We start from the raw sequence: 44,536 nt of genomic DNA on the forward strand, positions 1-44,536 counted from the left end.
CCCCCCCCCCCCCAAAAAAAAAACCACCCCCCCCCCCACACCAACACACCCCCACCCACACTTTCCCCCCACCCGCCCCACCCACCAACAACCCCCCCCTGCGGCCGCAGGCCGGCCGCGGCGCCGAGCAGTTCCAGCAGGCCGATCCCGATGGCGAACGGGTCGGGAGCGACGGTGGTCAAGCCGAACGCGGCGTCGAGCGTCTCGCGGTGCGCGGGCGGAATCGACGCCGGCTCGTCCAGGACCGGGCGGCACAGCTGATGCAGGGCCGCGAACGGCATACCCATCTCGAATTCCGAGCCCGTGGCGTGCAATACACGAAATCCGGCGGCCCGGCTCTCGGCCGCGGTCAGCAACGCGGACTTGCCGATACCGGGTTCCCCGCGCAGCACCAGCGCGCCACCGTCGCCCGCCCGCGCGGCGGTGAGCACCCGCGTGAGGCGGCGAACCGGCTCGTCCCGGCCCAACAGAGCGATATCCGCCGTCATTGCCCGAAGTCTAGTGAGATGTCCGTTTTCCGCGCCGGGGCGGGCGGCCCGGATCACCGATATCGGCGGCGTAGGCGATGTAGGCGATTTCTGCCGACGCGAGTGGCGCTCACCCGGTGCGAATCTGATGTCAGAGCCGGAACGGGGCCGGCGAGAAGCCCCGAAACCGCAGATCAGAGAGGTCTTATCGTGATCACCGACATCGACACCGCCGCACCCGTGGTCGCCATCCACGAGATCGTCATCGACGCACCGCTGGAGCGCGTCTGGGCCCTGCACACCGACATCGCGGCCTGGACCGCCTGGCAGCCCGACATCACCGCCGCCGTCGTCGACGGCCCGATCGCGCCCGGCACGGTCTTCCACTGGAGCACCTTCGGACTCGACATCGATTCCACCATCTACGCGGTGGACGGCCCGCACCGCATCGTGTGGGGCGGTCCGGCGCACGGGATCACCGGCGTGCACGTGTGGACCTTCACCGCCGAGGGCGATTCGGTGCGGGTGCGCACCGAGGAGTCGTGGGACGGCGCACCGATCCGCGCGGATATCGAGGGCATGGGCGCGGCCCTGGACAGCGCGCTGACCGGCTGGCTCGCCCACCTGAAGCGGGTCGCCGAGAGCGCGCGGTAGTCCGCCGAGCACACCGCAATCACAGGAGGAACACCATGAACGCGGCACTCGGGGAGGCGGTCCGCCACGGGCCGGCGGGCCCGGCTCGGATCGCCCGCGGCACGGTGCTGGCCGCCGCGACACTGACCCTCATGGCCCCGGCGATCATCGCGCCGAGCCTGCCCGCCATGCGGACGGTCTTCGCGGACGTGGCCGGGGCGGATGTCCTGGTCAGGCTGGCGCTGACCATCACCTCGCTCGCCATCGGGCTCAGCGCGCCGGTGGCCGGGCTGGCGGCCGACCGGCTCGGGCGCAAACCGCTGCTGCTCGGCAGCCTCGCGCTGTATGTCGTTGCGGGAGTGGGCGGCTACTTCACCGGCGGCTTGGCCGCACTACTGGTGACCCGGGCACTGCTCGGGCTGGCGGTGGGCGGGATCATGACCGCGATCAGCGCCCTCATCACCGATTGGTTCGACGGGCCGCGCCGGGCATCGTTCCTGGGCCTGCAACAGGCGTCGGCCAGTCTCGGCGGCGTGTTGTTCCTCCCGCTGGCGGGAGTGTTGTCCGCCGCGGACTGGAAAGCACCGTTCTGGATCTACGCCGCCGGCGCGCTCGTCCTGCCGTTCGCCGTGATCGGACTGCGAGAACAGCGGCGCGACAGCACATCCGGGGCCGTGACGGCGATGCCCGGTGACACACCGACCGGCATCCGGTGGCCGATCGCGGGGCTGTACCTGCTCGCGTTCGCGGTGACCCTGGCCTTCTATATGGCTCCCACCCAGTTGCCCTTCCTGCTCACGGAACTGCGGGTCGGTCCGGCCCTGGTCGGCGTGGTGATCGCCGTGACGACACTCAGCAGTGTCCTTGGCGCACTGGCGTTCCCGGCGCTGCGCTCCCGGTGGAGCTCGAGTCTGCTCACCGCGGCCAGCATCGCGCTGCTCGGTCTCGGATGGGTGGTCGTCGGGACCGCGCACACGGTGGCGCAGGTGGTGGCGGGGCTGCTCGTGGGCGGCTTCGGGGTCGGCCTGGCCGTCCCCAATCTGAATCTGCGGCTGAGCGATCTCGCTCCGGTCGCCGTCCGGGGCCGGATTCTCAGCGGTCTGGTCACCGGAATCTTTCTCGGCCAATTCCTTTCCCCACTGCTCGTGCAGCCGCTGCTGCGGAGCGCGGGAATCGGCGGCGCGTTCCTCTGGACCGGGCTCGCCATGATCGCCGGAGCGGCGCTCGCCTTCGTGGCGCTCCGGAAAACCAACTGACACAAAGGATGAAAGACATGATCTACCACGGCAACCGCTTCACCCTGCGCGCCGACGCCACCCCCGAGGCCATCGAAGAAGCCCTCGAAAGCCTGCGCAACCAGGGCCGCGTCATTCCCTCGGTGAAATCCTTCGTCGTCGGCCGTGACTTCGGCGGCGAGTACGAATGGGGCGCGGTGTTCGTCATCGAGGATCTGCGGGGCTACTGGGAGTACCTGATCCACCCGGCACACCGCAACACCGACCGGGTCGGGCTGCCGCTGGTCGACAAGTTCTCCTCCTTCGACATCACCGACGATCCGGATCCCGAGATGGCCGCCAAGATCGCAGCCCTGCACCAGCGGCGGTACGACAGCGACCCCGAACTCACGAAGCTGGTCTCCGACCTCGGTGAATACAGCGGCAGCGCGGCTCCGGGGCCGCACGGTCAGCAGTAGTCACCGGCGGCGCACGCACCCCCGCCGGACCGTCCGGCGGGGGTGCTGTCGCAGCGCTGTCGGTGCGGCCCCGGGGCTCGGCCGGACGTGTCAGGCCGGTGGCGGCGCGATGTCAGCGCGGCCCGCGATCGTAGTTCTCATCGGGCGGCGAACAGCTCGCCGGAACCGCGATCACCGAAGGAATCGGACATGCCTACTTTCCAGACCCCCGCCGCCATCACCGCCATCGTCGACGTGCCCGCCGGGTACATCCGGGTCATCGCCTCGGACCGCACCGACACCGTCGTGGAGGTGCGCCCGACCGACCCGCATGCCAAGAACGACGTGCGCGCCGCCGGCCAGGTCCAGATCGATTACACCGCGGGACATCTCACCGTGAAGATGCCCCGGGCGTGGCGGGCCTACGCGCCGTTCGGCGGCACCCCGTCCATCGAGGTCACCGTCCAGGTTCCGGCCGGATCGAACCTGAAGGCCACCGCGGCCCTGGGCCGGCTGCTGGTCAGCGGCCCGTTCGGCGATTGCGATCTGGGCGTCTCCGCCGGTGACATCGCCGTGGAGGGCCCCGGCGGTTCGGTGACGGCCAAGACCGCCAAGGGTGACATCCGGGTCAGCGACGCGGTCCGCGGGGACCTGCGGCTCGAGACCTCCATGGGTGAGGTGGAGGTGGGCATCCACCCGGCCAGCGGGGTGCAGTTGGACTCGAGCGTGCAGCACGGCTCGGTGCAGAATCTGCTGGCCCCGGTCGCCCGCCCGGACGCCGACACGGTGCGGGTCCATGTGCGAAATTCGTACGGCAACATCGTGGTCCGGCACAGCGCCGCCGTCTGATGCCCGCCTCGGCCGCCCGATCCCCGCGGCGTGCCGACGCGGGTGGATTCGGAGCCGGATCGGTCGGGTCCGCGCATTGGCCAAGTTGTGATATCCGCCGGTCGGAGCCCCTATCCGGGCTCCGAAACCGGGCTCCGGCCTAGAGGTGGAACCGACCGTCCGGTACTGTTGCGACCGCTGGTTAGTCCCGGTAGCACCCCCATCAGGAGGAGTAGCACCATGAGCGGTAACCGCAACGCCAAGAAGAACGCCGAATCGATGATCGGCAAGGCGAAGGACAAGCTCGAGCACGGCCAGGAAGTCATCAACCAGGACATGCGCCGCGCCGGCCAGCGCGTCAAGGGCGCGGCCAAGGACGCACAGGCCAACCTGGAACGCGGCGAGGAGCGCGCCCGCGAGGGTACGGAGCACGCCGCCGACGATATGAAGGACGCTATGAACCGCTGACCCCATCGAGCGAGCGGTTGATCGCTTCGCCCCCGCCGAGTCTCTCGGCGGGGGCGAAGCCGTTCTCGCGCAAGGGTTCCGGTGCTGTCGCGACGAACCGGGGCGGGTCGTGTCCGGTGCGCCGTGGATTATCCGTCGTTCGCCGCAGTGCTCGCGCGGGCAACGGTCACGAGCGCCCGGGTGATTCGCTCGCAGAACTCCGCGTGGTGCTCCAGGCCGTGCGTCAGGGCACGCAGCAGGGTCGCGCCGCGCAGGATCTCGAAGATCGCTTCGACATCGCAGTCCGGAGCGGCCGTACCGCGTGCCGCGGCGGCCGCGAGGAGCTCGCGCAGGGCATCGATGGTCGGACGCTCACCGCGGTCGAGCAGGCGGTGATACAGGGCCTGGTCGCCGTGATAGTCCGCGAGCAGGCCCGGGATCGCCGCCCGGGCGGCGGGATGCGCGGCCGTGGCCAGGAACAGCTCGGTCCAGGCCAGCAGATCGGCGTGCAGATCGCCGGTGGGGACCGGATGCGCGCCGGTGTCCAGCCCGAACACCGTGTCCTCCACCAGTTCTCGCTTACCGGGCCAGCGGCGGTAGATGGACGTGGCGACGATGCCCGCTCGGCGTGCGACGGCCGCGATGGTCGTGGCCTGATAACCCTCGGTGACCAGCAGTTCCTCGGTCGCGGTGAGAATCCGGTCGTCCACGAGCGGGTCGCGGGGGCGACCGGGGGCGGGTCGCGGAGTTGCTGACGCGGGCACGGGCTTCCTCCGTCGGATCGCGAGAAGTTTTCCTGAAGCACATTACATTTCCGGCCCATTTAGAATACGCTATGCCGCGTATCGTAATTAAGGTGGCGCAAGCCACACCCGAGAGAGGTACCCGTCGATGTTGACGCCCCAGGACGAACTGCTCTGCCATCAACTGCCCACCACGTTCGACCACGTCCTGCAGAGCGACCTGCGCTGGACCGAACGCGTCGTGCTCTACGGCTTCGACACCACCGGTTCGGTGAGCGTCATGACCGGCATGGCCCGCTACCCCAACCGCAATGTGACCGACGCCTACGCCATGATCACGATCGAGGGCAAGCAGGCGCACGTGCTGCGGATGTCCCGCGAGATCGGCGGCCGCTACGACGGCCTGGGCGCCTGGCAGGTCGGGCCCTACCGGTACGAGGTGATCGAACCGCTGCGCAAGGTGCGGGCCACCCTCGACGACAACGAGTCCGGCATCAGGCTGCAACTGGACTTCGAAGGCGAATTCCCGGCCTACGAACAGGAACCCGCGTTCTTCCGCACCCGGGGCCGTGTCCGCGAGGACGCCCGCCGCTACTACCAGAACGGCCGGATCAGCGGCTGGCTCGAGGCCGGCGGACAGCGCTACGACATCGATCCGGAGACCTGGTGGTTCGGGCGCGATCACTCCTGGGGCACCCGGCACGGCGGTGGCGGCGGCAGCCTCGGCGAGGGTGACGGGCTGCAGCCCGGCGAGGTTCCCGACGGCGTGCTGTATTACATGGGCATCTTCCAATTCGAGGACGAGCTGGTGCATTTCGCGCAGCGCGAGACCGCCGACGGACAGCCCTGGCACTTCGAGGGCAACGTGCTGCCGACGCTCGACTCGGGCCGGGAGATCGTGCCGGTCGTGGCCGCCGAGCACGCGCTGAGTTTCCGCGACGACTTCCGCATCGTCGACGGCGGCAGCTTCACCGTGCGCAGTGCCGACGGCCGGAACCGGGAGTTCACCATCACCCCGGTCTCCGACTTCTGGCCCGGCATAGCCGGATACGACAACTACCGCGGTTACGCCTCGGGGCTGTGGCGCGGGGAATCGTGGAGTGACCACTTCGTCGCCGACCTCACCGACGTCGCGGATCTGAAGCAGGCCAGCATGCTCAGCGAGACCTTCTGCCGCGTCGAATCCGAGGGGCGGGTCGGCTACGGCCTGGTGGAGATGGTCTTCCTGGGCCGCAACGCCCGGTACGGGTACGAGGGATACTGATCGTGAGCATCACCCGTCCCGCGCCGGAGGCGATTCCGGCCCTGCTCGAACCCGCGCTGCGGCAGTACCTGCCCGGTGCGGGCGGGCCCCGCATCAGCGAATTCGCTAGGACCACACGAGGATTCGCGACCGAGACCTTCCTGTTCGAGGTCGAGGACGCGTACGGACGACTGCCGCTGGTGCTGCGCAGGCCGCCGGAGGACGCGCTGTTCCCCGACTACGACCTGCTGCGCCAGGTGCTGGTCATGAACCGGCTGGCGAAGACCGATATCCCGGTCCCGGCGGTCGCGTGGCTGGATCGCGGCGAAACCGCGCTCGGCAGTCCGTATTTCGTCATGAATCGGCTCTCGGGCGAGGCGCCGGGCGACTTCCCGTCGTACCACAGCGCGGGCAACTACTTCGAGGCCACGCCCGCCAACCGCGCCCGGATGTGGTGGGGGTGCGTGGACACCATCGCCGCCGTTCACCAACTCGACTGGCGGGCACTGCGTCTGGACTTCCTGGCGCTGCCGCACCACGGGCAGGGTCCGGTGCGGCAGGTGGTGAACTACCTGGACGCGGCGCTGCGCTGGGCCTGCGCGGGTGAACCCGCCGAGCCGTACCGGCGGGCGATCGCCTACCTGCGGGAGAACGCCTACGAGCCGGAGCATCTCACCCTGTGCTGGGGTGACGCGCGCATGTCGAACATCCTGTACGACAGGGACTGCCGCGTCACCGGCGTGCTGGACTGGGAGATCGCCTACCTCGGCGATCACGAGGCCGATCTGGCCTGGATGCTGTTCCTGGAATGGGCCAGTACCGAATTCGAGGGGCACCCGCCGCTGCCGGGCACCCCGTCGCGTGCGGAGACCATCGAGTACTACGAGCGGCGCAGCGGCATGCCGGTGCGGAATCTGCGCTACAACGAGATCCTCGCCGCCGTGCTGCTCTCGGTTCCGTTGTTGCGCATGGCGAATCGCGTCGAGTTGCCGCCGGAGATGAACATCACCGGCTTCTGCACCACCCGAATCGAACAGCTGCTGTCCTGACAGTGCCCGGCAGCGGCTGTTTTCCGCGGGTCGCTGTCCGGCGCCGTCGCCGGGCAGCGACCCGTATCCGCGCCGTCGCGGTGCGATCAGCGAGCAGGGGCCTGGGGCGCGGGTGCGGCCAGGTACTGCTGCAGGGCCGCCGAGACGGCGGCGTCGCCCTCGAGGGTCGGGTGGCCGGGCTGGCCCAGGAAATCGCGACCGGGGGTGAAAACGCCGGTCAGCCACGGGTCGTCGGAGCACAGGCCGTGGCCGGCGGTGGCTGCCCGGGCGTCGAAGAACTCGATGCCCAGCTGGGCGGCGCCGGCCTTGGGCGCCTGCTGGACGCTCTCGAACACGTCGGTGACCGCGCTCGCGCGCGGGATGCGCATGGGGACGCCGAGGATGTCGGTGCAGATCGCGGTGTCGCCGGGGGTGTGCAGCTCCTGGTATCCGACCAGGATGATGCGCGCGTTCGGGGCGTAGTAGCGCAGGTACGCGACGATGCTGCCGAGATGGTCGACGTAATCCTGTCCGGTCAGGATCTTGGGCGGCGTGCCGTTGGCCGCCACATCGGCAGTGCTGCAACCCCGTTCGATGTTCAGCAGACACGGCGCGAGCTCGCCCTGCGCCTTGTGGTTCTCACCCCAGATGTCGTTGAGGCCGAACTGGAGCAGGACCGCCTTGGTCCGGGTGCCGAAGGCCCCGATCTCGGCGGCGCGGCGGGTCTGGGTCAGCGCCGTCCAGTAGCGATCCTCGCCGTGCCGGTACAGGTAGGACCCGACACAGGACACGTCGGCGACGTCGTTCTCCCGCAAGCCCATTCGCTGACCCATCTGGGTGGGCCAGGAGGTGGGCTGATGTGCGCATTCGCCGCTCTCCGGCGAGGCGTCGGGGGTGGTCCAGGTGGCGTTGGCGGTATTCGAATCACCCATGACCACCAGCGATTTGCCGTTGCCCGCCGCTGCCGGGTCATTGTCCGCACCGGCCACCGGCGCGGTGATTCCGCCCAGCAGCACCGCCCATCCGAAGGTCATCGCGACGGCAGACAGAAAGCGGTTCATGATCCTCGGGATTCCTGCGGTGTCGAAGGGAAGTGACCGGTACGGGATATTAACGTCACGTTGCCAGTGAAACTTGCGTTCCGCAAATAACCTTCTGAAACCTTGTGTACGAATCCCATTCATCGAGGTGAGGCAGGGTGGACGGGTTACGCGCATGTTACGGCGGATGACAAGACTCGGCACCCCGGCGACGATCGCCGAGGTGCCTGAAGGGATGGTGCGCGGGTCTCAGCCGGTGACGGGGCGGTCGCCGTAGAGCCTGTGCCGCTCCTGGTAGGCGGTGGGGGCGGAACCCCGCCACTCGCCCGGGACCAGCGGATTGTGGCCGTGCCGGCCGACTTCCTGCTCCCGCTTGAACTCGCGGAAGTACTCGTACCGGACCAGCAGCAGGCCCGAGATCAGCAGCACCGCGGCAGCGATAGCGCCGATCACCGCCCAGCCGTAGAAGCCGTACCCGGCCGCGGTCAGGGTCAGTCCGACGGCCACGACGCCGAGTGCGCACAGCAGCAGTGCCGGGAATTCGCCACGGTCTTCGATGGCATCACCCGGATGCGGGTGCCAGTGCTCGCCGTTCGGTTTGATTGCGGTAATTCTGAACACGGCCTTGCCTCCTGGACTGGGGAGATTCCTTCCTTGTATCCAGGGTGCCCCCGAACGCGACATTAATCACGGGTAATTTCTGAATATTTGCTCATTGATGGAAATTGGCGGGTTCGGTGCCGGGTGCGCGCGCGAGTGGGCGCCGATGAATTTCGGGGCCGGTTCCCGTCTGTATGTGCAGTACCCGTCGCATCCGAGGAGGACCCATGGCCACGACCTACACCTTCGACGTCTTTTCCAGTCTGGACGGTTCCGGCAGCGTGAGCGGCGGGGACTGGGGCGGATACTGGGGCAAGCAGACGCCCGGGTTTCTCGCGCACCGCCTCGAGCAGTACCGGCCGGATCAGCGAATGGTGTTCGGGGCCAACACCTATCGCGAGTTCGCGCAGATGCTGGCGGAGGCGACCGCGGGGTCCGAGGTGTACGACCCCTGGGTGACCCGCATGGTGAACCTGCCCGCCACGATCGTCTCGACCACCCTGCGCGATCCCCTGGACTGGGTCGACGGGACGGTCGCGAACGGTGACGCCGTCGACGTCGTGACCCGTCTCAAGCGTGAGTCCGAGGTGCCGCTGCGCTCGCACGGCAGTCTCGCGATGAACTGGGCGCTGCTGGCCGCGGGCCTGGTCGATCGGGTCCAGGTGACGGTCTTCCCGGTGATCACCGGGAAAACCGGGTCGGCCCCGATCTTCGGGGGCGCGGCCGACTTCGACCTGGACCTGCTCGAATCACACACCCTGGACGGCGGCATCCAGGAACTGATCTACCGGCCGACCCTGCACGGCTGAGAGGGCCGGCCGTTCGGTGTCGCTAGCCCGCCGAGCCGCTCAGCAGCGATTCGATGAAGTCGGACGGGGTGGGCTCGGTGGCGGAGTCGCTGTCGGCCCGCCCCGGGACGCCGACGATCAGCTGCGCGACGCTCTTGCCCTGCAGGGCGGAGACGTTGTACTTGCCGTTCGCCGGCGGGTTCCACTCGACGACGACCGCGCCGTTGCTGGGCGTGACGTTGTAGGCGACGACGTCGTTGCCGACCTTGACCAGGACGGGCTGGTAGTCCGACACCTTGACGACGATCCGGCACGAGGCCGCCCCGACCTTGCAGTCGGAGCCCGCCGTCGCGCCTTCGATGGTGAGGTTGGTGATCGCCGCCGAGGCCGGGGCGGCGAAGACCGCGGGAGCGGCGAACGAGGCGAGCCCGGCCACGGCCAGGGTTGCGATCGGAAGTTTCGACATATGCAGACCAGCTCTTTCCGGTGATCGACGTCACCCGCGGCGAACACTAGTGAAAGGTGTGTATTTCAACAAGGCTCGCTCAGCCCGCGGACGCGAACCAGGGGGATCTGATCAGGACGGACCCGATGGGGACCCGGAGGGGGCCGACGGTGTGTTGGGTGCGTGTCAGCCGGTGATGTCGCGGCCGATGAGCTGCCGGGCGATCACCCACTGCAGTACCTCGTTCGCGCCTTCGAAGATTTCGAGGATTTTCGCGTCGCGGTATATCTCCTCGAGGCGGTAGGTCTCGCCGGTCGCGGACACCTGTCGGGCGAATCCGTAGCCTCCGTATATCTGGAGTGCGTCGCGGGCGACGTCGTTGGCCAGGCGAGTGGCGAAGGATTTGGCCATCGAGGCTTCCGGTTCACCGGAGCGGTCACCTCGGTCCAGACGGACGGCGGCCTTCTGATAGAGGGCGCGCGCGGCTTCGAGCTCGGTGGCGCGTCCGGCGAGCCGGTACTGCCAATACTGCATCTCGCCGAGCTTGCGGCCGAACAACTCCCGGCTGCGCACGCGATCGACGGCCAGATCCAGCGCCGCCTGCGCGACCCCGACGCCCGCGGCCGCGATTCCGACCCGTCCGGCCGCCAGCGACGACAGTGCGGTGCTCAGTCCGCTGCCCGGGGCGCCGAGTGCGTGATCGGCGGGTACCGAGACGTTGTCGAAGGTGATGTCGGCGGTGATCTGACCGCGGTGACCCATTTTGAGATCCGGCGCGCCGACGCTGATGCCGGGGGAATGCATGTCGACCAGCAGCATGCTCGCGTTGTCGGTGTCGCCGTCCCGGCACAGCAGGCAGACCCAGTCGGCGACAACGGAGTTGGTGATCCACCGTTTGCGGCCGTTGACGACGAAGCCGTCCGGGGTGCGTGACGCGACGGTCTTCAACGCGGTCGGGGTGAGGTCGCTGGAGGCATCCGGTTCGGTGGTCGCGAACGCGAAGACCAGGTCACCGGAGATCAAACCGGGCAGTACCCGCTCGCGCAGGTGTGGCTGGGCGAAGGTGAGTGCTCGGGCGTTGAGGATGCACTGCCCGTCGTAAACACCGGCGAGACTGGAACTCTCGTAGGCGATCTCCTCGGTGACGAGGCAGGTTGCCAGCATCGAATGGGTGAGCCCAGCGCCGAAGGGCTTTTCGAAGGGGACCGCGAAACACCCTGCGCTCGCGAGTCCCTTGAAGGCGGACCAGGGAAACGAGTCCGCCGACTCCTCGCGCTGCGCGATCTCGCGTGCCACCGGTGCCAGATGGGTGGCGACCGCTTCCCTGGCCATAGCTCGGACATGTGCGACGTCGTCGGGTAGGAAGACGTCGTGCCAGATGCGGTCACCGGTGCGGGTAACGGGGGCGGAGGTCATCAAAATCCTTTCGTGGACTGCGTAGTAGAGGGAGCGCCGGGCGCGTGAGGATCTCGGCGGCCACCTCGGCGTCGACCCGGCCGCCGAGATCTACCCCTGGACGACCGGCGTCGGGCGCAGCGCCTGGCGCAGGACGTGCCGCAGCGGCGGTTGGGCGTGCCGGTCGGTATTCCAGCCGGCGGGTCGCCGTCGCCCCAGCGCGGTCACGATCGTCTCGGCGCATTCCATCGCGCTGTCGGCGGCCAGTTCGGTGCCGACGCCGCGCCCGCCCGCGCCGTCACCAGCCAGGTAGAGACCGGCGATCGGAGTGGTGACCGAAGGGCGTTGATCGGCAACCTGTCCCGGGGTCTGGCCGGTGGAGATGGCCGGACCGAACTCCTTGCCGAGCCAGTGCTCCATCCAGCTGGTGGTGGTGCGGTCGACGAAGACGATCTCGTCGTCGAGGCCCGGCACGATCGCCCGGATGGTGCGCAGCACCATTTCCTCCCACTCGGCCGGCGCGTCCTTGAGCTCGATGTCGGTGGTCGGCGCGACCGCGCAGACGGTCAGCAGCTGATGACCGGGCGGGGCGAGAGACGGGTCGAAGTTCGTCGGGATCGGGCAGTAGTAGGGCACCACATCCGGGACGCGGCCGTCCAAGACCTGATCGAACATGCCGAGCATGGTCTCACCGGAGGCATTCAGCAGGTCCGCGTTCGCGCCGAAACCTCCCATCAGACAGCCCGCGTCGACCAGCTTGCGGCGCAGGCCGATCTTGGCCTGTACCGCGATCAACGACCCCTGGATGCGTGAGGCCCGCTCGATGTAGGCGTCGGGCAACGCTCCGGGCTCGACCAGATGCAGGGCCGTGCTGCGCAGACTCGACGTGGAGACCACGATGTCGGCGTCGATCCGCGAGCCGTCGGTGAGCAGGACCCCGCGAACCCGCCCATCGGTGACCAGGATCTGCTTGACTCCGGCGCGCGTGCGAATCTGTGCGCCCTTGGCCTCGGCCAGCCGGCAATACGTCAGTGGGACCGCCTTGGAGCCGCCCGCCGGGTAACTGAGCCAGTTGTCACGGAACATGCGCTGGAAGCAGTAGATCGCCTCGCCCGCAGAGGTCTCCGACGGCGCGATGACGAAGTAAAGTCCCAGCAGGAAGCACAGTGCCGCATGGACTTTCGGGTTGTTGGTGAATTGGGCGACATACTCGTCGACCGTGCGGTGGTTCCAGCTGTCCACCTCGGCGGGCGCCATGGTGAGCATGTCGGTGAGCAGTCTCGCCGCATCGGCGGCCTCGGCGGGCCGCAGGTTCATCGACCGTGCCAGGCGCCAGCCGAGCATCGGCATGCGATGCGCCTGCGACGGCAGCGGAATTCGCTCGACCTTGCCGCTGCCGTCGCGCGCCGGGTAGCGGATCTCGGCGATGTCGTGCGTGCGGCGGAAATCGATGGCGCCGGCATGTCCGGTGCGGCGCAACACTTCACCGATCGGTCCCCGCGGGCCGCGGCTGAACAGGTGCGTACTGAAATCGACCTGGAAGCCCTGTTTCTCGTAGCCCGCGCACGCGCCGCCGAGATACTGGTTCTTCTCGAGCAGCGTGACCCGCATTCCGGCGTGCGCCAGCAGCAGGGTCAGCGCCGTGCCGCCGATACCGGCGCCGATGACGACCACATGTGGGTCCGAATTATGTTCTGGCACTGTCTGATTACCAATCTTCGACATGTTGCGGGATGCTGGCTTCAGGCGATCCGCCGCAGGGCGCGAGCGATGACACGCCGGTGGCTCGCGGCGGCGCGGCGAGCGGCGTAGGCGTACGGGTAGTAGCGCAGTCTTTCCGGCAGCGCGGGGACGGTCATCCGGATCGTCGCGCCCACCGCGGCCAGCCGTCGTTCGTCGCGCTCGGTCCAGCGCACACCGAGGATGTCGCGCACACCCGATGGCAGGGTCCCGACCGCGAGCCAGTACGCGGGCGAGCCCACCGATCGAGCGAAGGCGGGCCACAGAGGATTCAGTGCTGTGGGCAGGAACGGGAACGGGGCCGCGTCGCGGCGGACCACGGTGAGCACATCGCGGGCGGTGGCATGGTTCTCCAGCCGCGTCGACACCATCTCCTCGAAGTACTCCCAGTACGCGGCGACGCTGCCGGGCATGGCCGCGGCGGGGATCAGCTGATTGGCCCCGACCTGGAGGAATTCGTCGTAGAGCCGATCCTGTTCGGAGGCGGTCAGCGGGTCGGCGAACAGTCGGCGCATGGTGACCAGGCGCTCGAACAGGGTCGCGTGCACCCACGCGTAGGGCTCGTTGTTGTTGGCGTGATAGGGCTGACCGTGGTTGTCGACGCCCTTGACCGGCTTGTGCAACTCGCGCAACCGGCGGCCTTCCGCCAGCGCGCCTTCACCGCCGTAGACCCACAGGTTCACCGAGTCGATGGACCGCTGGGCGCGACCCCAGGGGTCGGCGCGGTAGGCGGAGTATTCACCGACGGCGGTCCCGATCACCGGATGCATGGTCTGTTCGACCAGGGCGCCGAGGAAGACCAGCGACAGACGCACATCTCCCACGACCTCCCACATCAACGCGTCCGGGGTGAGTGCGGCCGGTGCGCGTCCGGATCGGTCGAGTGCGATTGAAGACTCCATGCCCTCGCTCCTTTGCGATAGGTTTTGACCGATCTTCTATCACGATAGAAAAAGATGCAATCCCTATCACTGTTGCGATTTCGCGGGCTCTCTAGACTTGGCGACCATGAAGGCGACGGTCGCGGCGCTCGGCTCGCAGCAGCAAATCGACGACATCGACACGATGCGCACGCGCATCCTCGATGCGGCGCTGGCCTGCTTCGCCGCGGACGGTGTTCGCCGCACCACGATGAACGCCATCGCCGGTGGCGCGGGCGTCGGCGTCGCCACCGTCTATCGACGCTTCCCGCAGAAGGAGCAGTTGGTCAACGCGGTCCTGCTGCGCGAGAGCTCGCTGCTGATCGCCGCCGTGCAGAACGCGGTGGACGAGGCCGACACCGCCGAGGATCAGCTCGTCGCGGGCTTCGCGACCTTCACCACGGAGATCACCAACCGCGGACTGCTGCGCGAGATACTCGACTCCGACCGCGGTACGGGCGGAATCGACCATTCCGAAAACGGCTCACCGCTATTGGAATTGGGCAGGGGCTTCCTGTCCGGCATCATCCGGCGCTGGCAAACCGACCGCACCATAGCGGATTTCGACGCCGACCTGGTCGCGGAGATCTTCGCCCGCCTCGCATACTCCCTCGCGCTCACCCCGCAGGGCCTGATCCCGCTGGCGGACACCGACAGTGCGCGCCGCTTCGCGCGTATTCACCTGATCCCGCTGCTGCATCCGAACCTCCCCGATCCGTCCTGACGCCACCGGCAGCGCGTTCCCCGGGATACGCGGGTCGCCCGTTCGTGCCGTGCCGGGGCGTTCCGGCGCGCAGTTCATCGTGGCCGTGGCGCACACCGCCTCGCAGCTCTTCCCGGCTTCCACGGCGGCTTCGCCGAGCGGACAACGGGGTCGCGATCGGATGTGGGAGGCTGGACCGGTGAACCGACTGGGCAGCGCCACCTCGCCTTATTTGCGTCAGCACGCGGACAATCCGGTGCACTGGCGGGAGTGGGACGCCGAGGCGCTGGCGGAGGCGGCCGAGCGGGACGTGCCGATCCTGCTGTCCATCGGGTACGCGTCGTGCCACTGGTGCCATGTGATGGCGCACGAGTCGTTCGAGGACGAGGCCACCGCGGCGCTCATGAACGCGAACTACGTGTGTATCAAGGTGGATCGGGAAGAGCGGCCCGACCTGGACGCGGTGTATATGAACGCCACCGTGGCCATGACGGGGCAGGGCGGCTGGCCGATGACCTGTTTCTTGACTGCGGCGGGGGAGCCGTTCTACTGCGGGACGTACTACCCGAAGACGCCGCGGCACGGGTCGCCGTCGTTCACGCAATTGCTCGAGGCGGTCACCGAGACCTGGCGGAACCGGCGGGACGAGGTGACGCAGGCGGCGGCGCAGGTGGGGGAAGCGCTGCGGGAGCAGACCGCGGGGTTGCCGGAGAACGACGTCCGGATCAGTCCGGAGCTGCTCGACCACGCGGTCGCGGCCGTGCTGAAGGACGTCGACGCGCAGCACGGGGGATTCGGTGGAGCGCCGAAGTTTCCGCCGTCGGCGCTGTTGGAGGGGCTGCTGCGGGATTTCGAGCGGACCGGGAACGCCGGTGTGCGGCAGGTGGTTACGTTCACGGCCGAGGCCATGGCGCGGGGCGGGATCTACGACCAGTTGCGGGGCGGGTTCGCGCGGTATTCGGTCGACGCGGCGTGGGTGGTGCCGCACTTCGAGAAGATGCTGTACGACAACGCCCAACTGCTGCGGGTGTATTCGCATCTGGCGCGGCGTGAGCGCGATGCCGAACAGGTGATTCCGCACGATCCGCTGGCCGCGCCCGGCGCGCTGGAATCGCTTGCGCTGCGGGTGACCCGGGAGACGGTGCAGTTCCTGCTGGATGATCTCGGAACCGAGACGGGCGGATTCGCCTCGGCGCTGGACGCGGACACGCATGTGGAACCGGAGGGGCCGGGGTTCGAGGGCGCGACGTATGTGTGGACGCCCGCCGAGTTGAACGGGCTGCTGGGTGCTATCGACGGTGCTTGGGCGGCAGAGGTGTTCGGCGTCACCACGGCGGGGACGTTCGAGCACGGGACCTCGGTGCTGACCCGGTACGCCGATCCCGCGCCCGCCGAATTCGAACGGCTGCAACGGATCACCGGGTTGATGCGGGACGCGCGGGATCGGCGTCCGCAGCCCGAACGGGACGACAAGGTGGTGACCGCCTGGAACGGCATGGCCGTTGTCGCGCTCGCCGAAGCCGGTGCGGCGCATCATCATCCGACCTGGGTGCTGGCCGCCGAACGCTGCGCGCAGTTCCTGCTCGACACCCACGTGACCGAAGGCCGGGTCTGCCGGGCCTCGCTCGGTGGGGTGGCCGGGGCCGCGCCCGGCGTGCTCGAGGATTACGCCTGGCTCGCGCTGGGCCTGCTGACCCTGCACCAGACCTCACGCGGGGAATGGCTTGCGCACGCGCAGCGGGTGCTGGACGCCGCGATCACCCACTTCGCCGATCCCGAGGTGCCCGGCAGCTGGTTCGACACCGCTAACGACGCCGAGACCCTGGTGACCCGCCCCCGCGATCCCCTGGACGGCGCGACCCCTTCCGGCACAGCGGTTCTCGCCGACGCGCTGCTCACCGCGGCGGCCCTGTCCGACCTCGAATCGGCCGCCGTCTACCGCGACCTCGCCGACGCGACCCTGGACCGCGGCGCGATCCTGCTCGCCCGCGCTCCCCGCTCGGCCGGCCACTGGCTCGCCGTCGCCGAAGCGGCCCTGCGCGGCCCGATCCAGGTGGCGGTGGCGGTGGCCGACGGTGATCGCGAGGGCTATCCCACCCTGGTCCAGGCCGCTCGCCTGGCCGCCCCCGGCGGCACGGTGGTGGTGGCAGCCGCCCCCGACACCGACCCCCTCCTGACCGACCGACCCGCCGTGAACACCCACTCCGCGGCGTACATCTGCCGCGGCGCGGTCTGCGACCTCCCGGTCACCACGGCCCAGGAGGTCAGGGCAGCTCTCCTCCCACCTGCCTCGGCCTGAGTAACAGCCCCCGCGACGTCCCAGTTCGCGGAGGCGGGGTCGCTGCCGCGCTCGGGTCGATGGGGCCACCCACCCCTTCAGGCGGTCGCGCGGCTGGATCAGCGTGCCGCCGTTCACTGTTGGCGGACCCGCATCAGTGGCCGCGCGGGCGGCTCTGTGGGCGCGACCCTGCACCTTCGAGACAGTCGCGGGGCTACCGCGGTCCGAGATCGGGCACCAGGTCGAACCCGGCGAATCCGGATCAGCCGGCTTCGGTCCGCTGCCCCTCGCCGTCGGCGACGTGGACGCGGCTGAATCGAAATCGGCTGTCGTTCACCGTGAGTGCGCGGCGGGCGGAATGGCGGTGTACGAGCAGGTTCTCGTCCCAATAGAAGCTGATAAGCAGCCCTTCGTCGCCGAGCAATGCCTCGTGATCGGCACGGCCGGTGACCGCCAGATGCCCGACGTAGCCGAACGGAAGGCGCTCAACCTCCCAGCCCTGCCAGGCGGCCGCGACATACCGCGGCAGCGCGAGCCGGGTGTGCTCCGACGTCCAATAACGCAGCCGCCGCGTGGCGAGATCGATGATCACGCCGGCGTCGGCGAGGTATTCCCCGGGCAGCGGATAAGGCGCGTGTTCGAGCAGTGCCGCAATCACCGAATCGCCCTGTGCGGACAGCCAATCCAGCACATAGATGTGATCGAGCCGGTAGTCGAGGATCGTGTGGTCCGGCTGGATGATGGTGATGACCGCACAGGAATCCGAATACCAATCCGCCGACCACTCATCTTCCAGGACGGTGATCTCCCGGCGAACCGCGTTCCAATCCGAGAACCAGCGGTCTCGGGAGAAGAGCGGCAGCGGATCGCCGTCGCCGGGCGGCCGGCGATCGAGGGCTACCGCATGGGCGGTCTCCGGCATCACCACCGCCAGGCCCTCGTGTTCGTCCCACAGGTACCGCACATCCCATCCGGCCCAGGTCGGTTCGGCCCCGAAGCCGGCGGCGTAGCTGTCTCGATACGCCGCGCTCCTGCCTTCGCAAACATAGATATGACAGCGCTTTTCGAGCAGATCGATGGCCATGCCTTCGCAGTGGTATCCCGCGATGAACCGTTCGTGTAACTCCTGCGCGGGGCGTCCCTCCCGTCGGATCGCAGCCAGCACCTCGGCGAGTTCGTCCGCTCGGCGCGGTGCCCAGCCTCGGCCGTGGCGATACAGCACCAGGCAGCGCCCGTCCTCATCCCGCAGAACGAACATCGTGCTGCAGCTCATCTCACCGACCACCCTTCCCGGTCATCCTGTCGCCGGGGACTTTGTTGTTCCGGTCCAACGGCCTCACGCGGCCTCGCGCTCTCAGTAGAGAGGCGACTGCTCCGGCGCGCAACGCATTTGAACTTCTCGGTGGTTGCGACCCTGCGTGTTCGAGACGGTCGCGTGGCGGCCGCGGTCCGGGATCGGGCACCGCGGCCGGACCCGGCGAATCAGGATCAGCCGGGTTCGGTCGGTGCCCCTCGCCGTCGTCGACGATGACCGCTACGCAACGGATTTGTGCCGTTGGGGTGCGAAGTAGTCGCCCGCGCGGTACATCGCGGGGATCGCGACCAGGACCGCGGCGATGTGGACGACGCGAAACATGGCCAGTGCCAGCGGTTCCGGAGACCAGTCCACCGTGACGCCCCGCCCCGACAGCAGCGTGCCCGCCGGTTCGATGAGTAGCGAGGTCATGCCGGCAACGCCGAGCCCGAGCGTGAGAGTCGCTCGGGCCCAACGCGCCCCCGCCGCCATCCGCAGCGCGATCGCCGCGACCGCCACGTAGATCAGCCCCCGGGTCGCGAGCCCGAGCAGCGGCCCGCCCGCGTCGGCATCCGGCTGATCCAGTGCCGAGGACGCCCGCAACAGCGACTCGCACACCCCCGCGAGCAACGCCACGACGATGCCCTGCAGCGCGATCGAGACCGCCACCGGCCGATCCCGGTCTCCGTCCGACACATCCCGCGCGTGCGCCCCGATACCGCTCATATCTTCACTGTCCTCGCGGCATCGTGAATTCGGATCACCCGCGCGTACGACACGCCACCGATTCCGCAGTACCGCAGCGCTATGGCAGTCGTGGCCGATCCCCGCGCGGCGGATCAGCCTCGCCCCGCGCCCGCATACCACTTCGGTTACGGCCGCCGCGGCCACGCGACTGCGCCAATCCACCGAAACGGCACGTGGCCTGCTGTTCGTCGCCCTCCGGTCACCGTCTCGGATCGACGTCGCCCCCCGTATTTCCGTTGCCGCCGCCACCGCCCGGTCCTACAGTCCGGAACCTGTGTCTACTTTGATTTTGTCGCCCAGATACTCCGAGGACTCTCGGATCATGCGGGTGGCTGCCGTGCAGGCGGAGGACCGGTCCGTGCTGGAGCGGGCGTGTGTCGCCGGCGCCGAGCTGTCCGCCGTCGACCGGGCCTGGGTGCCGGAAGCCGTGTCGGCGGAATGACGGGGGAGTGGCTGCCTAGAGGTCGGCGGCGGGAGCGGGGGCCGGGACTGCGGCCTGGGGGAGCGCGGCCTGCGGGGCGGTGCCGGTGTGGCGGGCTCGCGCGGGAGACGGGACGTCGGTCCAGCCTGGCGTGGGTTCCTTCCGTCCCCGCAGGTGGATGGTGTCGTGCAGCGTCCACCTGTTGCGTTCGGAATCCGCGGCGGCGTCGATGACGACCTGACTCGCCAGGATGCGGCGGCCCACCTGTTTGGCCTCGGTCGTGAGGCGCGCGGCCTCGTTCACCGCGTCGCCGATGACGGTGAACTCCAGGCGGGTGTCCGCGCCGACATCGCCGGCGAAGACCAGGCCGCGGGCGACGCCGATGCCGATGTCGAACTCGCCCGCCGCGCGCACCTCGTCGCGAATGCGGCGGGCGGCGCGCAGGGCGGGGGTCGCGTTGTCGTCCAGGGCGATGGGCGCGCCGAAGATGCACAGCGCCGCGTCGCCCTCGAACTTGTTGACCAGGCCGTGATTGGCCTCGGTGGCCGCGACCACGATGGACAACAGCCGATTCAGCTTGGTGACGAAATCGCGCGGGGCGAGTTCGGTGGCCATCGCCACCGAGCCCGTCACATCGACGAAAAGCGCTGTCACCACCCGCATATCGCCGGTCAGATCGGATTTGGCCGCCAGCGCGCGGGCCGCGACCTCCGCGCCCACGTGCCGGCCGAACACCGTCTGCATGCGTTCGCGCTCACGCAGATTCGAGGCCAGCTCGTTCACCGAATGCTCGAGCCGCCCGATCTCGCTGGTGCTGCCGATGGGCACCCGCACATCGCGGTCGCCCTTGGCGATCCGGTCCAGCGCGTCGCGCAGGGTGTGGATCGGGGTGGCCACCGAGCGCGCCAGCGCCGCCGTCGCGACCGCGCCCGCCGACAACCCGACCACCGCCACGTAGATCGCCGTGCGAATCCGATCGGCGTACGCCGACGACGGATCCGCGAGCACGGTGATGAGCATGAACAGCGGCACCGCGCCGGTCACGGTGAAGGTCACCAGCACCCGCATGAGCACGGTCGAACTCCAGTGCCCGGTCCCGTCCAGCACCTCGGACACCACCGGAATGGTCGGCCGGATCAGCCGGTCCACGATCAGGAACGTCAGTGCCGCGGACTCGATCCCGCCCAGGGTGAACATGGACAGCACCACCGCGAAATCGCTTTCCGGGGTGAAATGCGCGAACAGCGCGGCCGCGATGATGACGCCCGGCAGCCAGATCGCCAAGGCCCGCAGCGTGATTCCCAGCGGCAGGTGCAGCAGCCGCCGCGCCTCGGGCTCGGTCGGCGCGCGGCGCTGATCGAGCCAGGCGAAGTAGTGCTCGCGATCGCGCACCGCGAGCACGATGCCCAGGAACGCGCCGATGGCCGGGTAGATCGCCACCTGGCCGAACGCGGTCACCCATTCGGTGCCGAGCCGGGAGAAGAAGCCGCTGAGCCACAGCTCGACGGTGATGACCCCGAGCCCGCCGAGGTTGCACGCCATGACAACGGCCGACAACCCCCACCGCGCGCGCAGCGCCCACAGAATGAGTCTGCTGATCACGTCGCCAGGGGCGTCGCGGCTGCGACGGTCGGTGCGTTCATCGGATGGTGTGCCTAGGGGTTCGTCCGGCTATTGCTCTGGACTTTAGAGACCTTTTGCCCCGGATTGCACGTTTGTGAGTAATTGCTCGCGCGCTCAGCGCAACAGCACCAGCCAGACCGCGATGTAGTGGCACAGCGCCGCCACCACGGTCGCCGCGTGGAAGAACTCGTGATAGCCGAACACCTCCGGCCACGGATCCGGCCAGCGCGAGGCGTACAGCACGCCGCCGACGCTGTAGGCGATCCCGCCCGCCAGCAACAGCAGCACCGGCGCCCACCCCACGTTCCCGATGAGCGTCCCCGCCACCGGCACGATGGCCCACCCCAGCAGCAGATACAGCGGCACCCCGACCCAGCGCGGCGCGGTGGGCCACAACATCTTCAGCGTGACCCCCGCCAGCGCCCCCACCCACACGGTGACGAGCAGAATCGTTCCCGCCCGCCCCCGCACCCCGAGCAACGCGAACGGCGTATAGCTCCCCGCGATGAAGATGAAGATCATCGAGTGGTCGGCGCGCTTCATCCACATCCGCGCCCGCGCGGTACGCCAGTGCACCCGGTGATAGGTGGCACTGATCCCGAACACCCCGCACACGGTCAACCCGTACACGGCCGTGGACCAGGCGGCCGTGGCGGACACGGTGCTCGCGACACTCACCAGCACGATGGCCGCGATGGCAGCCACCCCCACGGCCCACAGATGAATCCACCCGCGCAGCCGCGGCTTGATGAGCGCGATCTCGTCCCGAACGGTTTCCAGCGCATCCGCCACGGGGGCGGGAACGGTATCCGACACGTAAGTTACCTCCTCAGTAACCTACGGTACCGTAGGTTGCCGCCCAGACCCCCCGAAAGTGGCGAGACACTCAACGAATACGCCCCCACTCCCCACCCCCGCATCCCCCTCCCGTAGGGGTCCGCCGCCACCCACCACCACCCGATCCACGGCCCCCACCGAGCCACCCGAACTCGGTCCCCACTCCGCCCGGATCACCACCCTCGGCGACGGCGCAGCCGAGCCCCCGAACAGCACACCCGCCCCAAGCGCGCCCCGGTAAACCCGCCGGCTCGTCCCGCGCCATCCGCGGAACGCACGCACCACACCGCCCCCGGTGTCGCGCCCACCTGCACCACGCGAACGAGACTGCCAACGGCTCCTAACCCCTGCGCCGATCGTGTCGTGCCGACTGGTTTCGTTCCGGTCGGGGTAACTCCCGGGGTACGCCCAAATTGGTTTCCGAACCCGCCCGCACCACGCGAATGGGACTGTCAACGGCTCCCAAGCCATGCGCCGATCGTGTCGTGCCGACTGGTTTCGTACCGGTCGGGGTAACTCCCGGGGTACGCCCAAAATGGTTTCCGAACCCACCCGCACCACGCGAATAGGACTGTCAACGGCTCCCAAGCCATGCGCCAAATACGCGGGGAGGCGGGGGAGCGTAGGGTGACGTGCCGTGAAGCTTGCGAGTCAGGTGCGTGGACTCCCGTATCGCGTGTACGAGGCCAGATTGGCCAAGCAGCTGGCGGGTAAGCAGCATCCGCGCCATGTGGCGGTGATGTGCGACGGGAACCGGCGCTGGGCGCGGGAGAACGGGTTCACCGATGTCAGTCACGGGCATCGGGTGGGGGCGCTCAAGATCGCCGAGCTGGTCGGCTGGTGCGGTGAGGCCGGAATCGAGATGGTCACCGTCTACCTGCTCTCCACCGAGAACCTGGGCCGCGATCCCGAGGAGCTGGAGACGCTCTTCGAGGTGATCACCGACGTCGTCGAGGAACTCTCTGCGCCGGAACAGAATTCGAGCGTTCGGATCGTCGGCGCACTGGATCAGTTGCCGGACGTCGTGGCCAAGCGATTGCGGCACGCCGCCGAGGGCACCCTGGGCCGGGACGGCGTGCACGTGAACGTGGCCATCGGCTACGGCGGCAGGCAGGAGATCACCGACGCGGTGCGCTCGCTGGTCCGCCAGGAGCTGGAGGGCGGGGAGACCGGGGAGGATCTGGTCCAGGCCATCACCGTGGACGCCATCGGCCAGCACCTGTACACCTCCGGTCAGCCGGACCCGGATCTGGTCATCCGCACCTCCGGTGAACAGCGCCTTTCCGGATTCCTGCTGTGGCAGAGCGCCTACTCCGAGATCTGGTTCACCGAGGCCTACTGGCCCGAGTTCCGCCGCGTGGATTTCCTGCGCGCGCTACGCGATTTCGCCGCTCGTCACCGCCGTTTTGGTGTCTGAGCGCGCTCGCGAACCTCGAATTCCCACGCCGTGACCCGGCTGCGCCCGCGACACGGCCAGTCAACGGTTGTATTGCAGTGCAATGGCTTCCGTGGTTCGCGGGCGCTTCGCTGCGTACCGTCGGATCGCATGAGCGAACTGGTCGAGGGGCAGGGTGGCGCCGCGGCGTACCTGAGTTATGAGGAGTTCGGGCGGCGATTCCTGGAATACGCGGCGTCGCCCGAGCGGATCGCCGGCGCTTTCGAGAAGCTGACCGGCGAGCAGTTCGAGTTCGGCCCTATCGGCGCGGGCCCGGGCCGCATCGCGAAACTCTCGGCCAGCGTGCGCCTGGGTCAGCCCCGCCTGAATCGGGAAGTGCTGGACAACATTTCGTTCGATCTGGTGATCCCGCTGGATGTGGACCTGCTCATCGACCTCGCGGTGGACCGCTATCCCTTCCGCGTCGACGGCACCATTCACCTGCGCCTGACCGTGCGCACAGCCGAACCCCTGCGGGTGCTGATCGAGATCGCCGAGCCGCAGCCCAGCAATGTGCGGATCAACGTGGCCAGCGCGTCCCGGCGCGGCGAGGTGCTGCGCATCGTGGCCAGCGTCGATCACGAGATCCGCCGCTTCGTCGCGCGCTACATCGCGGAGGAGATCCACAAGCCGAACATCCAGGCCGCGACGAACATCGACGTGGGCGCGCGCCTGGACGCGGCCTGGAGTCTGTAGCCCCTACAACTTGCGCAGGCGCAGCCGGTTGATGGTGTGGTCGGAGTCCTTGCGCAGCACCAGCGTCGCGCGCGGGCGGGTCGGCAGGATGTTGTCCACCAGGTTCGGCCGGTTGGTGTTGTTCCAGATCTCCTTGGCCGCGCTGGTCGCCTCGGCGTCGTTGAACTTCGCGTAGTGATGGAAATGCGAATTCGGGTCGGCGAAGGCGGTTTTGCGCAGGGCCAGGAAGCGCTGCACGTACCAGGTCTCGATGTCCTCGATGCGCGCGTCCACGTAGATGGAGAAGTCGAACAGGTCCGAGACCATCAGGCGGGGACCGGTCTGCAGCACGTTGAGGCCCTCGACGATCAGGATGTCGGGCTGGCGCACGCAGTGGAACTGATCCGGCACGATGTCGTAGGCGATGTGCGAGTACACCGGCGCGCACACCTCGGGCGCACCGGATTTCACCTCGGTGACGAAGCGCAGCAGCTTGCGCCGGTCGTAGGACTCCGGGAACCCCTTGCGGTGCATGATGCCGCGCCGGGTGAGTTCGGCTGTGGGATACAGGAATCCGTCGGTGGTGACCAGATCCACCCGCGGGTGGTGGTCCCAGCGCGCCAGCAGCGCCTGCAGCACGCGCGCGGTGGTGGACTTGCCCACCGCCACCGAGCCGGCCACGCCGATCACGTACGGCACCTGGCGATCGGGATGGGTTTCCCCGAGGAAGGTCGCGGTCGCCGCGAAGAGTCGCTGCTTGGCGGCCACCTGCAGGTGGATGAGCCGGGCCAGCGGAAGGTAGACCTCCGCGACCTCTTCCAGGTCGATCTGCTCGCCCAGACCGCGCAGACCGGTCAGCTCTTCCTCGGTGAGCACCAGGGGAGTCGACTTGCGCAGCGTGCGCCACTGCTTGCGGTCGAATTCCACGTACGGGCTCGGCTCGCTCATTCGCGCCATCTATCCACGTCCCCGCGTCGTCCGACAACGGTCACCGCGGGTCCGCGCCCGGGCACGTGTCGCTTCGGTTTCCACCTGTACTGACCCCGGACTCCTCAGAGGCGGATACGTCGACACTCCACGCATAGGCGAATTGTGCTCGGCTCCAACTAGCCGGTGAACACCAGGTGTTGCTACTCACCGGTAACCATAGTGATCTAGGACATAGCCGCGGCGGTGACACGCGCCCGAGCAGGCAAGGCAGTTAAATGAACTCCCATGGCAGCGCATCCACTCGTGACCGAATACCTGCGACTGGGACTGGCCTTCGACCGCTTGGAAGAGGGCTTCGTCGACGCCTTCACCGGCGACCCGGCCCTGCGCCGGGCGAGCGAGAACGCGCCCGCCCCGCAGCCGCGCGACCTCGCGCACCGGGCGGCGAGCCTGCTGAAGGAACTGCCCGCGGCGGGGCTGTCCGCCGAGCGCACCGAATTCCTCGAGGTCCACCTGCGCGCGCTGGAATGCTCGGCCCGCAAATTCGCCGGGGACGACATCACGTTCATCGACGAGGTGCACGCCTACTTCGACGTGGAGATCGCGCCCGGCTCGGAGGACGATTACCGCGACGCGCATCGTCAACTCGACGAGGTGCTGCCCGGTGACGGCCCGCTGCTCGATCGCATCACCGCCCATCGCCGCGCCGACGAGATCCCGCCCGAGCGCCTGCGCGAATGCGTGGACGCCTTCTCCGGCGCCCTGCGCGAACTCGTCCGCGAGCGCTATCCGCTGCCGGACAACGAGCGCGTGGAATACGAAGTGGTGGGGGACAAGCCGTGGTCCGGCTTCAATTACTACCTGGGCGACTATCAGTCCCGGGTCGCCATCAATTCCGATCTCAAACAGCACATGTCCCAGCTCGGGCATTTGATCGCGCACGAGTCGTACCCGGGTCATCACACCGAGCACTGCCGCAAGGAAGCCGGGCTGGTCGCCGCCGGACAGGACGAGCAGACGCTGTTCGTGGTCAACACCCCGCAGTGCCTGATGGCCGAGGGACTCGCGGATCTGGCGCTGAAGTCGATCGTCGGACCGGGCTGGGGCCGCTGGGCGCAGGAGATCTACGCGGACCTCGGACTGCGCTTCGATGGTGAACGCGCCGAACGGGTTTCGACGGCCTCGGCAAAGCTGCTGGGTGTGCGCCAGGACGCCGCGCTGCTCCTGCACGACCGCGGGCGCGATGCCGACGAGGTGGCCGGATTCCTGGAGCGCTGGAGCCTGGTGACGCCGGAACGGGCACGGCAGTCGCTGCGTTTCCTGTCCTCGCCGCTGTGGCGGGCCTACATCAGCACGTATGTGGAGGGATACCGATTGCTCGGCGGCTGGCTGGACGCCGCCGCCGCTGCGGATGAGCGATCGGAGCGTTTCCGGCGATTGCTGGATGAACCCCTCACACCGGGCGCGATACGCCGGATGTGAGGGAACTCCCCGAATTACCGGTTTATCAGGCGGCGGTGCCCCAGTTGGCACAGGAGGCGCCACCGCTGGAGGCGGTGCAGAGGGTGCGGAGCAGGGTGAGCAGAACGTCCTGGAAACCGCCGCCGGCAATGTTGTACAGCATGTGTTTTTACCTCGAAAGCTAGATCTGGGCCGATGTCACTGGCCGGGAAAGCCAGCGCGCGAAACATTACCGATCTTCGGTGCTCCGCCATAGCCTGAATTTCGCACGCTGTCCATGCCTACGCCGTTACGAGCGCGTCTCGTCTGCGCTGACATGGTTCGAGACCCTAATTTCCCGGGCACAGGTTCTCCGGTGTGTCGGCGGCGTTTCGCCCGGTCGCGGCGGGGACGACCGCATTATGCCAACGGCGTGGCGGGCGTGCGATCCCGTGCGGTAGGCGCCGGATAGGATGGGCGCTACCGCGACTGGCGCACTCGAGGTGGAAGCAACCACCGGGAAGCACCGAAGTCCCGCACCGCGCGCCTGGGTGCTGGGCGATGAGGACCTCGGGCACCCCCGGGGATCCCGTAGTACGGAGGTTGCGATGGATCAGCACTCGCTCGGCGACACTCAGAACCCCCTGGCAAACGGCTCGGCACCGGCCAATACACTCGGCGGGGTGACGCAGACGACCTCCTCAGTCAATTCCCAGTCCCTCGGTGAACTAGACCCCGAGGTCGCCGAGGCCATGGCCGGCGAGCTGGCCCGCCAGCGCGACACCCTCGAGATGATCGCCTCGGAGAACTTCGTGCCGCGCGCGGTGCTGCAGGCGCAGGGCAGCGTGCTCACCAACAAGTACGCCGAGGGCTACCCGGGCCGTCGCTACTACGGCGGCTGCGAGAACGTCGACGTGGTCGAGGACCTCGCCCGGGCCCGCGTCACCGAACTCTTCGGCGCCGAATACGCCAACGTGCAGCCGCATTCGGGTGCGCAGGCCAACGCCGCGGTCCTGATGGCGCTGATGAATCCGGGCGAGCGCCTGCTCGGCCTGAATCTCGCGCACGGCGGCCACCTCACCCACGGCATGCGCCTGAACTTCTCCGGCAAGCTGTACGAGGTCAGCGCCTACGGTGTGCGCGAGGACGATCATCGCGTCGACATGGACGAGGTCCGCAAGCTCGCGATCGAGTCCAAGCCGCAGGTGATCGTCGCCGGCTGGTCCGCCTACCCGCGGCACCTGGACTTCGCGGCCTTCCGCGAGATCGCCGACGAGGTCGGCGCGAAGCTGTGGGTCGACATGGCGCACTTCGCCGGGCTGGTCGCCGCCGGGCTGCACCCCTCGCCCGTGCCGTACGCCGATGTCGTCTCCTCCACCGTGCACAAGACCCTCGGCGGCCCGCGCTCCGGTGTGATCCTGGCCAAGCAGGAGTACGCCAAGAAGCTCAACAGCGCGGTCTTCCCGGGCCAGCAGGGCGGCCCGCTCATGCACGCCATCGCCGCCAAGGCCGTGGCCTTCAAGATCGCCGCGGGCGCCGAGTTCGCCGAGCGTCAGGCGCGCACGCTGTCCGGCGCCAAGATTCTGGCCGAGCGCCTGAACGCCGAGGACACCAAGGCCAAGGGCATCACCGTGCTCACCGGCGGCACCGATGTGCACCTGGTGCTGGTGGACCTGCGCAACTCCCAGCTCGACGGCCAGCAGGGCGAGGATCTGCTGCACGAGATCGGAATCACCGTGAACCGCAACGCGGTTCCGTTCGACCCCCGTCCGCCGATGGTCACCTCCGGCCTGCGCATCGGCACCCCGGCGCTGGCCAGCCGCGGCTTCGGCGACACCGAGTTCGCGGAGGTCGCCGAGATCATCGCCGCCGCGCTGACCGGCTCGGCCGACCTGGACGCGCTGCGTCAGCGGGTCGCCAAGCTGGCTCAGGCCTTCCCGCTGTACGAGGGCCTCGAGGACTGGCGTCTGCTCGGCTGAGTGCCGGAGCGGCACGACCTACCGCACTGAGGAATACGGCCCGCCGCGATCGAATGATCGCGGCGGGCCGGTTCTTTCGAATCGCGCGAGCTCGGATCGGGCCGGGCCCGGTGTGTTTCGGACTCTGGGCGGCAGGGGAGCGAGGTTCGGTATCGCCCGCCCACCCGTGCAGGCCGCCTACCGGTCGGCGCCGGCACGAGACGGCCGTCCGAACCGCGGGCCCGCGAGCCGGCCCGCCGGGTTCAGAACAGGCGCAGGCGCCGCGGCCCGCCGGTGAGCACCGGCGCGTCGGCCTTCACCGTGGCGATCAGCTCACCGGGATTCGGGTTCACCCAATGCCTTTCGGCGGCGTCGCCAGGCTTCGCACCGGCGGTGCGCAGCACCACCGTCGGCACGGTCTCGTTCCCGTCGGCCACCGAGCGGACGAACGCGGCCGCGTCGGGATCCTCCCAGATGTTGACCTCGCGATGCACGATGCCGCGCAGGTTCAGGGTCGTGCGCAGGCGAGCGCAGAAGGGGCAGCCGGGACGCCGGTACACGACGAGCTCCGGGGTAGCGTCAGCGGTCATGCCCCGAGTGTAGGTTCGCCGCGCCGGGCCCGTCGGCCCCCGCGGATCGCGGGAGCCGTGCCCGCGCGGGGCTCAGGAATTCTTGGCCAGGTAATCCACGTACATCGGGCGCAGCACCTCGCCGATCTCGCCCTCGCCCGCGTGCGCGTAATCGTCCAGCATCGGCAGCACGTACTTGATGTCGGCTTCGCTCTCGCCCAGATCGCCCGCGGCGGCCGCGGCGGCCGGAATGGACTTGAGCAGATCCCAGAGGAATTTCACGTCGCCGTGGCGAACGGCCAGTTTCACTGCCCGGTCGTGCAGTTCCTTGGTGGACAGCGTCTCGAGATCGCGAGTATCGGCCATGGCATCGACTGTAATGGACCCATGGCAGCGCAACCGAGGTACCGGGTCAAGCGTGTGTACGACGCACCCGAGGCCGGCGACGGCCGCCGGGTGCTGGTGGATCGGCTCTGGCCGCGCGGGGTCAGCAAACAACAGGCATCCATCGATGAGTGGGCCAAGGACGTGACGCCCTCGAACGAGTTACGTCGGTGGTACCACGCCGAGCCGGACACGCGCAGAGCCGAATTCGAAAAAAAGTACCGCGCGGAACTCGCCGGCGACGCGCCGCAGGACGCGCTGGCCAGACTGCGTGCCGAGGCCGCGCGGGAACCACTCACGCTGGTGACGGCCGTGAAGGATCCGGCGCACAGCCATGTTCCGGTTCTCCTCGGCGAGTTGGGCGAAACGCCGAAGTAGGACACGCAGTTAATCCGATCTTCACTAACACGCCTGCAACTCGAGCAGCCGGAAACCGATTTCGGCGGTAGCGTCGGGGGTGCGGGCCGCGTAGGTGTGGCGCGTACGGGAGGTCCTGATCGTGTCTGAGCTACTCAGTGCGAGGGGGCCGGCACTCGGCCCTCGGGTCCTACGACCCTAACGGCCGACCGGCCCAGCGAGAACGCTCGCGCGGTGTCGCGCGGGTGGCAAAGGAGCCCACCGTGACTGATGCACGCTCCGTCAACACTTCCGCCGAGGGTGCGCGCACCACCGGGCAGGGAGTTCGCGCCTCGCAGTCGTCCGAATCAGGACTGAAAACCTTTGTCGTGGATACATCGGTGCTGCTTTCGGACCCCTGGGCGCTGACCCGCTTCGGCGAGCACCACGTGGTGCTGCCGCTCGTGGTGATCAGTGAGCTCGAGGGCAAACGGCACCACCACGAACTCGGGTGGTTCGCTCGCGAGGCATTGCGCATGCTGGACGATCTGCGTCTGGCACACGGTCGGCTCGATCAGCGGATACCGATCGGTTCCGCGGGCGGAACGCTCCAGGTGGAGTTGAACCATACCGACCCCAGTGTGCTGCCGGTGGGTTTCAGAACCGACAGCAACGACTCTCGAATCCTCGCCTGCGCACTCAATTTCGCGGCCGAGGGGCGCAAGGTCGTCCTGGTCTCCAAGGACATCCCGCTGCGCGTCAAGGCGAGCGCGGTCGGCCTGCAGGCCGATGAGTACCACGCACAGGACGTGGTCACCTCGGGGTGGACCGGCATGGTGGAACTCGAGGTCGGGTCCGCGGTGGTGGACAAGATCTACTCCGACTCCATCATCGATCTGGACGAGGCCCGGGACATCCCGTGCCACACCGGGATTCGGCTCCTCAGTGCACGCGGCAGCGCCCTGGCCCGGGTGACCCCGGACAAGAAGGTGCAGTTGGTGCGCGGCGACCGCGAAGCCTTCGGGCTGCACGGGCGCTCGGCCGAACAGCGCATCGCGCTGGACCTGCTGCTGGACGAGAGCATCGGGATCGTGTCCATGGGCGGCCGCGCGGGCACCGGTAAATCCGCGCTCGCGCTGACCGCGGGCCTGGAAGCGGTGCTGGAACGGCGCACCCACCGCAAGGTGGTCGTGTTCCGGCCGCTGTACGCGGTCGGCGGCCAGGATCTGGGCTACCTGCCCGGCAGCGAGAGCGAGAAGATGGGGCCGTGGGCGCAGGCCGTCTTCGACACCCTGGAAGGGCTCGCCAGCCCGGAGGTCATGGAGGAGGTGCAGGCGCGCGGCATGCTGGAGGTGCTGCCGCTCACCCACATTCGCGGGCGGTCGCTGCACGACTCCTTCGTGATCGTGGACGAGGCGCAGTCGCTCGAACGCAATGTGCTGCTCACGGTGCTGAGCCGATTGGGCAGCGGGTCGCGGGTGGTGCTCACCCACGATGTGGCTCAGCGCGACAATCTGCGCGTGGGCCGGCACGACGGCGTGGCCGCGGTGATCGAGAAGCTCAAGGGGCATCCGCTCTTCGCGCACATCACCCTGACCCGCAGTGAGCGCTCGCCGATCGCGGCGCTGGTCACCGAGATGCTGGAGGAGTTCGGGCCGAACGCGTGAAGGCGCGATAGGCCGTAGCCGGTTCCCCCGAGTCGGTTCGACAGACCTTGCCCGGTCGGGTGGCGTGCTCGGAACGCCGCCCGGCCGGGCAAATTCGTAGTATGTGTTTTGTTTCACAGTCCGCAGGGTATGTTTCACTGAAATACCTGCTCGGCTGTTGATTCGGCGTGGAGTGGTGGTGTGCTGAACGGTTGCCGGGCTTCGTCCTGAAGACCGAGAGGATGGATATGCACCACTTCGCTCGACGTTCGGCAAGCATCGTCGCGGCGGTCGCGCTGATCACGGTGATGGTCGCGGGCTGCTCGAAGGACAAGGACGACAAGGACTTCAAGTCCGACGGCGCGACCGCCACCAGTGCCATGGCCACCACCGGTGAGCACGAGGACCACTCCGGCAGCGCGACCGCGGCCCCGGAGACGACCGCCGCGCCGGAGACCTCCGTGACCGGCGGAGCCATGGAAACCAAGATCGCCACGCGCAACGGCGGCGAAATCGCTGTCGCCGGCGCGTTTCTCGCCAAGTACACCGAAATGGGCGGCTCGGCGGGACCGCTCGGCGATCCCAGCGGTCCCGAGCGCGAAGCGCCCGGCGGCGGGAAGATGCAGGAATTCGAGGGCGGAGCCATCTATTCCAGCCCGGAGACCGGAACGCACGTGGTGTGGGGCGAGATTCGCAAGGCGTGGGACGGCCAGGGTGGCCCCGGTGGCGAACTCGGCTACCCGACGAGCGACGAGACGACCGTTCCGGGTGGCAAGCAGAGCGAGTTCGAGGACGGCAGCATCAGCTGGGTGGACGGCAACATCACCATTACGGAGAAGTAGCCGGAGCGGGTCCGGGCCCCGCGGTTCCGGACCCGAGTCGCCCGGCCGCATGTGCTGCCCGCGCCGCGGGCGGCGCGGTGCGGCTGGGCCGCGTAGTGCCTCCCCGGCTGGTCACCGAGCATCGTGTGGCGGGCCGCGGGGCGTCGCGGGCGAAAGTGTGGGGAGGGCGACTATCACGCCCGATCGGCTATAGCCGCTCGACATGCCGGGCCATAGCCGTTGCGAATGCGGGGGGAAGATGCCCGCGCTCGCGGCGCAGCCGCTAGGTTGTGCTCGTGCAGAACGAATTCCTCGACCGCGAACTGCTGGAATCGCTGGCGCCGGAGGTGGAAGCCAACCTCGTGCGCCACGTGGCCGTCGCGGCGGAATGGCAGCCCCACGACTACGTGCCGTGGGACGACGGCCGCAACTTCGAGTTCCTCGGCGGAACCGACTGGGAGCCCGCGCAATCCGAGCTCAGCGAGGTCTCCAAGCTGGCGCTGACCGTGGCCGTGCTGGTCGCCGACAACCTGCCCGCGTACCACCGCGAGCTGGCCAAGTACCTGCGCACCGGCCCGTGGTGGCGCTGGGTCGGCCGCTGGACGGCCGAGGAGAACCGGCACGAGATCATGATCCGGAACTACCTCATGGTGACCCGTGCGGTGGATCCGATCGCCCTCGAGCGCGTGCGCATGGAGCACATGACCCTCGGCTTCTCCCGGCCCGGCATGCACCTGATCGACGTGCTCGCCGCCTCCGCCTTCGAGGAGGCCGCGGCCGCCGTGCGGCACCGCAACACCGCCGCGCTGTCGGAGGATCCGATCGTGGTCACCATCGCCGAGCGCCTGGCCGCCGACGACGAACTGCACGCCATCTTCTTCGCCAACCTGGTCTCCGCCGCCCTGGATCAGGCGCCGGATCAGGCCGTGCGGGCCATCGCCGACCGCGTCGCGGACTTCCACGTGCCCGTCGTGCACCTCCAGGACGGCACCAACAGCGACGATCTGCTGGCCGAGGCGGGCATCTACGACCCGTCCCGCCAGAACGAGCTGGTCTTCACCCCGCTGCTCGAGCGCTGGAACATCTTCGGCCGCACCGACTTCAGCGAGCAGGGCGAGAAGGCCCGCGCCGAGCTGGACCACCTGCGCCCCTGATTCGCGCCGTACCGACCCGCCCCGGCAGCTTCATCGCCGCGGGCGGGTCGTCGCGTTTGCGGGATAGGTGGGCCATGCCCGGCGGACGACCCACACCCGGCGAACAACCCATGCCCGGCGGGCGGGCCGCATCCGCGTGGACGGCCCGCGCCCGCGTGGACGGCTCGCCTGGTGGACGAGCCTCGAGTGGCGAGCAGGGTGAGAAGGCCCGCGCCGAGCTGGACCACCTGCGCCCCTGATCCGTGCTGTACCGACCTGCCCCGGCAGCTTCATCACCGCGGACGGGTCGTCGCGTTTGCCGGACCGGCAGGTCACGCGCGGCGGATATCCGACGGTCGGCGAACAGCCACGCCTGGCGAATATCCCCCTGACGAATATCCCACGCCTGACGAATATCCCACGCCTGGCGAAGATCTCACGCGCGGCGAACAGCCCACGCCCGGCGGGCGGGCCGCATCCGCGCGGACGGGCTGCCTGGTGGCCGCGCCTCGAGTGGTGAGCACGGCGGTTCGAGCACGGCGGGAGGGCCGTTATGGCCGGGTGCCGGACGGAAGGCCGGGCGCCGGACCGAAAGGTTGAGCCCGAAGGGACTCGGGCTTTCCGATCAGCGGGGCAGGACCGCGCGGACGATGCCGGTGACCGTGCCGCGTAGCAGGTTCTCCCAGGAGAAATGGTCGTGCCACAGGGCGATGCGGCCGTCGCGCAGCTCGAAGGTGCCGCACACCCAGAACCCGATTTCGACGGGGCCGAAGCGCAGGTAGTCAGTGCGCTCGGTCAGAACCAGGTTCGGGCCGTCGGCGGCGATGTTGTGTACATCGACGCGAAAACCGTAGCGGGGGTTGGCGAGCCGGTCGAAGACCCAGCGGACCCGGTCGATGCCGCGCACGTCCGGTAGCGAGGTGTTCTTCCAGACGATGGCGGGATCGACCAGCTCGAGCGCCTCGCCGATCGCCTTCACCTCCAGCGCGGCGAAGAACTCCCGCACCGTGGTGACCGCTTCCTGTTGCAATTCCGGTAGGTCGGACATGTATCGAGCCTAAGCGGATTTCCCCTGCGCGCCCAGGGTTTGCGCCGCACGGGCTCGACTTCGCACCCCCGGCGGGCGTCGGAACGTGAGCGGTGTGTCGCCCGTTCGCTCGATCGGAAGCCGACTCGGCTCGGCCTACCCCGCGTGACGACCGGGGGCGGGCACACGGGCTGCGCGTGATCCGGTGGGCGCGTGTGCCGGGGATGCCCGCGCGTGCCGCCCGGCGAGATCGGAAGCCGATTCGGGTCGGGGCCCGCCCCCGCCGCGTGACGGCCGGGGGCGTCTGGGTTGCGCGTGATCCGGTGGGCGCGCGTGACGGGCATGCCCTCGCGCGGCGCCCGATGACCACGGGATCGGCGCGGCTAGCGCGCGGCGGCGATGTACGCCGAGAGCCCGTCGAGGATGCGGTCGACGCCGAAGTGCAGGGCGTTGTTCCGGGCGGCGTCCGGCTCGCCGGGCCCGCGGCCGGACTGTTCGGTGAACGCCGCGACGGTGTGCGGATAGCGGTCGGCGTGCGCGGCCAGGATCGGGCCGATCTCGCGGGCCAGCTCGGCTTCCAGGTTGTCGTCGTCGATGCCGGTGCCCACCTGCTGGACCAGGCTGCGCACGTGGCCCAGCAGCAGCACGACGCTGTCGAGGCGTTCGGGCCCGGTGAGCGCGGTGCCGGCCAGCGCGGTGAGAGCCGTTTCCAGCCAGCTCATTTCGTTGGGTCCCATGGGCCGCACCCCGGGGGTGAGCTCCAGGGCCCACGGGTGGGCGCGGTAGCGCTCGAACGCCGTCTCGGTCCACGAGGTCAGGTAGGCGCGCCACGGTTCGGCCGCCGTCGCGTCCAGGGTCACCGGTTCGGGTGCGGGCCCGAGCGCGGCGTCCAGCATGAGCGCGGTGAGCTCGCTCTTACCGGGTACGTAGCGGTACAGCGCCATCTTCGCGCAGCCCAGGCGTTCGGCCAGCCGGGCCATGGCGAGATTGGCCGGACCCTCGGTGTCGGCCAGGGCGATCGCCTCGGCCACGATCTGCTCCAGCGTGAGCGAGGGTTTCGGTCCGCGCCTGGGCGGCTGCGGTACGCCCCAGAGCAGTTCGGTGGTGGTCGGTCCGGCCATGGTCGACATCCTTCCGGATTCAGCGCTTGACGTCTAACTGCGTCCAGCATACGCTGATTTCAGAAACAGCGTCCGACGGACACAGTTAACGAAGAAGGTTCACCATCATGCGAAACACCACCGTCCTCATCTCCGGCGCCAGCGTCGCGGGTCCCGCGCTCGCCTACTGGCTGCACCGCTACGGCTTCGACGTCACCGTCGTCGAGCAGGCACCCGCCCTACGTGCCGGCGGCCAGGCCATCGACTTCACCGGCGACACGCACATGACCGTGCTCGAGCGCATGGGCATCCTGGACGACCTGCGCGCCCGGCAGACCGGCAAGACCGACATGGTGATCGTCGATGCCGAGGGCGGAGAGACCGCGCGCATCTCCGGCGACTTCACCGGCGGCGACCTCGAGATCCTGCGCGGCGACCTGGCCGAGGTCATGTACAAGCGCACCGCGGCAGAGTGCCGATACCTGTTCGGCGACACCGTCACCGCGATGACCGAGACCGCCGATGGCGTCCACGTGGAATTCGCGCACGCGCCCGCCCGCACCTTCGATCTGGTCTTCGGCTGCGACGGCATCCACTCCCGGGTGCGCGCGCTCGCCTTCGGTCCCGAAGCGGACTTCGTGCAACACCGCGGCTACTACTACTGCATCGCCGGCGCCTCACACTGGGAATCGGACGGCGCCAGCGCCCGTGAACGCGCAGTCTCGTACGCGCACAACGTGCCCGGGCGGCTGGCAGTGTCCGGCGGTTCCAAGGCCGGGCAGATGTATCTGTTCTCGTCGCCGAAGCTCGAGTACGACCGCGGGAACCTCGACGCCCAGCGTCGTATCGTGGCCGAGAAGTTCGCCGATGTGGGCTGGGAGGTGCCGGCCATGCTGGCCGGCCTGCCGGAGCTGGAAGGCTTCTACCTCGACTCGATCAGCAAGGTGACCATGAAGACCTTCGTCAAGGGGCGCGTCGCGCTGCTCGGCGACGCGGGCTACGGGAACACCCTCGCGGGCTTCGGCACCGGGCTGGCGGTCGTCGGCGCGTACGTGCTGGCCGGTGAATTGGCCACCGCCGGTGGCGATTACGCCGTGGCCTTCGCGCGGTACGAGGAGATGATGAAGCGCTACTGCAAGCTGGCCGACACCGCGCATCCCGGCAGGTTCCTGGCGCCGCGAACCGCACCGGGGCTGCGCGTCCGGAATTGGTTCCTGGGGTCTCGCCTGTTCGATCTGATGATCAAGATGACCGAGCGGTCGAAGAACGACATCGAACTGCGGAACTATCCCGAGATCGTGGGCGTGTGATGACGGTGTGCGGGGGATTCCCGCACGCGGGCATGGATATGGGGACTTGCGTCCCCATATCCATGCCCGCCGATATCAGATGACGATGCCGAGTGCGGCCAGAAGTGTAGTGGCGCTGAGGCCGACGAGATTGACAAGTCCTCCGAGTACTGCTTCGAGCATTGTCTTGTCCTTTCCTGGGGCAACCGCACGATGTGGACACTCAGCTAATCGGCGGCTGTGCGCGATGTGTTTCACGGAGTTTCCAGAAAAAGAAAAAGGCTCGTTGACCGGTGGAATATTGGAAAGAATCGGTGTCTGCCAGGTGTGGAACGTGTTGCACAAGAGGGAGAACCGAGTATCCGGCCGGGTCGCGGACTTATTCCTGGTCGCCGGATGTGGCGGGCAATTTCGGTGCAGCTTCAGAATTGCCCGCTCAGGCCCGGGATATCGGTCAATCTCGCTTCTGATCGACCTTCGCCATTGACAGCACATCCAGTCGCCGGTCGAGTTCCTCGAGGCTGAGTTTGTCGCCGATCAATCCGCGATCGATGACCGTCTGGCGAATGGTCTTGTGCTCCTTCACCGCCTGCTTCGCCACGGCCGCCGCTTCTTCATAGCCGATGATCGAATTCAATGGCGTGACAATGGACGGCGAGGATTCCGCCAGCCGGCGCAGGCGTTCGGTTTCGGCGACCAGGCCGATGACGCACCGGTCCGCGAACAGGCGAGAGACATTGGCCAGCAGCCGAATCGACTCCAGCACATTGCGGGCCATCACCGGAATGTAGACGTTCAATTCGAACGCGCCGTTGCCGCCGCCCCAGGCGATCGCCGCGTCATTGCCGATGACCTGTGCGGCGACCTGCGTAACCGCTTCGGGCAGAACCGGATTCACCTTGCCGGGCATGATCGAGGAACCGGGCTGGAGATCGGGCAGCTGCAACTCGGCGAGACCGGTGAGCGGACCCGACCCCATCCAGCGAATGTCGTTGGCGATCTTGGTCAGGCTGATGGCGACGGTGCGCAGCGCACCGGACAGCTCGACCAGGCCGTCGCGCGCGGCCTGCGCCTCGAAGTGATCGCGCGCCTCGGACAGCGCGTCGAGTCCGGTGGATCGCTTGAGTTCCACCACGACCCGGCCGCCGAAGCCGTCGGGCGCGTTGAGACCGGTGCCGACCGCCGTTCCGCCGATCGCCAATTCGCCCAGCCGCGGCAGCGTGGTCAGCAGGCGTTCGATGCCCGCGCTCATCTGCCGGGTGTAGCCGCTGAACTCCTGGCCCAGGGTGATCGGCACCGCGTCCATCAGGTGCGTGCGACCGGATTTGACCACCCCGGCCCACTCGACCGACTTGTCCAGCAGCGCGAGCCGCAGGTGCTCCAGCGCCGGTACGAGGTCCTTGACCACGCCCTCGGTGGCCGCGACATGCGTTGCGGTGGGGAAGGTGTCGTTCGAGGACTGCGACATGTTGACGTCGTCGTTGGGGTGCACGGTGACGCCCTCGCGCGCGGCGATGCTCGCGATCACCTCGTTGGCGTTCATGTTCGAGCTGGTGCCCGAACCGGTCTGGAAGACGTCGATGGGGAACTGGTCGTCGTGCTTGCCGTCGGCGATCTCGGTGGCGGCCGCGATGATCGCGTCGGCCTTGACCTTGTCCAGCAGTCCCAGGTCCCGGTTCACGGTGGCGCACGCGGCCTTGAGCAGCCCCAACGCCCGGATCTGCGCCCGCTCCAGCCCGCCCCCGCTGATCGGGAAGTTCTCCACCGCCCGTTGGGTTTGCGCACGCCACAGGGCGTGGACGGGGACGCGAACTTCCCCCATGGTGTCGTGCTCGATCCGGAACTGGGTTTCCTCGGTCATGTTTTCGACCATAGGCCCGGACCGTCCGCGAGTGTTGTGCCACGCCTGAGGCAATGAGCACACCGGTCAGCGGAATACGGCCCGGGAACGCGAACGGCGTACCGGGGCAAGCCGGTACGCCGTGGCGGTGGTGCTACCCGCGGACGCGGGGTTGGGCCGGGGACCGGTCAGGGCATCGGCGGGGCCGCGTGCTCGTCGCCGACGAAGTCGACCGAGGAGTACTCGCGCAGCTTGGTGAGGCGGTGGTAGGCGTCGACCATCCGGACGGTGCCGGACTTGGCGCGCATCACGATCGACTGGGTGGACGCGCCGCCGCCGAAGTAGCGCACGCCGCGCAGCAGGTCGCCGTCGGTCACGCCGGTCGCGCAGAAGAAGACGTCGTCGCCGGAGACCAGGTCCTCGGTGGACAGGATGCGGTCCAGGTCGTGGCCCGCGTCGATCGCCTTCTGGCGCTCCTCGTCGTCCTTCGGGGCGAGCTTGCCCTGCAGCGCGCCGCCCATGCAGCGCATGGCCGCCGCGGCGATGATGCCCTCGGGGGTGCCGCCGACGCCGATGAGCATGTCGACGCCGGAGTCCGGGCGCGCGGTCGCGATCGCGCCGGCCACGTCACCGTCGGAGATGAGGCGGATGCGCGCGCCCGCGTCGCGGACCTCCTGGATGTGCTTGGCGTGGCGCGGGCGGTCGAGCACGCACACGGTCAGGTCGGAGATGAAGGAGCGCTTGGCCTTCGCGACCCGGCGCAGGTTCTCCGCGATCGAGGCGGACAGGTCGATGACGTCCGCGCCCTCGGGACCGACGGCGATCTTGTCCATGTAGAACACGGCCGACGGGTCGAACATGGCGCCGCGCTCGGCGACCGCGAGCACGGAGATCGCGCCCGGCAGGCCCTTGGACATCAGGGTGGTGCCGTCGATGGGATCGACCGCGAAGTCCAGGTCCGCGCCCTCGCCGTTGCCGACGTTCTCGCCGTTGTAGAGCATGGGCGCTTCGTCCTTCTCGCCCTCGCCGATCACCACGATGCCCTTCATGGACACCGTCGACACCAGCTGCCGCATGGCGTCGACCGCGGCGCCGTCGCCGCCCTCCTTGTCACCGCGGCCGACCCAGCGACCCGCGGCCAGCGCTCCGGCTTCGGTGACCCGGACCAGCTCGAGTGCGAGGTTGCGGTCCGGGGCCTCGCGGCGGCTCGGTGCGGGTGTGGGTGCCGTCATTACGGTGCCTCCTAGGTTCGCCTAACTACTGGGTGAATTGTCTCATTGCGCTTCGTGGCTCTAAACAAGTACTGACGTTTCACTTCCGCGCCGGTCACGAACGCATACGGAACTCTCGCACGCCGGGTGGACTGTGAGGCGGGTCGCATCGCCCCGGCGTGGATACTGGGCCTGTGCCGAACACGAAGCCACGGATCCTCAACGACTGGAAAGACCTCATCTGGTCGCTGCTGCCCCTGGTGCTGATCTGTCTGGTCATCGCGGGCATCGCCAGTCAGTGCACCTTCACCACGGGCGGGCCGACCCAGGGCCAGATCCCGAAGTTCGACGCACACGCCTCGCTGACCGAGGACGCGCGCAAACTGGGCTTCCCGATTCGCGAGCCCGCGCTGCCCGCGGACTGGACGCCCAACTCAGGCGGCCACGACCCCATCGCGGGTGCGGCGACCAGCACGGTCGGCTACATCACCCCGCAGGGCAGCTACATGCGCCTGACCCAGTCCGTCGCGACCGAGGAAGCGCTCGCCAAAGACGTGGTCGGCACCCGCTATGCGACGGGCACCGAGCAGATCGGCGACCGCAAGTGGGTCGTCTACGCCGAGCCCGGCACCGAGCCCGCGTGGATCACGGACCTGGGCGCCGTGCGAATTCTCGTCAAGGGCGCGGGCAATCGCGGCGCGTTCATCACCCTCGCGACCGCGGTCGGCGCGGCGCAGCCCCTGCCCGCACGCTGAGCCGAACCGACCCCCGCGGCTCGACCGAGCGACACGGCCTGCCCGACCCTGCGGCCCGACTGGGGCCGCACGACCCGACCCAGCCGCACGGTCCGATCGATCCGTGGGCCGACCGATCCACTCTGCAGCCCGATAGGGGCCGTTACTCAGCCCTGATCGATGCGGTGTGTCGGCACGTCCCCGTGAACCCGAGGACCGAGTGAGCCCGCAGCCGACTGTGGCTGCGGCCTGATCGAGCCGCACGACCTGACTCAGCCGCACGGTCCGGTCGATCCGCGTTCCCACCGATCCGCGTGGCAGCCCAACAGGGCCGTCGCTCAGCCCTGATCGGTGCGGTGGGCCAGCGCGTCCTCGACGCGTTTGCGCGCGCCCGCCAAGTGCTCCTCGCAGCGGTTGGCCAGCGCCTCGCCGCGCTCCCACAGGTTCAGGGACTCGTCGAGATCCATGCCGCCCTGTTCGAGCATCTTCACCACGTTGACCAGTTCGTCGCGGGCGCGCTCGTAGCCGAAGCCTGCGATCTCGGTGAGGTCGGTGTCGTTCATGAGGCGGTGGAATCCTTTCGGGGGCCGAGTGGTTGGGCGGCGAGCGTGGCGGCGGTGAGCGCGCCGTCGGCCACTCGAATCCGGAGTTGGCTGCCGGGCGGGGCGTCCTCGATGGAGCGGACCACTTCGCGATCCTTGCCCGTCACCTTCTGCACCACCGCGTAGCCGCGGGCCAGGGTGGCGGCCGGGCCGAGCGCGGAGAGCTTCTCACGCAGATGCCGCGTCGTGGTGGATTCGGCGGTGAGGGCGTGGTTGACGGCGCGGCGGGCGGCAGTGCGCAGCCGTTCGGCCTCGTCGTAGCGCTGGTCGAGCAGGCGCAGCGGCTCGGCGAGTACGGGGCGCGAACGCAATTGGGCGATGCCGCGCGCCTCGCGATCCACCCAGCCGCGCAGCGCGGCGTTGGCGCGGGCCTGCAGTTCGCGCAGCAGCGCGGCTTCGGCGGCGGCGTCGGGGACGATCCGCTTGGCGGCGTCGGTCGGCGTGGCCGCGCGTAGATCGGCGACGTAGTCGCTGAGTGGATTGTCGGGTTCGTGGCCGATGGCGCTGACGATCGGGGTGGTGGCGGAAACGATTGCGCGGCACAGCGTCTCGTCGGAGAAGGCGAGCAGATCCTCCACGCTGCCGCCGCCGCGCGCCAGCACGATCACGTCGACCTCCGGATCCGCGTCCAGCGCGGCCAGGGCCTCGAGGATCTGCGGCACCGCGGTCGGGCCCTGCACGGCGGCGTTGCGAATCTCGAAGCGCACGGCGGGCCAGCGCTGGGTCGCGACCGACACCACGTCCTTCTCCGCGGCGCTGGCGCGACCGGTGATCAGGCCGATGCGATTGGGCAGGAAGGGAATCGGGCGCTTGAGCCGCGGATCGAACAGGCCCTCGGCGGCCAGCAGCGCCTTGAGCCGCTCGATGCGCGCGAGCAGCTCACCGATGCCGACCGGGCGAATCTCGGTGACCCGCAGGGAGACCGTGCCGCGGCCGGTGAAGAACGAGAGCTTGCCGTAGACCACGACCCGGCTGCCCTCCTGCAGCGGCACCGGGGAATTGCGCAGCAGATCCGGGTCGCAGGTGACCGAGAGCGACATGTCGGCGGCGGTGTCGCGCAGCACCAGGAAGGCGGTGCGGGTGCCGGGCCGCAGATTGATCTGGGTGATCTGGCCCTCGACCCAGACCGCGCCCAGCCTGTCGATCCACTGCGCCACCTTGACGGCGATGGTGCGCACCGGCATCGGATTCTCGGCGGTGCTGCTGGGCTGCCGCGCGGGCTGGTCGGTGGTCACCGTAGTGATTCTGACAGCTGGCACCGACGCCGTGTGGCCGCACCCGCAAGAGGGCCGGGACCGGCGGCACGAAAAGGAAATGCGCCGACCGTCCGGGGTACCCACCCGGCCAGTCGGCGCCGCGGAAGCTCGGACTACTTGGCCTGCACCGTGGCGATCCGATTGGTCAGCATGGTGACGAACGGAGCGCGGGCCCGGGTCTGCTGCTCGTAGGCGAGCAGCGCGGTCAGGTCCTCGACGGTGAGCTGACGCAGCCGGGCGCGCAGCTGCGCCAGGGAGATGTTCGCGTAGTCGTACCGGGTGGCCACCTCGGGCTCGGCGACCACGGCGGGGGCTTCGGGCTCGGCGGCGGTTTCGGGTTCGGCGGCGGCTTCGGGCTCGGCCGGCGCCTCGGGCGCGATCACCTCGGGCTCGGCCACCGCGACGCTGCCATTGCGGCCATTGCTGGCGGCCGTGGAAACCGTTGCGGGGGCGGGCGATTCGACGGGCTTCGGCTGCTCGGCGACCGCCGCGGCGACCGATTCCGCTTCGGCCACAAACGGTTCCGCGCCGGTGTCGGGTGCGGAATCCGCGGGGCTGAACAGATCGAAGCTGCTCTTGCGGGCGGTGCCGGCGACGGCGCTCGGCGCTTGCCCGAACGGCTCGTCCTCGTCGAAGGTGGCCCATGCGGGCTGTTCCTCCGGCTGGATCAAGCGATCGAAGACGGCGTCGCCCTTGAGCGCGAGACTGGTCACGAACTGCTGGAAATGCATGGTGGTCTGCAGCAGCTGACTGATCGCGGTGATCGGGAAATTGATCGCGTTGGCAGGTAGCCGGCGAGTTTCCTCGAGGGCATAGACAGCGGCCCCGGCGGCGACCCGGGCCAAGAACGGAGGTCGGAACATGCCCCTAGCCTGCCCGAAACGTCCTGTGATGCAAAGGTGAGAAGTCACAGAAAGTGATTCTGTCGTCAATTTTTCGCTGTTATTCACCTGAGGTCGCCCAGCTGCGGCGCGCCCGCGTGTCGCGCGGTGGTGAATCCCGAGCGGGAGCACGGCCGATGCCGAGGGCCAGTATCCTTTGGGGCATGTCCTCGGCTATCCCTTTGAACGTCGGAATCGTGCGGTCCGCGACGGCTGCGCCCGATGCGCCGAAACGCGTACTGCTCGCCGAACCGCGCGGGTACTGCGCCGGTGTGGACCGGGCGGTGGTCACGGTGGAGAAGGCGCTCGAAAAGCACGGCGCCCCGCTCTACGTGCGCAAGGAGATCGTGCACAACCGCCACGTGGTGGAAACCCTGCGGGAGCGCGGTGTGATCTTCGTCGACGAGACCGACGAGGTGCCCACCGGCGCGGTCGTGGTCTTCTCCGCGCACGGTGTCTCCCCGGCCGTGCACGAATCCGCCGCCGAACGCGATCTGCACACCATCGATGCCACCTGCCCGCTGGTGACCAAGGTCCATCAGGAGGCCAAGCGCTTCGCGCGCGAGGATTTCGACATCCTGCTCATCGGGCACGAGGGCCACGAGGAGGTCGAGGGCACCGCGGGTGAGGCCCCCGATCACGTGCAGCTCGTCGACGGCCCGGAGTCGGTGGACCGGGTCACCGTGCGCGACGAGAACAAGGTGATCTGGCTCTCGCAGACCACGCTGTCGGTGGACGAGACCATGGAGACCGTGCACCGGCTGCGCGCTCGCTTCCCCAATCTGCAGGATCCGCCCAGCGACGACATCTGCTACGCCACCTCGAACCGGCAGACCGCGGTCAAGGCCATGGCCCCCGCGTGCGATCTGGTGATCGTGGTCGGTTCGCGGAACTCCTCGAACTCGGTCCGCTTGGTCGAGGTCGCGCTGAACGCGGGCGCGAAGGCCTCGTACCTGGTCGACTACGCCCGCGAGGTCGACACGGCATGGTTCGAGGGCGTGCGGACGGTCGGCGTCACCTCCGGCGCGTCGGTGCCCGAGATCCTGGTCGAGGGCGTGCTGGAACTGCTGGCCGCCAACGGTTACGGCGAGGTGCAGTCGGTGACCACCGCCAACGAGACGCTGGTGTTCTCGCTGCCGCGCGAGCTGCGCCCCGCGCGCGGCTAGCTCGTACCCGCCTTCGACAAACAACGAATCCCCGTATCCGCCGCGCGTATTCGCGGCGGGTGCGGGGATCGTCGTTGTGCGGGGGTGCGGCGCGGCCGCGTTCAGCGCTCGATGCGGCCGGAATCGCGTTCGCGGTAGCGCACATTCGGGCGCGGGTGCGGGGGCACCTCGCCGCCGGGCTGGGCGCGGCGGCGGGGCTGGGCGCCGGTGC

At 68.7% G+C, this 44,536-nt stretch carries 45 protein-coding genes; 22 read left to right on the forward strand and 23 right to left on the reverse strand.

Annotation, left to right across the window (positions count from 1 at the left end; all coding sequences use genetic code 11):
- Positions 1-488: ATP-binding protein (locus tag ABZ319_RS26060; RefSeq protein WP_354989111.1), on the reverse strand; the 488-nt coding region annotated here is incomplete at its 3' end.
- A gap of 189 nt (positions 489-677) precedes the next feature.
- On the opposite strand from ABZ319_RS26060, the gene ABZ319_RS26065 reads away from it, so the two are divergent.
- The 5 genes from ABZ319_RS26065 to ABZ319_RS26085 all read left to right on the forward strand — a co-directional run bounded on the left by ABZ319_RS26065 (position 678) and on the right by ABZ319_RS26085 (position 4,068).
- Positions 678-1,121, forward strand: coding sequence for an SRPBCC family protein (locus ABZ319_RS26065; RefSeq protein ID WP_354989112.1), 444 nt, complete (start codon positions 678-680; stop codon positions 1,119-1,121).
- A 35-nt stretch (positions 1,122-1,156) separates the two neighbouring features.
- On the forward strand, positions 1,157-2,356 hold the full coding sequence (locus ABZ319_RS26070) for an MFS transporter (RefSeq protein WP_354989113.1): 1,200 nt from the start codon (positions 1,157-1,159) through the stop codon (positions 2,354-2,356).
- Positions 2,357-2,373: 17 nt separating this feature from the next.
- The gene (locus ABZ319_RS26075; RefSeq protein WP_354989114.1) at positions 2,374-2,793 is read left to right on the forward strand and encodes a Dabb family protein; all 420 of its coding nucleotides are present in this window, start codon (positions 2,374-2,376) and stop codon (positions 2,791-2,793) included.
- Between the two features lie 189 nt (positions 2,794-2,982).
- On the forward strand, positions 2,983-3,621 hold the full coding sequence (locus ABZ319_RS26080; protein WP_354989115.1) for a DUF4097 family beta strand repeat-containing protein: 639 nt from the start codon (positions 2,983-2,985) through the stop codon (positions 3,619-3,621).
- A 219-nt stretch (positions 3,622-3,840) separates the two neighbouring features.
- A complete protein-coding gene (locus tag ABZ319_RS26085; RefSeq protein ID WP_354989116.1) occupies positions 3,841-4,068 on the forward strand; it encodes a hypothetical protein in 228 nt (75 codons plus the stop codon).
- Between the two features lie 128 nt (positions 4,069-4,196).
- Here the strand turns inward: ABZ319_RS26085 and ABZ319_RS26090 are convergent, their stop codons facing one another.
- Positions 4,197-4,811: a TetR/AcrR family transcriptional regulator gene (locus tag ABZ319_RS26090; RefSeq protein WP_354989117.1), complete on the reverse strand. Its 615-nt coding sequence runs from the start codon at positions 4,809-4,811 to the stop codon at positions 4,197-4,199.
- A 127-nt stretch (positions 4,812-4,938) separates the two neighbouring features.
- On the opposite strand from ABZ319_RS26090, the gene ABZ319_RS26095 reads away from it, so the two are divergent.
- Both ABZ319_RS26095 and ABZ319_RS26100 read left to right on the forward strand, forming a co-directional pair.
- The gene (locus ABZ319_RS26095) at positions 4,939-6,054 is read left to right on the forward strand and encodes a hypothetical protein (protein ID WP_354989118.1); all 1,116 of its coding nucleotides are present in this window, start codon (positions 4,939-4,941) and stop codon (positions 6,052-6,054) included.
- 2 nt (positions 6,055-6,056) lie between these two features.
- Positions 6,057-7,082, forward strand: a complete 1,026-nt coding sequence (locus ABZ319_RS26100; RefSeq protein WP_354989119.1) for a phosphotransferase family protein — start codon at positions 6,057-6,059, stop codon at positions 7,080-7,082.
- An 86-nt stretch (positions 7,083-7,168) separates the two neighbouring features.
- Here the strand turns inward: ABZ319_RS26100 and ABZ319_RS26105 are convergent, their stop codons facing one another.
- Positions 7,169-8,122 carry a GDSL-type esterase/lipase family protein gene (locus ABZ319_RS26105; protein WP_354989120.1) on the reverse strand — a complete coding sequence of 318 codons (954 nt, stop codon included), beginning with the start codon at positions 8,120-8,122 and terminating at the stop codon, positions 7,169-7,171.
- A 228-nt stretch (positions 8,123-8,350) separates the two neighbouring features.
- Positions 8,351-8,722, reverse strand: coding sequence for a hypothetical protein (locus tag ABZ319_RS26110; protein WP_354989121.1), 372 nt, complete (start codon positions 8,720-8,722; stop codon positions 8,351-8,353).
- A 206-nt stretch (positions 8,723-8,928) separates the two neighbouring features.
- Between ABZ319_RS26110 and ABZ319_RS26115 the strand changes: the two genes are divergently transcribed.
- Complete coding sequence (locus tag ABZ319_RS26115; protein ID WP_354989122.1) at positions 8,929-9,510, forward strand: dihydrofolate reductase family protein; 582 nt, start codon at positions 8,929-8,931, stop codon at positions 9,508-9,510.
- Between the two features lie 22 nt (positions 9,511-9,532).
- Here the strand turns inward: ABZ319_RS26115 and ABZ319_RS26120 are convergent, their stop codons facing one another.
- The 4 genes from ABZ319_RS26120 to ABZ319_RS26135 form a co-directional block, all read right to left on the reverse strand.
- Entirely contained in the window at positions 9,533-9,955 is a 423-nt protein-coding gene (locus tag ABZ319_RS26120; RefSeq protein ID WP_354989123.1) for a hypothetical protein, read from the reverse strand.
- A gap of 165 nt (positions 9,956-10,120) precedes the next feature.
- Positions 10,121-11,350 (reverse strand): acyl-CoA dehydrogenase family protein, encoded by a 1,230-nt coding sequence (locus ABZ319_RS26125; RefSeq protein ID WP_354989124.1) that lies wholly within the window; start codon positions 11,348-11,350, stop codon positions 10,121-10,123.
- A 90-nt stretch (positions 11,351-11,440) separates the two neighbouring features.
- Positions 11,441-13,030, reverse strand: coding sequence for an NAD(P)/FAD-dependent oxidoreductase (locus tag ABZ319_RS26130; protein ID WP_354989125.1), 1,590 nt, complete (start codon positions 13,028-13,030; stop codon positions 11,441-11,443).
- A gap of 41 nt (positions 13,031-13,071) precedes the next feature.
- Positions 13,072-13,971, reverse strand: a complete 900-nt coding sequence (locus ABZ319_RS26135; RefSeq protein ID WP_354989126.1) for an oxygenase MpaB family protein — start codon at positions 13,969-13,971, stop codon at positions 13,072-13,074.
- 106 nt (positions 13,972-14,077) lie between these two features.
- Between ABZ319_RS26135 and ABZ319_RS26140 the strand changes: the two genes are divergently transcribed.
- Both ABZ319_RS26140 and ABZ319_RS26145 read left to right on the forward strand, forming a co-directional pair.
- The gene (locus ABZ319_RS26140; protein ID WP_354989127.1) at positions 14,078-14,713 is read left to right on the forward strand and encodes a TetR/AcrR family transcriptional regulator; all 636 of its coding nucleotides are present in this window, start codon (positions 14,078-14,080) and stop codon (positions 14,711-14,713) included.
- 160 nt (positions 14,714-14,873) lie between these two features.
- Positions 14,874-16,991: a thioredoxin domain-containing protein gene (locus tag ABZ319_RS26145; protein WP_354989153.1), complete on the forward strand. Its 2,118-nt coding sequence runs from the start codon at positions 14,874-14,876 to the stop codon at positions 16,989-16,991.
- Positions 16,992-17,232: 241 nt separating this feature from the next.
- Here the strand turns inward: ABZ319_RS26145 and ABZ319_RS26150 are convergent, their stop codons facing one another.
- From ABZ319_RS26150 to ABZ319_RS26165, 4 genes are all read right to left on the reverse strand, one after another.
- Complete coding sequence (locus tag ABZ319_RS26150) at positions 17,233-18,255, reverse strand: hypothetical protein (RefSeq protein ID WP_354989128.1); 1,023 nt, start codon at positions 18,253-18,255, stop codon at positions 17,233-17,235.
- 249 nt (positions 18,256-18,504) lie between these two features.
- Positions 18,505-18,990: a hypothetical protein gene (locus tag ABZ319_RS26155; RefSeq protein ID WP_354989129.1), complete on the reverse strand. Its 486-nt coding sequence runs from the start codon at positions 18,988-18,990 to the stop codon at positions 18,505-18,507.
- Positions 18,991-19,468: 478 nt separating this feature from the next.
- Positions 19,469-21,034: an adenylate/guanylate cyclase domain-containing protein gene (locus ABZ319_RS26160; protein ID WP_354989130.1), complete on the reverse strand. Its 1,566-nt coding sequence runs from the start codon at positions 21,032-21,034 to the stop codon at positions 19,469-19,471.
- Between the two features lie 135 nt (positions 21,035-21,169).
- The gene (locus ABZ319_RS26165) at positions 21,170-21,835 is read right to left on the reverse strand and encodes a hemolysin III family protein (RefSeq protein ID WP_354989154.1); all 666 of its coding nucleotides are present in this window, start codon (positions 21,833-21,835) and stop codon (positions 21,170-21,172) included.
- 694 nt (positions 21,836-22,529) lie between these two features.
- On the opposite strand from ABZ319_RS26165, the gene ABZ319_RS26170 reads away from it, so the two are divergent.
- Together ABZ319_RS26170 and ABZ319_RS26175 are read left to right on the forward strand one after the other, a co-directional pair.
- Positions 22,530-23,309, forward strand: a complete 780-nt coding sequence (locus tag ABZ319_RS26170; protein ID WP_354989131.1) for an isoprenyl transferase — start codon at positions 22,530-22,532, stop codon at positions 23,307-23,309.
- A gap of 129 nt (positions 23,310-23,438) precedes the next feature.
- Positions 23,439-24,023, forward strand: coding sequence for a hypothetical protein (locus tag ABZ319_RS26175; RefSeq protein WP_354989132.1), 585 nt, complete (start codon positions 23,439-23,441; stop codon positions 24,021-24,023).
- A 3-nt stretch (positions 24,024-24,026) separates the two neighbouring features.
- Here ABZ319_RS26175 and coaA read toward each other — a convergent pair whose 3' ends face one another.
- Positions 24,027-24,959, reverse strand: a complete 933-nt coding sequence (gene coaA / locus ABZ319_RS26180) for a type I pantothenate kinase (RefSeq protein ID WP_354989133.1) — start codon at positions 24,957-24,959, stop codon at positions 24,027-24,029.
- Between the two features lie 258 nt (positions 24,960-25,217).
- Here coaA and ABZ319_RS26185 point away from each other — a divergent pair, with 258 nt between their 5' ends.
- Both ABZ319_RS26185 and glyA read left to right on the forward strand, forming a co-directional pair.
- Entirely contained in the window at positions 25,218-26,414 is a 1,197-nt protein-coding gene (locus ABZ319_RS26185) for a DUF885 domain-containing protein (RefSeq protein WP_354989134.1), read from the forward strand.
- 641 nt (positions 26,415-27,055) lie between these two features.
- On the forward strand, positions 27,056-28,351 hold the full coding sequence (gene glyA, locus ABZ319_RS26190; protein WP_354989135.1) for a serine hydroxymethyltransferase: 1,296 nt from the start codon (positions 27,056-27,058) through the stop codon (positions 28,349-28,351).
- 242 nt (positions 28,352-28,593) lie between these two features.
- Here glyA and ABZ319_RS26195 read toward each other — a convergent pair whose 3' ends face one another.
- Positions 28,594-28,920, reverse strand: coding sequence for a glutaredoxin domain-containing protein (locus tag ABZ319_RS26195; protein WP_354989136.1), 327 nt, complete (start codon positions 28,918-28,920; stop codon positions 28,594-28,596).
- Between the two features lie 72 nt (positions 28,921-28,992).
- A complete protein-coding gene (locus ABZ319_RS26200) occupies positions 28,993-29,265 on the reverse strand; it encodes a hypothetical protein (protein WP_354989137.1) in 273 nt (90 codons plus the stop codon).
- A 21-nt stretch (positions 29,266-29,286) separates the two neighbouring features.
- Here ABZ319_RS26200 and ABZ319_RS26205 point away from each other — a divergent pair, with 21 nt between their 5' ends.
- The 5 genes from ABZ319_RS26205 to ABZ319_RS26225 all read left to right on the forward strand — a co-directional run bounded on the left by ABZ319_RS26205 (position 29,287) and on the right by ABZ319_RS26225 (position 33,479).
- Positions 29,287-29,661 carry a DUF488 family protein gene (locus ABZ319_RS26205; RefSeq protein WP_354989138.1) on the forward strand — a complete coding sequence of 125 codons (375 nt, stop codon included), beginning with the start codon at positions 29,287-29,289 and terminating at the stop codon, positions 29,659-29,661.
- A 242-nt stretch (positions 29,662-29,903) separates the two neighbouring features.
- Positions 29,904-31,286: a PhoH family protein gene (locus ABZ319_RS26210; protein WP_354989139.1), complete on the forward strand. Its 1,383-nt coding sequence runs from the start codon at positions 29,904-29,906 to the stop codon at positions 31,284-31,286.
- Between the two features lie 227 nt (positions 31,287-31,513).
- Positions 31,514-32,107, forward strand: a complete 594-nt coding sequence (locus ABZ319_RS26215) for an esterase (RefSeq protein ID WP_354989140.1) — start codon at positions 31,514-31,516, stop codon at positions 32,105-32,107.
- Between the two features lie 275 nt (positions 32,108-32,382).
- Complete coding sequence (locus tag ABZ319_RS26220; protein WP_354989141.1) at positions 32,383-33,240, forward strand: acyl-ACP desaturase; 858 nt, start codon at positions 32,383-32,385, stop codon at positions 33,238-33,240.
- Between the two features lie 74 nt (positions 33,241-33,314).
- Complete coding sequence (locus ABZ319_RS26225; protein ID WP_354989142.1) at positions 33,315-33,479, forward strand: hypothetical protein; 165 nt, start codon at positions 33,315-33,317, stop codon at positions 33,477-33,479.
- 365 nt (positions 33,480-33,844) lie between these two features.
- On the opposite strand, the gene ABZ319_RS26230 is transcribed toward ABZ319_RS26225, so the two are convergent.
- Together ABZ319_RS26230 and ABZ319_RS26235 are read right to left on the reverse strand one after the other, a co-directional pair.
- The gene (locus ABZ319_RS26230) at positions 33,845-34,267 is read right to left on the reverse strand and encodes a limonene-1,2-epoxide hydrolase family protein (protein ID WP_354989143.1); all 423 of its coding nucleotides are present in this window, start codon (positions 34,265-34,267) and stop codon (positions 33,845-33,847) included.
- A gap of 362 nt (positions 34,268-34,629) precedes the next feature.
- Positions 34,630-35,367 (reverse strand): TetR/AcrR family transcriptional regulator, encoded by a 738-nt coding sequence (locus ABZ319_RS26235; protein WP_354989144.1) that lies wholly within the window; start codon positions 35,365-35,367, stop codon positions 34,630-34,632.
- A gap of 107 nt (positions 35,368-35,474) precedes the next feature.
- Between ABZ319_RS26235 and ABZ319_RS26240 the strand changes: the two genes are divergently transcribed.
- Positions 35,475-36,656, forward strand: coding sequence for an FAD-dependent monooxygenase (locus ABZ319_RS26240; protein ID WP_354989145.1), 1,182 nt, complete (start codon positions 35,475-35,477; stop codon positions 36,654-36,656).
- A gap of 75 nt (positions 36,657-36,731) precedes the next feature.
- Here the strand turns inward: ABZ319_RS26240 and ABZ319_RS26245 are convergent, their stop codons facing one another.
- The 3 genes from ABZ319_RS26245 to glpX form a co-directional block, all read right to left on the reverse strand.
- Positions 36,732-36,980 carry a hypothetical protein gene (locus tag ABZ319_RS26245; RefSeq protein ID WP_354989146.1) on the reverse strand — a complete coding sequence of 83 codons (249 nt, stop codon included), beginning with the start codon at positions 36,978-36,980 and terminating at the stop codon, positions 36,732-36,734.
- 109 nt (positions 36,981-37,089) lie between these two features.
- On the reverse strand, positions 37,090-38,496 hold the full coding sequence (locus ABZ319_RS26250) for a class II fumarate hydratase (protein WP_354989147.1): 1,407 nt from the start codon (positions 38,494-38,496) through the stop codon (positions 37,090-37,092).
- Positions 38,497-38,663: 167 nt separating this feature from the next.
- Positions 38,664-39,707, reverse strand: coding sequence for a class II fructose-bisphosphatase (glpX, locus tag ABZ319_RS26255; RefSeq protein ID WP_354989148.1), 1,044 nt, complete (start codon positions 39,705-39,707; stop codon positions 38,664-38,666).
- A gap of 173 nt (positions 39,708-39,880) precedes the next feature.
- Here glpX and ABZ319_RS26260 point away from each other — a divergent pair, with 173 nt between their 5' ends.
- Positions 39,881-40,441, forward strand: coding sequence for a DUF4245 domain-containing protein (locus tag ABZ319_RS26260; RefSeq protein ID WP_354989149.1), 561 nt, complete (start codon positions 39,881-39,883; stop codon positions 40,439-40,441).
- A 317-nt stretch (positions 40,442-40,758) separates the two neighbouring features.
- On the opposite strand, the gene ABZ319_RS26265 is transcribed toward ABZ319_RS26260, so the two are convergent.
- The 3 genes from ABZ319_RS26265 to ABZ319_RS26275 all read right to left on the reverse strand — a co-directional run bounded on the left by ABZ319_RS26265 (position 40,759) and on the right by ABZ319_RS26275 (position 43,141).
- Positions 40,759-40,983: an exodeoxyribonuclease VII small subunit gene (locus tag ABZ319_RS26265; protein ID WP_354989150.1), complete on the reverse strand. Its 225-nt coding sequence runs from the start codon at positions 40,981-40,983 to the stop codon at positions 40,759-40,761.
- Positions 40,980-42,206, reverse strand: coding sequence for an exodeoxyribonuclease VII large subunit (gene xseA, locus ABZ319_RS26270; RefSeq protein ID WP_354989155.1), 1,227 nt, complete (start codon positions 42,204-42,206; stop codon positions 40,980-40,982). The genes ABZ319_RS26265 and xseA overlap by 4 nt, the downstream gene beginning before the upstream one ends.
- 185 nt (positions 42,207-42,391) lie before the next feature.
- On the reverse strand, positions 42,392-43,141 hold the full coding sequence (locus ABZ319_RS26275) for a lipid droplet-associated protein (RefSeq protein WP_354989151.1): 750 nt from the start codon (positions 43,139-43,141) through the stop codon (positions 42,392-42,394).
- A gap of 182 nt (positions 43,142-43,323) precedes the next feature.
- Between ABZ319_RS26275 and ABZ319_RS26280 the strand changes: the two genes are divergently transcribed.
- Positions 43,324-44,325, forward strand: coding sequence for a 4-hydroxy-3-methylbut-2-enyl diphosphate reductase (locus ABZ319_RS26280; RefSeq protein WP_354989152.1), 1,002 nt, complete (start codon positions 43,324-43,326; stop codon positions 44,323-44,325).
- The last annotated feature ends 211 nt before the right edge of the window (positions 44,326-44,536 follow it).

Origin of the sequence: Nocardia sp. NPDC005978 (assembly GCF_040614455.1) — a bacterium.
GTDB lineage: Bacteria > Actinomycetota > Actinomycetes > Mycobacteriales > Mycobacteriaceae > Nocardia.

What these genes read in the sequence shown, in the direction of transcription:
- ABZ319_RS26155 (WP_354989129.1), bottom strand. Translation starts at nt 18,990, where the DNA reads ATGAGCGGTATCGGGGCGCACGCGCGGGATGTGTCGGACGGAGACCGG.
- ABZ319_RS26175 (WP_354989132.1), top strand. Translation starts at nt 23,439, where the DNA reads ATGAGCGAACTGGTCGAGGGGCAGGGTGGCGCCGCGGCGTACCTGAGT.
- ABZ319_RS26140 (WP_354989127.1), top strand. Translation starts at nt 14,078, where the DNA reads ATGAAGGCGACGGTCGCGGCGCTCGGCTCGCAGCAGCAAATCGACGAC.
- ABZ319_RS26080 (WP_354989115.1), top strand. Translation starts at nt 2,983, where the DNA reads ATGCCTACTTTCCAGACCCCCGCCGCCATCACCGCCATCGTCGACGTG.
- ABZ319_RS26105 (WP_354989120.1), bottom strand. Translation starts at nt 8,122, where the DNA reads ATGAACCGCTTTCTGTCTGCCGTCGCGATGACCTTCGGATGGGCGGTG.
- ABZ319_RS26235 (WP_354989144.1), bottom strand. Translation starts at nt 35,367, where the DNA reads ATGGCCGGACCGACCACCACCGAACTGCTCTGGGGCGTACCGCAGCCG.
- ABZ319_RS26125 (WP_354989124.1), bottom strand. Translation starts at nt 11,350, where the DNA reads ATGACCTCCGCCCCCGTTACCCGCACCGGTGACCGCATCTGGCACGAC.
- ABZ319_RS26250 (WP_354989147.1), bottom strand. Translation starts at nt 38,496, where the DNA reads ATGACCGAGGAAACCCAGTTCCGGATCGAGCACGACACCATGGGGGAA.
- ABZ319_RS26185 (WP_354989134.1), top strand. Translation starts at nt 25,218, where the DNA reads ATGGCAGCGCATCCACTCGTGACCGAATACCTGCGACTGGGACTGGCC.
- xseA (WP_354989155.1), bottom strand. Translation starts at nt 42,206, where the DNA reads ATGCCGGTGCGCACCATCGCCGTCAAGGTGGCGCAGTGGATCGACAGG.
- glpX (WP_354989148.1), bottom strand. Translation starts at nt 39,707, where the DNA reads ATGACGGCACCCACACCCGCACCGAGCCGCCGCGAGGCCCCGGACCGC.
- ABZ319_RS26275 (WP_354989151.1), bottom strand. Translation starts at nt 43,141, where the DNA reads ATGTTCCGACCTCCGTTCTTGGCCCGGGTCGCCGCCGGGGCCGCTGTC.
- ABZ319_RS26135 (WP_354989126.1), bottom strand. Translation starts at nt 13,971, where the DNA reads ATGGAGTCTTCAATCGCACTCGACCGATCCGGACGCGCACCGGCCGCA.
- ABZ319_RS26115 (WP_354989122.1), top strand. Translation starts at nt 8,929, where the DNA reads ATGGCCACGACCTACACCTTCGACGTCTTTTCCAGTCTGGACGGTTCC.
- ABZ319_RS26085 (WP_354989116.1), top strand. Translation starts at nt 3,841, where the DNA reads ATGAGCGGTAACCGCAACGCCAAGAAGAACGCCGAATCGATGATCGGC.
- ABZ319_RS26195 (WP_354989136.1), bottom strand. Translation starts at nt 28,920, where the DNA reads ATGACCGCTGACGCTACCCCGGAGCTCGTCGTGTACCGGCGTCCCGGC.
- ABZ319_RS26070 (WP_354989113.1), top strand. Translation starts at nt 1,157, where the DNA reads ATGAACGCGGCACTCGGGGAGGCGGTCCGCCACGGGCCGGCGGGCCCG.
- ABZ319_RS26230 (WP_354989143.1), bottom strand. Translation starts at nt 34,267, where the DNA reads ATGTCCGACCTACCGGAATTGCAACAGGAAGCGGTCACCACGGTGCGG.
- ABZ319_RS26265 (WP_354989150.1), bottom strand. Translation starts at nt 40,983, where the DNA reads ATGAACGACACCGACCTCACCGAGATCGCAGGCTTCGGCTACGAGCGC.
- ABZ319_RS26075 (WP_354989114.1), top strand. Translation starts at nt 2,374, where the DNA reads ATGATCTACCACGGCAACCGCTTCACCCTGCGCGCCGACGCCACCCCC.
- ABZ319_RS26145 (WP_354989153.1), top strand. Translation starts at nt 14,874, where the DNA reads ATGTGGGAGGCTGGACCGGTGAACCGACTGGGCAGCGCCACCTCGCCT.
- coaA (WP_354989133.1), bottom strand. Translation starts at nt 24,959, where the DNA reads ATGGCGCGAATGAGCGAGCCGAGCCCGTACGTGGAATTCGACCGCAAG.
- ABZ319_RS26205 (WP_354989138.1), top strand. Translation starts at nt 29,287, where the DNA reads ATGGCAGCGCAACCGAGGTACCGGGTCAAGCGTGTGTACGACGCACCC.
- ABZ319_RS26280 (WP_354989152.1), top strand. Translation starts at nt 43,324, where the DNA reads ATGTCCTCGGCTATCCCTTTGAACGTCGGAATCGTGCGGTCCGCGACG.
- ABZ319_RS26120 (WP_354989123.1), bottom strand. Translation starts at nt 9,955, where the DNA reads ATGTCGAAACTTCCGATCGCAACCCTGGCCGTGGCCGGGCTCGCCTCG.
- ABZ319_RS26240 (WP_354989145.1), top strand. Translation starts at nt 35,475, where the DNA reads ATGCGAAACACCACCGTCCTCATCTCCGGCGCCAGCGTCGCGGGTCCC.
- ABZ319_RS26215 (WP_354989140.1), top strand. Translation starts at nt 31,514, where the DNA reads ATGCACCACTTCGCTCGACGTTCGGCAAGCATCGTCGCGGCGGTCGCG.
- ABZ319_RS26095 (WP_354989118.1), top strand. Translation starts at nt 4,939, where the DNA reads ATGTTGACGCCCCAGGACGAACTGCTCTGCCATCAACTGCCCACCACG.
- ABZ319_RS26200 (WP_354989137.1), bottom strand. Translation starts at nt 29,265, where the DNA reads ATGGCCGATACTCGCGATCTCGAGACGCTGTCCACCAAGGAACTGCAC.
- ABZ319_RS26225 (WP_354989142.1), top strand. Translation starts at nt 33,315, where the DNA reads ATGCCCGGCGGACGACCCACACCCGGCGAACAACCCATGCCCGGCGGG.